This is a genomic window from Micromonospora sp. NPDC050695, from assembly GCF_040654415.1.
Lineage (GTDB): Bacteria > Actinomycetota > Actinomycetes > Mycobacteriales > Micromonosporaceae > Micromonospora.
This window is the reverse complement of the sequence record NZ_JBFAHZ010000013.1, coordinates 1-57671: the sequence shown is the minus strand read 5'-3', so window position 1 is coordinate 57671 and position 57671 is coordinate 1. Positions and strand designations below refer to the sequence as shown.

The 57671-nt window shown below is 74.1% G+C and carries 50 protein-coding genes and 1 riboswitch (1 of these 51 running past the window's edge); of the genes, 22 read left to right on the top strand and 28 right to left on the bottom strand.

Annotated elements, in window-relative coordinates:
• Together AB0H52_RS12805 and AB0H52_RS12800 are read left to right on the top strand one after the other, a co-directional pair.
• A protein-coding gene (locus tag AB0H52_RS12805; RefSeq protein WP_357947064.1) for a hypothetical protein crosses the window boundary here: on the top strand, positions 1–396 show its final stretch. The gene continues 702 nt to the left of window position 1, outside the view; 396 of the gene's 1098 nt are visible here — the last part of the coding sequence; its start codon lies beyond the left edge, outside the window; its stop codon occupies positions 394–396.
• A 285-nt stretch (positions 397–681) separates the two neighbouring features.
• On the top strand, positions 682–1887 hold the full coding sequence (locus AB0H52_RS12800; RefSeq protein WP_357947061.1) for a low temperature requirement protein A: 1206 nt from the start codon (positions 682–684) through the stop codon (positions 1885–1887).
• A 15-nt stretch (positions 1888–1902) separates the two neighbouring features.
• Here AB0H52_RS12800 and AB0H52_RS12795 read toward each other — a convergent pair whose 3' ends face one another.
• Together AB0H52_RS12795 and AB0H52_RS12790 are read right to left on the bottom strand one after the other, a co-directional pair.
• A complete protein-coding gene (locus AB0H52_RS12795) occupies positions 1903–2661 on the bottom strand; it encodes an Asp/Glu racemase (RefSeq protein WP_151492751.1) in 759 nt (252 codons plus the stop codon).
• Positions 2658–3485 carry a hypothetical protein gene (locus tag AB0H52_RS12790; protein WP_357947058.1) on the bottom strand — a complete coding sequence of 276 codons (828 nt, stop codon included), beginning with the start codon at positions 3483–3485 and terminating at the stop codon, positions 2658–2660. The genes AB0H52_RS12795 and AB0H52_RS12790 overlap by 4 nt, the downstream gene beginning before the upstream one ends.
• A 250-nt stretch (positions 3486–3735) precedes the next feature.
• Between AB0H52_RS12790 and AB0H52_RS12785 the strand changes: the two genes are divergently transcribed.
• Complete coding sequence (locus tag AB0H52_RS12785) at positions 3736–3942, top strand: hypothetical protein (RefSeq protein WP_007460667.1); 207 nt, start codon at positions 3736–3738, stop codon at positions 3940–3942.
• A gap of 65 nt (positions 3943–4007) precedes the next feature.
• Here the strand turns inward: AB0H52_RS12785 and AB0H52_RS12780 are convergent, their stop codons facing one another.
• The 6 genes from AB0H52_RS12780 to AB0H52_RS12755 all read right to left on the bottom strand — a co-directional run bounded on the left by AB0H52_RS12780 (position 4008) and on the right by AB0H52_RS12755 (position 13308).
• Positions 4008–4460 (bottom strand): hypothetical protein, encoded by a 453-nt coding sequence (locus AB0H52_RS12780; RefSeq protein WP_151492753.1) that lies wholly within the window; start codon positions 4458–4460, stop codon positions 4008–4010.
• A gap of 397 nt (positions 4461–4857) precedes the next feature.
• Positions 4858–6360 (bottom strand): hypothetical protein, encoded by a 1503-nt coding sequence (locus AB0H52_RS12775; RefSeq protein ID WP_357947055.1) that lies wholly within the window; start codon positions 6358–6360, stop codon positions 4858–4860.
• Between the two features lie 177 nt (positions 6361–6537).
• Positions 6538–8634 (bottom strand): amino acid transporter, encoded by a 2097-nt coding sequence (locus tag AB0H52_RS12770; RefSeq protein WP_357947052.1) that lies wholly within the window; start codon positions 8632–8634, stop codon positions 6538–6540.
• An 87-nt stretch (positions 8635–8721) separates the two neighbouring features.
• Entirely contained in the window at positions 8722–9123 is a 402-nt protein-coding gene (locus AB0H52_RS12765; RefSeq protein ID WP_357947049.1) for a hypothetical protein, read from the bottom strand.
• Positions 9124–9502: 379 nt separating this feature from the next.
• A complete protein-coding gene (locus tag AB0H52_RS12760; RefSeq protein WP_151493078.1) occupies positions 9503–10273 on the bottom strand; it encodes a DUF5995 family protein in 771 nt (256 codons plus the stop codon).
• Between the two features lie 134 nt (positions 10274–10407).
• Positions 10408–13308, bottom strand: a complete 2901-nt coding sequence (locus AB0H52_RS12755) for an AAA family ATPase (RefSeq protein WP_357947046.1) — start codon at positions 13306–13308, stop codon at positions 10408–10410.
• A gap of 193 nt (positions 13309–13501) precedes the next feature.
• On the opposite strand from AB0H52_RS12755, the gene AB0H52_RS12750 reads away from it, so the two are divergent.
• From AB0H52_RS12750 to AB0H52_RS12740, 3 genes are all read left to right on the top strand, one after another.
• Positions 13502–15730, top strand: coding sequence for an adenylate/guanylate cyclase domain-containing protein (locus AB0H52_RS12750; protein ID WP_357947043.1), 2229 nt, complete (start codon positions 13502–13504; stop codon positions 15728–15730).
• 186 nt (positions 15731–15916) lie between these two features.
• Entirely contained in the window at positions 15917–19204 is a 3288-nt protein-coding gene (locus tag AB0H52_RS12745; RefSeq protein ID WP_357947040.1) for a BTAD domain-containing putative transcriptional regulator, read from the top strand.
• A gap of 91 nt (positions 19205–19295) precedes the next feature.
• A complete protein-coding gene (locus tag AB0H52_RS12740) occupies positions 19296–19988 on the top strand; it encodes a hemerythrin domain-containing protein (protein WP_151489240.1) in 693 nt (230 codons plus the stop codon).
• Positions 19989–20022: 34 nt separating this feature from the next.
• Here the strand turns inward: AB0H52_RS12740 and AB0H52_RS12735 are convergent, their stop codons facing one another.
• The 4 genes from AB0H52_RS12735 to AB0H52_RS12720 all read right to left on the bottom strand — a co-directional run bounded on the left by AB0H52_RS12735 (position 20023) and on the right by AB0H52_RS12720 (position 22014).
• Positions 20023–20589, bottom strand: a complete 567-nt coding sequence (locus AB0H52_RS12735; RefSeq protein WP_151489241.1) for a dienelactone hydrolase family protein — start codon at positions 20587–20589, stop codon at positions 20023–20025.
• Positions 20590–20670: 81 nt separating this feature from the next.
• A complete protein-coding gene (locus AB0H52_RS12730) occupies positions 20671–21000 on the bottom strand; it encodes an AMP-binding protein (protein WP_225854294.1) in 330 nt (109 codons plus the stop codon).
• A complete protein-coding gene (locus AB0H52_RS12725; RefSeq protein WP_225854295.1) occupies positions 20997–21503 on the bottom strand; it encodes a hypothetical protein in 507 nt (168 codons plus the stop codon). Before AB0H52_RS12725 ends, AB0H52_RS12730 begins: the two co-directional genes overlap by 4 nt.
• A gap of 61 nt (positions 21504–21564) precedes the next feature.
• Positions 21565–22014 carry a MarR family transcriptional regulator gene (locus tag AB0H52_RS12720; protein WP_151489242.1) on the bottom strand — a complete coding sequence of 150 codons (450 nt, stop codon included), beginning with the start codon at positions 22012–22014 and terminating at the stop codon, positions 21565–21567.
• 136 nt (positions 22015–22150) lie between these two features.
• On the opposite strand from AB0H52_RS12720, the gene AB0H52_RS12715 reads away from it, so the two are divergent.
• The 7 genes from AB0H52_RS12715 (at position 22151) to AB0H52_RS12685 (ending at position 28513) form a co-directional block, all read left to right on the top strand.
• Positions 22151–23368, top strand: a complete 1218-nt coding sequence (locus AB0H52_RS12715; protein ID WP_278122516.1) for an MFS transporter — start codon at positions 22151–22153, stop codon at positions 23366–23368.
• Positions 23369–23510: 142 nt separating this feature from the next.
• Positions 23511–24269, top strand: a complete 759-nt coding sequence (locus AB0H52_RS12710) for a class I SAM-dependent methyltransferase (RefSeq protein WP_151489243.1) — start codon at positions 23511–23513, stop codon at positions 24267–24269.
• Between the two features lie 6 nt (positions 24270–24275).
• Positions 24276–24752 carry a CrcB family protein gene (locus AB0H52_RS12705; protein ID WP_151489244.1) on the top strand — a complete coding sequence of 159 codons (477 nt, stop codon included), beginning with the start codon at positions 24276–24278 and terminating at the stop codon, positions 24750–24752.
• Positions 24749–25111: a fluoride efflux transporter CrcB gene (gene crcB / locus AB0H52_RS12700; protein WP_151489245.1), complete on the top strand. Its 363-nt coding sequence runs from the start codon at positions 24749–24751 to the stop codon at positions 25109–25111. The genes AB0H52_RS12705 and crcB overlap by 4 nt, the downstream gene beginning before the upstream one ends.
• A 50-nt stretch (positions 25112–25161) precedes the next feature.
• Positions 25162–25686 carry a PadR family transcriptional regulator gene (locus AB0H52_RS12695; RefSeq protein ID WP_151489246.1) on the top strand — a complete coding sequence of 175 codons (525 nt, stop codon included), beginning with the start codon at positions 25162–25164 and terminating at the stop codon, positions 25684–25686.
• Positions 25683–26363, top strand: coding sequence for an ABC transporter ATP-binding protein (locus tag AB0H52_RS12690; RefSeq protein WP_151489247.1), 681 nt, complete (start codon positions 25683–25685; stop codon positions 26361–26363). The genes AB0H52_RS12695 and AB0H52_RS12690 overlap by 4 nt, the downstream gene beginning before the upstream one ends.
• Positions 26360–28513, top strand: a complete 2154-nt coding sequence (locus AB0H52_RS12685; RefSeq protein WP_357947032.1) for an FtsX-like permease family protein — start codon at positions 26360–26362, stop codon at positions 28511–28513. The genes AB0H52_RS12690 and AB0H52_RS12685 overlap by 4 nt, the downstream gene beginning before the upstream one ends.
• On the opposite strand, the gene cobA is transcribed toward AB0H52_RS12685, so the two are convergent.
• The 13 genes from cobA to AB0H52_RS12620 form a co-directional block, all read right to left on the bottom strand.
• Complete coding sequence (gene cobA, locus AB0H52_RS12680) at positions 28514–30166, bottom strand: uroporphyrinogen-III C-methyltransferase (protein ID WP_357947029.1); 1653 nt, start codon at positions 30164–30166, stop codon at positions 28514–28516.
• The gene (locus AB0H52_RS12675; RefSeq protein ID WP_357947026.1) at positions 30163–30759 is read right to left on the bottom strand and encodes a precorrin-8X methylmutase; all 597 of its coding nucleotides are present in this window, start codon (positions 30757–30759) and stop codon (positions 30163–30165) included. The genes cobA and AB0H52_RS12675 overlap by 4 nt, the downstream gene beginning before the upstream one ends.
• Positions 30756–30953, bottom strand: coding sequence for a 4Fe-4S binding protein (locus tag AB0H52_RS12670; RefSeq protein WP_151489251.1), 198 nt, complete (start codon positions 30951–30953; stop codon positions 30756–30758). The genes AB0H52_RS12675 and AB0H52_RS12670 overlap by 4 nt, the downstream gene beginning before the upstream one ends.
• On the bottom strand, positions 30941–32740 hold the full coding sequence (gene cobJ / locus AB0H52_RS12665) for a precorrin-3B C(17)-methyltransferase (protein WP_357947023.1): 1800 nt from the start codon (positions 32738–32740) through the stop codon (positions 30941–30943). The genes AB0H52_RS12670 and cobJ overlap by 13 nt, the downstream gene beginning before the upstream one ends.
• Positions 32728–34038 (bottom strand): precorrin-6y C5,15-methyltransferase (decarboxylating) subunit CbiE, encoded by a 1311-nt coding sequence (gene cbiE, locus AB0H52_RS12660; protein ID WP_357947168.1) that lies wholly within the window; start codon positions 34036–34038, stop codon positions 32728–32730. The genes cobJ and cbiE overlap by 13 nt, the downstream gene beginning before the upstream one ends.
• A 41-nt stretch (positions 34039–34079) precedes the next feature.
• Complete coding sequence (locus AB0H52_RS12655) at positions 34080–35231, bottom strand: cobalt-precorrin-5B (C(1))-methyltransferase (RefSeq protein WP_151489253.1); 1152 nt, start codon at positions 35229–35231, stop codon at positions 34080–34082.
• Positions 35228–36061 (bottom strand): precorrin-4 C(11)-methyltransferase, encoded by an 834-nt coding sequence (gene cobM / locus AB0H52_RS12650; protein ID WP_357947019.1) that lies wholly within the window; start codon positions 36059–36061, stop codon positions 35228–35230. The genes AB0H52_RS12655 and cobM overlap by 4 nt, the downstream gene beginning before the upstream one ends.
• The gene (locus tag AB0H52_RS12645; RefSeq protein ID WP_357947016.1) at positions 36058–36894 is read right to left on the bottom strand and encodes a precorrin-2 C(20)-methyltransferase; all 837 of its coding nucleotides are present in this window, start codon (positions 36892–36894) and stop codon (positions 36058–36060) included. The genes cobM and AB0H52_RS12645 overlap by 4 nt, the downstream gene beginning before the upstream one ends.
• Positions 36891–38246 carry a cobyrinate a,c-diamide synthase gene (locus AB0H52_RS12640; protein ID WP_151489256.1) on the bottom strand — a complete coding sequence of 452 codons (1356 nt, stop codon included), beginning with the start codon at positions 38244–38246 and terminating at the stop codon, positions 36891–36893. The genes AB0H52_RS12645 and AB0H52_RS12640 overlap by 4 nt, the downstream gene beginning before the upstream one ends.
• Positions 38240–38851, bottom strand: coding sequence for a cob(I)yrinic acid a,c-diamide adenosyltransferase (gene cobO, locus AB0H52_RS12635; protein WP_151489257.1), 612 nt, complete (start codon positions 38849–38851; stop codon positions 38240–38242). Before cobO ends, AB0H52_RS12640 begins: the two co-directional genes overlap by 7 nt.
• 72 nt (positions 38852–38923) lie before the next feature.
• Entirely contained in the window at positions 38924–41239 is a 2316-nt protein-coding gene (locus AB0H52_RS12630; protein ID WP_357947012.1) for a VWA domain-containing protein, read from the bottom strand.
• Complete coding sequence (gene cobN / locus AB0H52_RS12625; protein WP_151492226.1) at positions 41236–44904, bottom strand: cobaltochelatase subunit CobN; 3669 nt, start codon at positions 44902–44904, stop codon at positions 41236–41238. Before cobN ends, AB0H52_RS12630 begins: the two co-directional genes overlap by 4 nt.
• Before the next feature lie 288 nt (positions 44905–45192).
• Positions 45193–45322, bottom strand: a riboswitch (cobalamin riboswitch).
• Positions 45323–45670: 348 nt separating this feature from the next.
• Positions 45671–45946 (bottom strand): hypothetical protein, encoded by a 276-nt coding sequence (locus AB0H52_RS12620; protein ID WP_151492227.1) that lies wholly within the window; start codon positions 45944–45946, stop codon positions 45671–45673.
• A gap of 153 nt (positions 45947–46099) precedes the next feature.
• On the opposite strand from AB0H52_RS12620, the gene AB0H52_RS12615 reads away from it, so the two are divergent.
• Together AB0H52_RS12615 and AB0H52_RS12610 are read left to right on the top strand one after the other, a co-directional pair.
• A complete protein-coding gene (locus AB0H52_RS12615; RefSeq protein ID WP_357947008.1) occupies positions 46100–46984 on the top strand; it encodes a DUF5919 domain-containing protein in 885 nt (294 codons plus the stop codon).
• On the top strand, positions 46981–47787 hold the full coding sequence (locus AB0H52_RS12610; RefSeq protein ID WP_357947005.1) for an inositol monophosphatase family protein: 807 nt from the start codon (positions 46981–46983) through the stop codon (positions 47785–47787). The genes AB0H52_RS12615 and AB0H52_RS12610 overlap by 4 nt, the downstream gene beginning before the upstream one ends.
• 22 nt (positions 47788–47809) lie before the next feature.
• Here the strand turns inward: AB0H52_RS12610 and AB0H52_RS12605 are convergent, their stop codons facing one another.
• Positions 47810–48145 carry a hypothetical protein gene (locus tag AB0H52_RS12605; protein ID WP_278122498.1) on the bottom strand — a complete coding sequence of 112 codons (336 nt, stop codon included), beginning with the start codon at positions 48143–48145 and terminating at the stop codon, positions 47810–47812.
• Between the two features lie 120 nt (positions 48146–48265).
• Here AB0H52_RS12605 and AB0H52_RS12600 point away from each other — a divergent pair, with 120 nt between their 5' ends.
• The 5 genes from AB0H52_RS12600 (at position 48266) to AB0H52_RS12580 (ending at position 53215) form a co-directional block, all read left to right on the top strand.
• Positions 48266–48847, top strand: a complete 582-nt coding sequence (locus AB0H52_RS12600; RefSeq protein WP_151492229.1) for an RNA polymerase sigma factor — start codon at positions 48266–48268, stop codon at positions 48845–48847.
• Positions 48840–49547 carry a hypothetical protein gene (locus tag AB0H52_RS12595; RefSeq protein ID WP_151492230.1) on the top strand — a complete coding sequence of 236 codons (708 nt, stop codon included), beginning with the start codon at positions 48840–48842 and terminating at the stop codon, positions 49545–49547. The genes AB0H52_RS12600 and AB0H52_RS12595 overlap by 8 nt, the downstream gene beginning before the upstream one ends.
• Positions 49548–49653: 106 nt before the next feature.
• Entirely contained in the window at positions 49654–50187 is a 534-nt protein-coding gene (locus tag AB0H52_RS12590) for a hypothetical protein (RefSeq protein WP_357947000.1), read from the top strand.
• A 222-nt stretch (positions 50188–50409) separates the two neighbouring features.
• The gene (gene helR / locus AB0H52_RS12585) at positions 50410–52551 is read left to right on the top strand and encodes an RNA polymerase recycling motor ATPase HelR (protein ID WP_357947165.1); all 2142 of its coding nucleotides are present in this window, start codon (positions 50410–50412) and stop codon (positions 52549–52551) included.
• Positions 52552–52570: 19 nt separating this feature from the next.
• On the top strand, positions 52571–53215 hold the full coding sequence (locus tag AB0H52_RS12580) for a hypothetical protein (RefSeq protein WP_357946997.1): 645 nt from the start codon (positions 52571–52573) through the stop codon (positions 53213–53215).
• Positions 53216–53317: 102 nt separating this feature from the next.
• On the opposite strand, the gene AB0H52_RS12575 is transcribed toward AB0H52_RS12580, so the two are convergent.
• The gene (locus tag AB0H52_RS12575) at positions 53318–54223 is read right to left on the bottom strand and encodes an aldo/keto reductase (protein WP_151493185.1); all 906 of its coding nucleotides are present in this window, start codon (positions 54221–54223) and stop codon (positions 53318–53320) included.
• 73 nt (positions 54224–54296) lie between these two features.
• The gene (locus AB0H52_RS12570; protein ID WP_151493184.1) at positions 54297–55562 is read right to left on the bottom strand and encodes an MFS transporter; all 1266 of its coding nucleotides are present in this window, start codon (positions 55560–55562) and stop codon (positions 54297–54299) included.
• Between the two features lie 161 nt (positions 55563–55723).
• On the opposite strand from AB0H52_RS12570, the gene AB0H52_RS12565 reads away from it, so the two are divergent.
• A complete protein-coding gene (locus AB0H52_RS12565) occupies positions 55724–56713 on the top strand; it encodes a LacI family DNA-binding transcriptional regulator (RefSeq protein ID WP_151493183.1) in 990 nt (329 codons plus the stop codon).
• A 156-nt stretch (positions 56714–56869) separates the two neighbouring features.
• Positions 56870–57490, top strand: coding sequence for a phospholipase (locus tag AB0H52_RS12560; protein WP_357946992.1), 621 nt, complete (start codon positions 56870–56872; stop codon positions 57488–57490).
• Positions 57491–57671: the final 181 nt, after the last annotated feature.

Sequence of the window (57671 nt, the reverse complement as noted above, 5' to 3'; positions counted from 1 at the left end):
GACGAGGGCAGCCCGGCCGTGGCCAGGGCGACCGACCCGACGCCGACGGCCGGCGCGGCGCCGGACGCCGACACGGAGCCGGTGCCGGCCACCCCGCCGGTACGTCCGCACTCCGACACCGTGCCCGACAGCACGGAGGTCGACTCGTCCAGCCCGGCCGACGACTTCCGCCGGATCCAGGGGGTCGGGCCAAAGATGGCGGCCGCGCTGCAGGCCGCCGGTGTGCGCACCTACGGCCAGCTCGGTGAGCTGGACGAGCCGGCGCTGCGGGACCTGATCCGTGCCGCCGGACTGCGTGCCGCGCCCGCACTGGCCACCTGGCCGCAGCAGGCCCGTGTGCTGGCCGGCGCCGGTGACGAGGCCGTCGCCGTGCTGCCCGACCCGGGCCAGGGCTGAGCAAGGACGATCGAGCCCCCGGCGGCCGTCGAACGCGACGGTCGGCCGGGGGCTCGGCCGTTGTCGGCGCACCGACCGAGCACCGGCGTGATCGACCCGCCGTCGCGGAAACCGCGCGCCATCGACCCGACCGGGACACCCCTACCGTCCGGGTACCGCGAGTCGATCATCCCCGGTCGGGAGAAAACCGGACGAAGCACGGGTGACGCCGAACGGTGCTCGCTACCGTCGGTCGAGGGTGGGCCGGACGGTCCGCCGCGTCGACCGGCACCTCAGGAGCGACCCGTGCAACTCGCCGCGCCGGAGCCCGGGTCCCCGAGGTCCCAACCCCCGGTCCGCGACCCGGAGGCCCCGCGCCGGGTGACACTGCTCGAACTCTTCTTCGACCTGGTGTACGTGGTGGCCCTCGCGCTCATCTCGCGGGGCATGGTCGAACAGCTCGACTGGCACCGAGCCGGGCAGGCACTGATCATGCTGGCCGCCGTCTGGTGGACCTGGACGATCACCACCCTGGTCACCGACCTGTACAACCCGGCCCGTACCGAGATCAAACTGCTGATCAGTGCCGTGATGTTCGGAGCGCTGCTGATGACCACGGCGATCCCGGAGGCGTTCAACGACCGAGGGCTCGTCTTCGCCGGCACCTACGTGGCGATCCACCTGGGACGCGGGCTGTTCCTCATGCCGGCCGTACGCCGCGAACCGCAGACCCAGCGTCGAGCGGCGCGCATCTTCGTCTGGTTCGTGGTGTCGGCGATCCCCTGGATCATCGGGGCGTTCGTCAGCGGGGACGCCCGGATCATCTGCTGGGCCATCGCGCTCGCCATCGACTACATCGGATTCCGGCTCGCGTACCCGGTGCCGGGGCTCGGGGTGGTGCCGGAGAAGCAGCGCAACGTGACCGCCGAGCACCTTTCCGAGCGCTACCAGCAGTTCTTCATCATCGCTCTCGGCGACGCCATCCTGACCATCGGCACCATGTTCAGCATGGAGCACAACGAGGCGGAGAACATCGGCGCCTTCGCGGTGGCGTTCCTGACCACCCTGTTGCTCTGGCGGATCTACGTGCACAAGTCCGGCCAACTGCTGCCGCAGGCCATCCAGGCGGCCCAGTCGCCGAGCAAGTTCCTGTTCAGCGCGCCGTACACCCATCTGTTGATGATCTCCGGCGTGGTGACCACGGCCTCGGGCTTCCACCTGGTGCTGCACGAACCGACCGGCCGGACGCCGCCGGCCTGGCTGGCGGTCATCCTCGGCGGCCCGGCCCTGTTCCTGGCCGGCCGGGCCTCCTTCGAGTACGAGGTGTTCAGCCGGGTGTCGTGGTCCCGGCCCGGCGGCGTGCTGGCCCTGCTGACTATCGCGCCCGGCGTTCTCTACCTGCCGCCGTTGTTCGCCTCCCTGGGCGCCATGCTGGTGCTCGCCGGCGTCGCCTACGCCGATTTCCGCCGCAGTCACGGCAAGCCGCCGGAGATGCCGGCCCCGCCGCACTGACACCGCCCGGCCGGCTCAGCGGGGCGTCGGCCCGGCCAGCAGCCGCCCGGCGTCCGGCACGTACGGCTCGACGCCGAGGCCGGTGAGCAGTTGGTGCACGGTGGCGGTGGCCGCCGTGAGCACCGGACGACCGAGGCGCGCCTCGACCTGCGGCACCGCCGCCAGCGACGGCAGCTGCACGCAGGCGGACAACACCACGGCGTCCACGTCGGTGACGTCCAGCCGCTCGGCCAGCTCCAGCAGTCGGGAGGTCGGGATCCGGCCCACGGCGACGTTGTCCGGCTCGCTGAGGCTCACCGCCTCGGTCACCGTGACGCCGTACCCGGCGAGGTACGCGACGACGGTCGCCGTCAACGGCGGCAGGTAGGGCGCGATCAGCGCCACCCGCCGGGCGCCCAGCGCCCGCAGTCCGGCGACGAGGGCGCCCGCACTGGTCACCACCGGCATGCCGTGCCCGGCCCGACCGGCGGCGCGACCCAACCGCAGCTCGGCCCGCTCGTGCGCGCCGGCGCCCGCGCACATCACCGCCACCAGGCAGGCGTACGCGAGCACGTCGCAGCGCGCATCGGCCAGCTCGGCGGCGCACCGCACGGCGGACCGGTTCATCCGGGCCAGCTCGTCGGGAGTCACCTGGTGCAGCCGCACCCGACTGGCGTGGGTGGTGAAGTGGACCGTCGGGTCGACCGTCTCGCGCCGGCGCAGCATCGCCGGGATCTCGGTCTCCATGGTGGTGTTCGAGCTGGGCACCACCAGGCCGATCCGGTAACCGGTCACACCAGCGCCCCCGCGTACCCCCGCACCTGCAACCGCCGACCGGCGGTGCCACCGAGACGCACCTGGAGGCCGAGCGGCGCGGCGGCCCGGCGGACCTCGTCCAGGTGCAGCGACCCGTGCCGGTCGACGGTGAGCACCGGCGGCTCCTCCAGCTCGCCGACGGGCGCGTGGAAGGAGAGCAGGGTGACCGAGGTGGTGAGGTAACCGGGGTAGGCGGCGCGGGCCGCGGCCTCGTCGGGGTGGGCGAGCACCACCAGGTCGTCGAGGTGCGCGAAGTCGGCGGCGAGGGCGCCCGCCTTCCAGTGCGCCGGCTCCTCGGCCGCGCCGGTGAGGTGCCGGGACCGGTTCGCCGAGGTGATGTAGAGGTGGTCCGACCCCGTCTCGGCGAGCGCCCGCTCGAAGAAGGCGTTGGACGGGCAGGTCAACCCGGGGGCGATCACCTGGGTGGTCCGCAGGCCCTCGTCGACCTGGGTGAGGTGCTCCGGCAACCGGTCCGCCGCCGGCCCGCGGAAGCCGAACGGCCCCGCGCCGTACAGCGCGTCCATCAGCGCACGCACCCGACCGGCCGGCAGCCGGGGCGAGATCCGCGACCAGTCGAACATCCCCGGGATCCGGCCGACCGCCGTGGTGATGCTGCCGACCTGCTGGATGGGACGACCCTTGGCCAGGTTGACCCGGCGGACCGTGGCCGCGTCCGGGCGGGTGACGATGACGTAGAAGTTGGCGAACGCCGCCGCGACGACCGCGCCGCGGGCGAGCGCACGGGCCGCGACCGCGACGTCCTCGGAGCGGTCGATGTACAGGGGCGGTGTCGGGGCGTCCATGAGTCCTCCTCGGCGGGGCCGTGAGGCAGTTCTACGTCCGGCGACCCGTACCAGGGCAGGGTCGGTCGTCGATCCGATAGCCGGCCCGTGCTACCCGGTGCGGGTGGCCGATGTCCGGGCGGTACCGACGGCGGCTGACACCGGCCGGACGGACGATCCGTGGGCCGACCCCGACAACCGTTTGGCCGCTCCCACGGATGGGGTACAACGCCTGCACCTCAGTTCTCACCACATTTCTCAGGAGGCAGCGATGCGCGGCACCTCGATACTCGGAGTCATCGTCGTGATCTGGCTGGTGATCGGCGCGATCGCCGGCGGCCAGCGCGGCTACTACAGCGGCGACGACACCAACTGCGCCGAGGCCGGTACGATCCTGGTCACCATCGTGGCCGGGCCCTTGAACTACATCGGCGCCAACCCCAAGGTCGACTGCAAGCTGCCCGAGCCGTCCAAGTAGGACGACCGTACGACGGCCCGTGCCCCCGGTCGGGGCACGGGCCGTTGTGCGTCCGGTGCGGCCGCTCAGGTGTGGTAGACGACCAGGGCGCAACGGCCGCTGCCGTCGTCGGGGTGGGCGTAGCCCAGACAGACCCAGACCTCCGTCCAGCGGTACTGGGTGCCGCCGCTGGACTCCCAGTTCAGCTCGGCGGGCAGGCTGGTGGAGGTGTCGTCGACGGCGATCGGACCGGTGTACCGCGTCGACCAGTAGACGTAGGCGCGGGCGGCGTACCCGTCGGCCTTGCGGTCCCGCATGAAGTTGTAGTCGTACCAGTCGAGCCAGGCGTGGCCGGTGCTGTCGATACAGATGCTCGCGCCCGCGGTGGCTCCGGCCCCGCCGGTCGGGCTGCTGACGGTGTTTTCGCCGTACTTGCACAGAGCCGCCTGGGCCGGTGACGCGGCGGTGAGGGCCACGCCGCCCCCGAGGACGGCTGCCACGACCACGGCGGCGGCACGGCGGAACAGTCTGTTGGTCATCCGTACTCCCCTGTTGGCTCTGCCGCGGCCGGTCCGGCCGCCGACATCGGTTCGGTGCGACGTCGCACAGGGCGGGGCGAAGCCGTCGTGGTTCGCTGCGCGCCGCACGGTGCCCGGCCGACGGGAGAAGTCTTGGGGCCCGACGGCGGCCGGCGGAAGGGGTGCTCCCGTTCGGCACGGGCGCTCGGGTGTTCGGCCTGGTCACCCACCTGTTCGGATCTGGTCGGGACGGCCGGGCGCGGGCACCGCACACCCCGTACAGCGTCCTAGGAGGCTGGTTTGCGCATCCCGGATCGCGTTCGACCTGCTGAGCGTCCGTGAACACGGCGCCCGCCCGCCCGGACGATCGTCCGGGCGGGCGGGCGCGCTCAGGATGGATCCGTGCGCGGGTCGACGGTCAGCGGAAGCAGTGCGCGATCGGTACCGCGCTGCCCTCGCAGTTCGTCGGCTCGTTCTCGACGACCACGCTCTCGTCGTCGAGCTTGACCTGGGCGTGCTCGGCGAAGATGCCGCCGGGCTTCACCGAGGCCGCGTTGCCGGTGACCTTGCTGGTGTAGATCGCCACCGAGCCCGCAGCGGCGTAGACGCCGCCACCCTTGGACGTCGCGCCGACCGCCTCGTTGCCGGTCACGTCACTGCCCCGGACCAGCAGGTTCGCCTTCTCGGCGTAGATGCCGCCGCCGACGCCGTGGGTGGTGTTGCCCTCCACCACGCTGTCGTCCAGCGGCGTCAGGCCCTTCACGGTCGAGATGCCACCGCCGTTGACGGTGGAGGTGTTACCGCGGATGGTCATGGTGCGCATGACCAGCACGGCGTCGGAGTTCGCGGCGCCGCCGCCGACCTGGGCGGTGTTGTCCAGCAGCTCCGTGTCGGAGACCTTGGTACGCGCCGAGAAGCTGGCCAACCCGCCGCCCTGGGCCGCGCTGTTCTGCCGGAAGCTGGTGCTCTCCACGTCCGCCGCGCCCCGGTAGTTGCCGAGCCCACCGCCGTACGCGTTGGCGCTGTTGTGGTGGAACTCGGAGCGCTTCAGCGTCAGCACGCCGCCGTTGAGCAGGCCCCCGCCCTTGCCCGCGGCGCCGGAGGCGCTGTTGCCGACGAACGTGGAGTCGGTCACCACCATGTTCCCGTCGTTGAAGATCCCGCCGCCGCCACCCTCCGGGGACAGCGAGGTGCTCTGCGTGACGGTGACCCGCTCCACCACAGCGGTAGCGCCGTGCACCACGTGCACGCTGCCACCCTCGATGGCCGAGCGACCGTTGTGCAGTTCCATGTCGCGCAGGGTCAGCTCGCCACCGTCGCGGACGGTGAAGAAGCGGAAGGCGGCGGCCTGGGCGTCGCGGGCGATGGTGGCGCCCGCGCCGTCGATGGTGATGGGCTGGTAGATCACCGGCAGGCCGGCGGTGTCGTCGGCCGGGTTGTGCGGGGGCGCGTCGGCGTCACCGGGGGTCTCCGCGGCGTCGGCCGCCTCCCGCGCGTCGCGGATCCCGCCGTCGTACTGGTCGGTCTCGTGGAACGCCTCGGTGAGGACGTAGCGGCACTTGGGGGCGAGCCGCAGCTCCGCGCCGCCCTCGGCGTTGGCCGCGACCAGCGCCGCGATCAGCTTCGCCGAGTCGCACGGCACCGCCACGACGCCCCGCTTGCCGGTGCCCGGGGTGTCCGGGCGGGCGCGCTCGGCGTCGTCACGGTCACGCTGCGGATCGCGCCGGTCGTCGTCGTCCCGGGCCGCCGCGCTCAGCCGAGCCAGTCCCGGGAGGGAGAGGTCACGGTCGGCGGCGGCGGCGACGCCGGCCACGCCGGCCGCACCCGCGACCAGACTCCCGGCCAGCAAGCCGCCGGCTAAGACCCATCGGGACCGCCGCCTGGGTCGGGTCGCGCGGTCTCCCCTTCGGTACGTGGACATCAAGGTGCCTGCCTTCCTGCCTGCCTGCCTGACGTGACCGCGCCGATCCGGGCGCGGGGGGCTCGACGTGCCGCCGACCACCAAACGTCACGATAGGGCCGCGATACGGACAGGAAGGTGTGAACGTGAATAGTGCTGCTATTCATCTTTAACCGGGTCAGACACCGCAGTCATCGGTCAACCGCCGACGTGGATGCCGGGCCGGCGCAGCGGATCCCGCTCGGTACGGCGCAGGATCTCCCGCACCACCGGCGGGGTGTCGCCCCGGCCGAGGATGAGGTAGCGCAGCAGGTGCGCGATGGGACTTCCCTCGGACCACTCGAAGTGCGCGTGCGGCCGGACCCCGGTCGCGTCGCGCAGGGCGAGGAGGATCGCCGCGATCGCGTTGGGCGCCGCCGGGCTGCTGGCCCGCAGCACCCGGAAGCCGCCCACCCCGACCCCGTGCACCCGCAACACCTGACTGAACTCCGACGGGTCGACCACATCGATCTCCAGGAACAGCACGTCGGCCGCGCCGGGCACCGGGTTCATCCCCCGCTGCGCCCGCTCCTTGACGGTGTACTCCTTCACCGAGCCGCTCTGCCGCTTGTTCGCGATGAGGTGCAACTGCCCGTCATGTGCCAGCGACTCGGTGATGAACCGGCGGGCCGGCTCGTCGAACTCGATGCGCTCGGCACGCAGCTCGGTGGTCCGGGTGACCCGCGAGACCAGCGACACCGCGATGATGCCGAGGATGAACAACGCCGAGATCGTGATCCCGTCCGGTTGCTCGATGACGTTCTCCAGCAGCGCATACAGCAGCACCAGGGTCAGCACGGTGAAGCCGATCGCGGCGGCGCGCTGGCGGTGCCGGGCCGCGGAGATGGTCACCGCCACCGCCCCGGACACCATCATCGCCAGGATGCCGGTCGCGTACGCCCCGGCCTGGGCGTTGACGTCGGCCCGGAAGGCGATCGTGATGGCGACGCTGACCACGGTGTAGACGATGACCACCGGCCGCACGGCGCGCGCCCACTCCGGCGCCATCCCGTACGACGGCAGGTAGCGCGGCACGATGTTGATCAGTCCGGCCATCGCCGAGGCGCCGGCGAACCAGAGGATGAGCACGCTGCTCACGTCGTAGACGGTGCCGAACACCTCGCCGAGGTTGGTGTGCGCGAGGAAGGCCAACGCCCGACCGTTCGCCGCGCCGCCCGGCCGGAACTCCTGCGCCGGGATGAGCGTCGTCGTCACGAACGTGGTCGAGACCAGGTACACCGACATGATCAACGCGGCGGTGGTGAGCAGCCGGCGGGTGTTGCGGATCCGGGCCGCCAGCCGGGCCGGCTTGTCCGGCCCGTCGGCCGACACCAGGGGCATCATGCTGACCCCCGTCTCGAACCCGGACAGGCCCAGCACCAGCAGCGGGAACGCCAGCACGGCCGTGAGCAGCACGTGGCCCGGCCCGGCGCCGCCGCTGGTCAGCGCGGCGGTCCAGTCCGACACGATCCGCGGGTCGGCGGCGATCCGGAGCACCGCGTCCGCCACGATCACCGCGTTGAGCAGCAGAAAGACGGCGACCAGTGGGATGGCCACCACCACCGCCTCGCGGAAGCCGAGCAGGAACACCCCGCCGAGGACGAGCAGCAGCACGACGGTGACCACGACCGGGACGGCGGAACCGTGCAGGGCGTCGGGCAGGTACGGATTCTCCAACAGGTGCACGGTGGCGTCGGCCGAGGAGAGGGTGATCGTGATGATCCAGGACGTCGCCACGAACCCGAGCAGGACGAGCACGAAGATCTTGCCCCGCCAGAACGGCAGCAACCGCTCCAGCATCGCCACCGACCCCTGCCCGTGCGGACTCTCCTGCGCCACCCGCCGGTACATCGGCAGCATGCCGAACAGGGTGAGCGCGACGATCAACAGGGTCGCCAGCGGCGACAACGCCCCGGCGGCGACCGCCGCGATGCCCGGCAGGTACGACAGGGTGGAGAAGTAGTCCACGCCGGTCAGGCACATCACCTGCCACCAGGCGTGCCGGCGGTTCTGACCCTCGCCCGCCTCCGGGCCGGGCGGCTGCACCTGGTGCTGGAAGAGCCACCGGCGCAGCGGGCTGGCCGGCGGCGCGGACCGGACCGGACTGGGCACCCGATCGGGGACCACGACGCCCTGCCGGCCGCCCCGATGCGGGCGGGCCGGGTCACGGGCCGCCCGCAGCGCCGGGTCCGGCCCCGTCGGCGCGTGACGGCGTCCGTTCCAGCGTCGCGGTTTCGCCCGGTGCTCGTCAGACATCGCCCGTCCCACCCTCGCAGGTTCTGCTCCGACGGTAGGCGGTACCCCGCCGCCCGACCGGCGGAACCGGGCAGGCCGACGGCCTGCTCAGGGCAGATCCGGGTCGGCGAGGAGCCGGGCCAGGGCGGGCGGATCGGCGACCGTCACCGTGGCCGCCGGGTGTCGTAGCCACCCGGCGGGCACCAGCGCCGGCACCGCCGCACCGAAGCGCACGCAGGCCCCGCCGGCCGTGCTGCTGCCGAAGCTCACTCCCCGGTCGGCCAGCGACACGTGCGGGCCGATCGCCCGCCACCAGCGGTACGGGCCGCTCACGTCGACGCCGGTCACGTTCGCCCGCTCGGTCCGCAACCGCCACGGCCCGTACCTGATCAGCAGCTCCCGGTCGGTGACCTCGACCCAGGCCGTCGCCGGCCGGACACCCAGCAACGCCAACGCCGGGCGGAACACCGGGTCGAAGCGGAACGGGAAACGCGTCCCGGTGGCGCTCATGCCGCGCCGGGACGGACGGTGGGTCGCGGCACCGGGCCACCCGGCCGCAGGGGGCCGGGCCGCGCGGGCCGAGGTCGGGCGGCGGGCCGGCGCCGGGCCAGGACGGTCATGGCGCGGGCGTACCCCGTTCGGGCCGGCCGACACCCCCGATCTGGCGTCGTCGCCGTACCCCACCCGCCCGTCCCGCCCCCACCGCCGGCCGACACCCCCCGGGCCGGCCGACGGTGGCAGACGGTCGACACCCCCCCGGGCCGACCGGCTGCTCCCCCGGCGGCCGGTGTGGCGGCCGGCCGCGCGGCGGGCGGAACTGGCGGGGCGGGACGCGCTCCCGCGCTCCGCCGCCCCCCACGGGGCGGAGCGCGGGAGCCCCCCGTCCCGGCTACTGCAGGAACGCCCCGAGGGGCGACAGCAGCAACCGGCCGAGCGCCGCGGCGTTGTCGTCCAGCCGCGTGCGCTCACACTCGTGGGCCTCCGGATCGTGCCGGCACCGCCAGATCTTCTGCGCGTTGCGCCACGCGACATCGCGGGTGTACTCGACCAGCTCCCCCTGGTACCAGTCGTCGATGTCGCCGTTGAGCATGTCGATGAGCAGCTGCCACCGCTCCAGGTAGCCCCGGCGCAGCCCGGGGATCTTGTCGGCGAAGATGTTGTTGATCTCTAGGTAGTCGTGGTGCTGGTCGCTGCCGTCGACCGGCTCCGACTCCAGGTGGTCGAACGTGGTCACCAACGCGAACGGCAGATCGAAGTTGATGTGCGCGTTGACACCCGCCGCCGCCGAGGGCAACGGCCGGGCGTCCGGCCCCCGCATCCGCTCGAACAGGCACGACCAGGCCTTCGGCGTACCCGGGCTGGAGTCGGTCCACATCCGCATCGCGTCGAAGTAGCGGGCCGCGAACTCGACGTCCAACCGGGAGAGGAACACCGGGTCGACGAAACGGTCGTCGTACAGGCCGTCCAGCACACTGCTCGTGATGGTCAGGTAGAGCCTGTTGAAGTCGGCCAACGGGCAGCTGTCCTCCAGCGGTGGCAGCCGCACCAGCAGGTCCTGGAGTTTGGTGAGGTGATCGACCACGGCCGGCACGTCCGCGGGATGGTCGGCGAGCAGGTCGACGATGTCCCGGTGCACGGGCCCCCAGACCGGTTCGGTCATCTCTCCTCCATGGTGGTCCGCGGCACCCCCGTGCCGCCGTCGACGGGGCTCAGCCTCTCAGCCGACACCCGATCGCCGGATCAGTAGAACGACGTATCCGGGCGCGCACACGCGCCCGTTGACGGACCGGTCGGTCAGCCGCGCCGGTTGCGCAGGTGGATCGCGCTGGCCTGCACACGGGTGCGGACCTGCAACTTGTCGAAGATGTGCGACACGTGCACGCCGATGGTCCGCTCGCTGATGAACAGCCGCTGCCCGATCTCCCTGTTGGTCAGCCCCTCGGCGACCAGGGCGAGCACCTCACGTTCGCGCACGGTGAGCGTCGCCAACTCGTCGTCGGCGGCCTCGCCGGCCGCGGCGCCCCGGCCGGTGTCGGTGTGCTCGCGCTCCTCCAGCGACACCCGGGCCCGCCCGGCCAGCTCGCGGATCTCCGAGGTCAACGGCACCGCGCCCAACCCCTGCGCCACCTGGTACGCCGCCCGCAGCAGCTTGCCCGCCGTGGCCACCCGGCTACGCCGGGCCAGCAGCGCCTCGGCCTGCCGCAGCCGCGAGTACGCCGCCGGGTAGGGGTGGTTACGCCGGTCCCACTCGGCGACCGAGGCCGCCCACAGCTCCGGGTCGCTGCCGTCGAGGCGGCTCACCTCGGCGGCGCACAGCGCCAGGAACCCGTCCACCACCGACCGCACCGGACCGGCCGCGGACGCGCTCTTGCGGGCCACCCGCTCGGCCACGTCCCGCAGCCGGCGTACGGCCGTCGGGTCCACCGCCACGCTCCGGCTGGCGTGCGCCTCGGCCTCGGCGCGCAGGCCGTGCCAGACCAGCGCGGACAGGATCGTCACGTCGTCGGAGCGGCTCTCGGTCAGGCCGCGCTGCACCGCCTGCCGCGCCACGTCGTGCCGGCCCTCCCACATGGCCAGCCCGGAGCGCAGGGTGAGCAGCGGAATGACGTGTCGCGCCCCGCCGCCGGCGAGCAGCGTCGCCACCGCGTCGAGGTCCCGGCTGGCGGCGTCGATGTCGCCGTAGCCCACCGACAGCCGGCACCGGGCAAGCAGCAGCTCGACGGCGTCCGCACCGGACGGTCGGTGCCGCAGCGCGGCGGCCACCACCTTCTCCGCCTCGGCCCACTGCCCCACCCGGAACAGCCCGTTGATGGCGATGGCCAGCAGTCGGGTCTCCCAGGTGCGGCCCAGACCCAGCTCGGCCACCCGCTCGGCGCCGCGGCGGGCCACGACCACACCCTCCTCGAGGATGTTCAGCGGCCCGGTCAACAGCTCCGCCAGGTGCAGGTACGCGCAGGCCACGTCCTCGGGCTGGCCGGCGCGTTCGGCGGTGTCGAGGGCGTCGCGCATCACGGCGAGGCCGGCGTCCGGGTCCTCCAGGTAGGCGTCGCTGAAGCCCAGCGCCGAGCTGGCCAGGACGACCTCGGTGGCGGAGCCCTCGACGTCGACGGCCAACGCCAACGCCTCGCGGGCCCGCCGGCCGGCGTCGGCGTAGCGGCCCAGGTGCAGCAGCAGCTCGGCCAACCGCGCGGCGGCGGTGGCCCGGTCGCGCGGGGAGCAGTCCGCCGCCTCCAGCGCCCGCTGGTACTCCTCCTCGGCCAGCGCCGACCGCCCGGCGGCGGCCAGGTAGCGGGCCCGGCGGATGTGCAGCTCGCAGCTCGGCTCGCCGCCGCGCACGGCGACCAGCTCCTCCAGCAGGGCCAGGGCCCGGGCGTGCTCCCCACAGTGGTGCGCCGCCTCGGCCGCGTTGCCGAGCAGCTCGACCCGGTCCACCGCCAGCGAGCCGGAGTCTCCGGCCAGCTGCAACGCCGCCGACCAGTGCCGGTGCGCCTCGGCGTAACCGTGCAGCCGTTCGGCCTCCTGCGCGGCGGCCACCGCCGCCGGCAACGCCCGCGCCGGCTCGCCGGCCAGCCGCCAGTGGTGCGCCAGCCGGGCCTGGTGCAGCTCGCCCGGCGCGGCGGTCAACGCCTCGGCGTAGCGGCGGTGCAGCCCGGAACGCTCGGCCGGCAGCAACTCGTGCGCCAGCACCTCGGCGACGAGGCGGTGCCGCAGCCGGTACCCGTCGTCGGCGCCCACCAGCAGCCGGTGCGCCACCGCGGCGCGGGCCGCCTCGATCAGCTCGTCCTCGGGCAGCCGGAGCACCTCGGCCAGCAGCCAGTGCTGCACCGGTTCGACGCCGGCGGCCACCGCGTGCACCACCGCGTGGGCGTGCTGGGGAAGCGCGTCGACCCGGTCGAGGAAGATCTCGCGCAGAGTCTCGGACAGCCCGTCGCGGCCGTCGCGCAGGTCGCGGGCCAACTCCTCGATGACGAACGGGTTGCCGCCGCTGCGCTGCCACACCTGCTCGGCGGCCTCGGCGGGAAGCGTCCGGCCGACCACCGCCGCGGCGAGCTCCTCGGTGCCGGCGCGGTCCAGTGGTGCCAGGTCGAGCACCCGCACCGTCCGCAACCGACGCAGCTCGGTGAGGACCCGGCGCAGCGGATGCGCGCCCTGCAGCGACTCGGCGCGTACCGCCGCCAGCACCGACAGCTGAAGGTCACCCAGGCCGGCCAGCAGATAGAGCAGCAACTGCCGGGTGCTGCGGTCGACCCACTGCAGGTCGTCGAGGATCAGCACCAGCGGCCGACCCTCGGCGATCAGGTGCAGCCCCCGGGCGACCCGCTCCAGCAGCGCGCCCGCGCCGTCCGGGCCGGCCGTCTCGTCGGCGAACATCTGCAACAGCCCCCGCACCGCCGAGGACGTGCGGGCCCGCGACGCGGACAGGTCGGCGTCGAAGCGGCGCAACGCCTGCAGCAGCGGGTGCAGCGGTGAGGCGTCGCCGATGTCCAGGCAACTGCCGGTGAGCACCAGCGCGCCCTGGTCACGCAGCCGGTCGCCGATCTCGCCGAGCAGCCGGGTCTTGCCCACACCGCTCTCGCCGGTCAGGAAGACGGCGGCGGTCTGCCCGTGCGCGGCGTCACCGAGCAGCGCGGACTGAATCGTCCGCACCAGCTCGGCCCGACCCACGAGCGGTGCGGTGTCCACATCGCTGGCCATGGGACGCAGCCTAATCACAGGTCGCCGCACCGTTCTACGGCCATCTGCCGCTTGTGGTACTCCTCGCGTCGACATTGCGACTAAAGGTTGCGAGTGGCCGACATACGTCGTTCTGCCGATCCCCCGTCGGCCCAGGAATGCCAATCTCCAGGTCGTCAGCCGTCAGCGGGGGGAAAGGCCGGTGCGCTTACCCATGACCACCACCATCGTCGACGCGCAGCCGACTCCGGGCACGCACTGGCCGGTGCCGGAGGAGAGACGCACCGTCACCGTCCTCTTCGCCGACATCGTCGGCTCCACCGCGCTGGTGGACCGACTGGACCCGGAGGACGTGCGGGCGCTGCAACGGGCCTACTTCGACACCGTCGCCGCGGTGCTGCACCGCTGGCACGGGGTGGTCGAGAAGTACGTCGGCGACGCGGTCATGGCGCTCTTCGGCGCCCGGCACTCCGACGGCTTCGACGCGTACCGGGCGGTGCGCGCCGGACTGGAGATCCAGGCCGCACTGGACCGCCGGCCGATGGTCGGCGACGTCCGACTTCGCGTCCGCGTCGGTGTCGCCACCGGTGAGGTCGTCGTCGACCTGGGTGGCGCCGTCAGCGGCGGCCACGGCGTGGCCAGCGGCGCGGTGATCACCACCGCCGCCCGCCTGCAGGAGTACGCCCCACCCGGCGCCGTGGCGCTGTGCGCGACCACCGCTCGGGCCACCGCCGGGCTGATCGCCCAGCGCCCCCTCGCTCCGGTGCCGGTCGCCGGCCGGGTGCCCCCGATGCCGGTCTGGCACGCCGTCGGCCCGGTACGCGCCGGCACCGACCGGCACGACGGCCCGCTGATCGGCCGTCGCCGCGAACTGGCCACCCTCACCGACCAGGTGAGCCGGGCGATCCGCGAGCACCGGCCGCGCTGGGTGTCGCTGGTCGGGCCGAGCGGCAGCGGCCGCAGCCGGCTGCTGCACGAACTGACCCGGGCACTGCACACGGTGGACGGTCGCGCGGTGCACTGGTGCGTGGTGAGCTGCCCGCCGTACCCCGACCAGGTGTTGGCGCCGGTGGCGGAACTGCTGCGCGGCCTCGCCGGGATCCGGCACGGCGACGGCCCGGCGCTGGTCCGCGACCGGTTGGTCACCGCCCTGACGCCGCTGCTCCCGCCGGCCGGGGTCGTGGAGGCGGTTCCGGCGTTGCAGCGGCTGCTGGCCACCCCGGACGGCTCGACCGAGGCGCTGGCCGGTGCGGCGATCTGCCGGGACGCCCTGCTGCGCCTGGCCGCCGTCCGGCCGCTGATCGTCGCCGTGGACGACGTGGACCGGGCCGCGCCCGAGGTGAGCCGGTTCCTGCACGCCCTGTTCACCGCGGCCACGACGCGCGGGTTGCCGCTGGCCGTGCTCACCGTGCACCAGCCGCAGTGGGCCGACACCCGACCCGGCCCCGCCCGACGGGTGGCGATCCGACCCCTGGCCACCGTGCAGTCCGGGCGGCTGCTGCGCCACCTGCTGACCCGGGCCGGTCAGCCGGTGGCCCTGGTCGACCGACTACTGCCACTGGTGGGCGGACGACCCGGGCACGCGGCCGCGTACGTGGCGTCGGTCGCGGCGGGCGCGGACCCGGTGGCGCTGCCCGAGGCGGTACGCCGTGCCGTGGGCGCGGAACTGGACCACCTCGACGGCGAGCGGCGGGCGGTCCTGATGGCCGCCGGCGTCCTCGGCGGCGTGATCTGCGGCGCGACGGTCGACCGGGTACTCGGCTGGCGGTCCGGCCGGTCCACACCGGCACTGCACGGCCTGGTCACCGCCGGGCTGCTGCTCCCCCGCCGCGCCGGCGGGTACGCGTTCGCCGCGCCCGCACTGCGCCAGGTCGCCACCGAGCGGCTGCCCCGTGCGCTAAGAGCCGTCTTCGCCCGCCGGGCGGCCGACGCCCCCCACCCCGACGCCGTCCGCCAGCCCGCCGCCCTGCCCGCCGTCCTGCCCGCCGCCCGCGGGGCCGCCGTCCGCGGGGCCGCCGTCCGCGGGGCCGCCGTCCGCGGGGCCGCCGTCCGCGCTGGCGCCGTTGGCGCCGATCGTGCTGCTGGCGTCGGCGTGGGTGGCTCGGCGGCGAGGGGCGGTGCGGTCGTGCGCCTCGACGCCGCTCGCGCCCGGGCCGGCCGCCTCGACGCGGTCTTCGCGGCACTGGGCCCGGCGCGGCCGGACGGTTCCACCGGCCCGGCGCCGCTGCGTCGGCGCGTGTCCACGCCGACGATGGCCACCCGGCCCGCCGTGCAGACCGTCGACAACAACGCTCCGCCCGGCTTCCGTCGGCTCCGAGCCGTCGCGTCGGCGGGCGACGTGCCGCCGACCCCGGGGGCAGCGTCGTCCGTGAGGTCGAGCAGTGCGGGCGGTCACTGGCCTCCGCCATTGATCCGCCCGGATGGCCTGGCCGCCTCCGCCTGAGGGTCCACCGGAGACCGTCGGCCTCCGTCGGTGCGTCGGACGTCCGGTGATCACTTGACGCCCAGAAGTCGTCACTACCGCACCCTCCACCCCAGGATCTTGACGATGGCGACCCGGTATCGGACGACACGTGTCCGGCAGGGCCGGCAAACGGCCCGTACCGGGACGACTAGGATGGGTGCAGTCATGCTGCTACGGGTGCTCGGGCCGCTTGAGGTCGAGGTCGACACAGGCGGACCGGTCGACCTCGGCGGCCCCCGCCAACGCGCCGTGCTCGCGCTGCTGCTGGCGGCCCGGGGCCACGTCGTCTCCGTCGACCGGATGATCGACGACCTGTGGCGGGGCGACGCGCCACCTCGGGCGATCGCGTCCCTCCAGGCGTACGTCTCACACCTGCGCCGCCTGCTCGAGCCGGACCGGGAACCCCGGACGCCCGCCCGGGTGCTGGTCACCGCGCCGCCCGGCTACGCGCTGCGGGTGCCCACCGACACCGTGGACGCCGGCCGGTTCGAGTCGCTGCTCGGCGAGGCGCGCGCGGTCGGCGCCATCGACCCGGCTCGCGCCCGGCGGCTGCTCGGCACCGGCCTGGATCTGTGGCGTGGTGCGGCGTACGCCGAGTTCGCCGGGGAGCCGTGGGCACAGCCGGAGGTGACGCGGCTGGAGGAGCTGCGCCTCGTCGCACGGGAACTGCTGCTGCAGGCGACGCTGGACTCCGGCGACGCGGCGGAGGCGGTGCCGGAGGCGGAGGTGCTGACCAGGCAGGCGCCACTGCGGGAGGAGAGTTGGCGGCTGCTGGCGCTGGCCCTGTGGCGTACCGGTCGCCAGGGGGACGCGCTCGCCGCCCTGCGACGGGCACGGGCGATCCTGGTCGAGCGGCTCGGCCTGGATCCCGGCCCGGCGCTGGTCGAGCTGGAGTCCGCGATCCTGGGCCAGCGTCTCGACCTGCTCCCGCCGGTGACCGCCACCGGGGTCCGCGCCGACGTCGAGCAGCCGGCGTCGGAGGACGTCTTCATCGGCCGGGAGGCCGAACTCACGGCTCTCGGGCAGGCAGCCGCCGAGGCGCGGGCGGACGGGCCGCGCACCGTGCTGCTCTACGGAGAGGCGGGGGCCGGCAAGACCAGTCTGCTCGCCCGATTCCGGTCGGAGCTCACCACCCGCGGCTGGCTGGTCGCCGTTGGCCGTTGCCCCGAGGTGGACGGCGCGCCGCCGGCCTGGGCGTGGGTCGAGGCGCTGCGGCAGCTCGCCGAGGAGGCACCGCCCGGGACGCTCGCCCCGGCGCTCGCCCCCCTGCTCGGGGACGCCGACGGGCAGTCGGCCGGCGATGTCACCGCCGGACGGTTCCGGCTGCACCGCGCCGTCGCCGCCTGGCTGCGCGCCGCCGCGGCCGACCGGCCGGTCGCCGTCGTCCTCGACGACCTGCACGCCGCCGACGCCGAGACGCTGCTCCTGCTGAGCAGCGTCACCGACCTGACCGACGGCGCCGTGCTGTTCGTGGCGGCGCTGCGACCCGCCGACAACCGCGACCGGCTCGTCGACACCATGGCCGTGCTGGCCCGCCGATCACCCCGCCGGATCGAACTGGACGGCCTGACGCCGGCCGAGGTGGGGCGCCTCGTCGGGGCGTTGGCGCGGAGCACCGTCGACCCGGACACCATCACCGCCCTGTCCGAGCGGACCGGCGGGAATCCCTTCTACGTGCGGGAGTCGGCCCGGCTGCTCGCCGCCGAGGGCACCCTCGTCGCCACCTCCGACGTGCCGGAGGGGGTCCGCGACGTGCTGCGCCGACGACTGTCCCGACTGCCACCGTCGGCGGTGTCGGTGCTGCGCCTCGCCGCCGCCGCCGGGCGGGAGGCGGACGTCGCCACCCTGGTCGACGCCGCCGAGACGGACGAGGGCGCGGTCCTCGACGCCGTGGAGACCGGGCTGGCCGCCGGGCTGCTCACCGAACCGGCGCCGGGGCGGGTGCGGTTCGTGCACGGGCTCGTCCGGGACACCATCTACACCGACCTGTCCCAGCTGCGCCGGACCCAGCTGCACGCCCGGATCGCCGCCGCCACCCGCCGGGTGAACCCCGACGACTACCCGGCGTTGGCGTACCACTACGCCCGCGCCGCGTCCGCCGAGACCGCGCCGCTCGCCGTCGACTACGCGGTGCGCGCGGCGGAGCTGGCCGAGCGGCGCTACGCGTACGACGCCGCGATCGAGCTGCTCGGCAACGCCGTCGACGCCGCCGCGACGGTTCCCGGGGATCGCGAGGCGCTGCGCGTCGACCTGCTGGGTCGGCTGCTGCGCGCTCAGGCTCGCGCCGGCGCGATGGTCGCCGCCCGGCGGACCCGCGGCCGGGCGATCGAGGTCGCCCTCGCGTCCGGCCGGGACGAGCTGCTGGTCACGGCGTTCACCGCCTGGACGGTGCCCACCCTCTGGCCGCCGCACGTGTACGGCATCCTGGACCATCAGGTCGTCGAGCTGCTCACCCGATTGCTGCGCGCCGACGCCCTGGGCCCGGTCGACCGCTGCCGGCTGCTGGAGGCGCTGTCCGCCGAGCTGGTGGGCGAGTCCGACCCGCGGGGCACGGCGGCCGGTCGGGAGGCGCTGGCCATCTCGCGGGGGCTGGACGACCCCGAGCTGCGGGCCGTCGGGCTGTTGGCCCGCGTCCGCACCATGCGCTACGACCTGGAGGCCACGCAGCGCCGCGAGCTGGCACTCGAACTGCGGAATCTGGCCGACGACCACGATCTGGTCACCTACCGCTGGTTCGCCGAAGAGGTGATCGGGCAGTCTGCGGCAGCGCTCAACGAGCCGGACGGGTTACGGGCCAGCCTCACGCGGCAGGGGGCGTTGGCGCAGGCGTACCAGCTCAGCGAGGCGCAGGTGATCCACCTCAGCTCACTCGCCGCCCAGGCCCATGTCGCCGGCGACCTCGTGGCGGCCGAGCAGCGCTACGCCGAGGTCGCCCGGCAGATGCGGCGGCAGGGCTCGCTGCACGCCGAGGCGTTCCAGTTCCTCGCCACGGCCACGCTGCTGATCAGCCAGGGCCGTCTGGCCGAGCACGTGGAGCCGACCCGGGCGGCGCGCCGGATCCTCGGTCCGATCGTCGACGACCTGCTGGCGTTGGCGCTGGTCGAGAGCGGGCAGGTGGACGAGGCGCGCGCGATCGTGGGGCGGCACACGTACCGTCCCGACTACTTCCAGTCGTTGCTGCTCACCGCGCGGGCGATGGCCGTCGTCGCACTGGGCCTGCGGGACCTGGCCGAGCCCTTGATCGACCTGCTGCTGCCGGTTCGTGACCAACTGGCCGGCTACTGCACGACGTCGTTCGCGCTGCGTCCGGTCGCGTTGACGCTCGGGGAGCTGTTCCGCCTACTGGGGCGCACCGAGGAGGCGAGGCGGCACTTCACGCTGGCGGCCACGGTGGCCCGGCGGTGGGGGGCACCGCACTGGCTGGCCGAGGCCACCGCCGCGCTGACCGCCTGATCCTCGCGTCAGCCGGTTCCAAGTCGGTTCCAAGTGGCACTGCGGATGATCAAGAGGACTGTGCCCGTTGATGCCCTCGGAAAGGGTCACCGTGACTCAGAACCACCAGCAAGCCATGGCCGACGTGCGCGACATGTACATGGTGCACATCGTGTTCCGTCGCGAGTTCGGCCTGCTTCCGCAGCTCGTCCGCGACGTGCGGCCGGATGATGTGAAGCGCGCGGAGGTCGTCGGTGCCCACGCCGCGCTCATGTGCCAGCAGCTGCACCTGCACCACGAGGGCGAGGACGTGTACCTGTGGCCGCTGCTCGCCGAGCGCGGAGGCGCGGAGGCGGCTGCCGTCGTCCCCACCATGCAGGCGCAGCACCACGCCATCGAGCAGGCCTACACGGCGGTCGTCGCCCTGCTCCCCGCCTGGCGCCGGACAGCCCGCGACGGGAACATCCTGGCTGACGCCCTGGAGCGTCTGGGCGCCGCGGCGACCGAGCACATGGCCATGGAGGAGGCCGAGATCCTGCCGCTGGCGGAGAAGTACGTCACCGCGGCGGAGTGGGCGCAGCTCGGTGAGCACACGATGCGCGACCTCCCGAAGAAGGTTCTGCCGCTGAGCTTCGGCATGGCCATGTACGAGGGCGACCCGGCTGTGATCAAGGCGGTGCTCGCGCACGCCCCACTGCCGGCACGGCTGCTCATGCCGGTCATCGCGCCCCGGTCGTACGCCGCGCACGCCAAGCGGGTCTACGGCACCGCCACGCCGCCGCGCGTCGGCGCTGGCGCCCGGTGAGCCCGGGGCCACGGCGGCCGGCGGACCTCGACGCTCAGTCGGCGGCGAGGAAGGCCAGCACCCGGGCCCAGGCCGCGGCGGCGGCGTCCGGGGCGTACTCGGCCAGGTCCGGGTCGGTGAACAGGTGCCCGACGCCGGGGTAACGGTAGACGGTCAGGTCGGTGCCGGCGTCGGTCATCGCCTGCCGCCACTCGTCGACCTCGTCCGGCGCGTCGTACGGATCAGGGTCGGCGAGATGCAGGTGCACCGGCAGCCCCGGGCGGACCGCGTCCGGTGCGCCGCCGGTGCCGTGCAGCAGGAGCAGGCCGGCGGCGTCGGGGCGCTCGGCCAGCAGCGCCCCGGCCACACCGGCGCCCATCGAGAAGCCGGCGAGCACGGTCTGCGGGGGCAGGTCGTGCAGCGCCGCGCGGGCCCGGTCGAGCACCACCTCGTGGCCGATCTTGTCGAGCAGCGCGAAGCCCTCCTCGACGACGTCGGTGGCCGGGACGCCGTACAGATCGGGGGCGGTGACCTGGTGCCCGGCGGCGCGCAACCGGTCCGCGGCGGCGCGGACGGCGGGCCGCAACCCGTACACGGAGTGGAACAGCACGACGTGTCGCATCGGGCCATCCTGCCGCAGGGGGGCGGCAGGATGGCCCGGCCACGCGGGGCGGGGGTCAGACCAGTGCGGCCAGCCGGGGTATCAGGGCGCTCGGCGGGGGCATCGCGGCGATCTCCTCTCCCAGAGGTGCAGCCCGTCCTTGGTCTCGACGCACTCGGTGGCCACGCCCGGACCCATCACCTCGGAGAGCCCGTAGATGTCGACCGCGTGGATGTCCAGCCGCTGCTGCATCTCCCGGCGCATGTCCTCGGTCCACGGCTCCGCCCCGAAGATGCCCACCCGCAGTGACGTGGCGCGGGGGTCGAGACCCTGGCGCTGCATCTCGTCCACGATGGCGAGCATGTAGCTGGGCGTGACCATGATGACCTCGGGTTCGAAGTCGCGGATCAGCATCACCTGACGTTCGGTCATGCCCCCGGAGACCGGATGACCGTGCAGCCCAGTTCCTCGGCGCCGTAGTGCGCGCCCAGTCCGCCGGTGAAGAGCCCGTAGCCGTACGCGACGTGCACCCGGTCGCCGGGACGGCCGCCGGAGGCACGGATCGACCGGGCCATCAGGCGCGCCCAGGTACGCAGGTCGTCGCGGGTGTAGCCGACCACGGTGGGTCGGCCGGTGGTGCCGGAGGAGGCGTGTAGCCGGGCGACCCGCTCGCGGGGTACGGCGAACATGCCGAACGGGTAGTTGTCCCGCAGCTCCGCCTTGCCGGTGAACGGGAAGCGGGCCAGGTCGTCGAGGTCGCGGCAGTCGTCGGGGTGCACCCCGGCGGCGTCGAACGCGCGGCGGTAGTGCGGCACGTTGTCGTACGCGTGCCGCAACGACCAGCGCAGCCGCTCACGTTGCAGGTCGCGGAGCTCGTCGACGCCAGCGCGCTCGATCGGCTCCAGCTCCTCGGGACGAGGGGTGCGGTCCTGCATCGCCTGCCTCCTTCGCGACGGTCCCCGGCCGGGACTGCCGGTCACCGTACGCCCGGGTCGGTCAGCGGGCCGCTGGCAGGCGGTGCAGGGCGTCGACCAGCGGGGCCAACTCGGGGGTGGCCTCCGCCTCGGCCAGCGCGCCGGTGAGCACCCGGTCATGGGTGGGTCGGGCACGGGCGAGCAGGTCGGAGCCGGCCGGGGTCAGCTCGGTGTAGATGCCGCGCCGGTCGTCGGCGCAGAGGATCCGGGTGAGCAGGCCGCGCTGTTCGAGGCGGGTGACGAGGCGGGTGGTGGCGCTGCTGGAGAGCGCGGCCGCGCGGGCGAGCTGACTCATCCGCATGTGCCAGCCGTCCTGTCGGGAGAGCGCGTCGAGCACCGTGTATTCGACGACGGACAGCTCGTGACCGGACTGCAACGCCCGTTCCAGGGACGTCTCGATCAGCCCGTGCAGCGCGGCGAGGGTGCGCCAGCCCTGCGCGCGGATCTCGACCGCATCGTCGGCGATGCCCATGCCGGCCTCCCGGGTGGTGATCTGGACGACCCCAGGCTACCACGCTTGCGCCGATATAAAGCGTGTGCAAGTATTTCATTGCTGGCGCGCTTAGTTGCATACGCCGCCTATCTGACCCCTCCCCGATGGGAAGACCATGTCCGTACGCCACCCGTCCCTGCCGCCCGGTTTGATCGCGCTGGCCCTCGGCGCCTTCGGCATCGGGCTCACCGAGTTCGTGATCATGGGCCTCCTACCCGAGGTGGCCGACGACTTCGCGGTCACCGAGCCGGTGGCCGGCTGGCTGATCTCCGGCTACGCGCTCAGCGTGGCCGTCGGCGGGGTGGCCCTCACCGCCGCGGTCACCCGACTGCCGCGCAAGCCGGTGCTGCTCGGCCTGCTGGTGCTGTTCATCATCGGCAACCTGCTCTGCGCGGTCGCCGGCGACTACGCCGTGATGATGGCCGGCCGGATCGTCGCCGCGCTCTGCCACGGCGCGTTCTTCGGCATCGGCGCCGTGGTGGCCGCCGGCCTCGTCGCGCCGGCCCGGCGGGCGGGCGCGATCGCCATGATGTTCGCCGGGCTGACCATCGCCAACGTGCTGGGCGTGCCGTTCGGCACCTTCCTCGGCCAGCACCTCGGCTGGCGGTCCACGTTCTGGGCGATCACCGGCATCGGCGTGGTCGCCCTGATCGGGCTGGCGCTGCTCGTACCCGGTCGCGGTGCCGTCGACGGGGCGGGTCCGGCCGGCGGGCTGCGCGGCGAGCTGCGCGCCTTCACCCACTCGCAGGTCTGGCTCTCACTGGTGATCACGGTGCTGGGCTTCGGGGGCATGTTCGGCGCGTTCACCTACATCGCCTACACGCTCACCGAGGTCAGTGGCTTCGCCGCCGGCACCGTGCCGTGGCTGCTCGTCCTCTTCGGAGTGGGGCTCTTCGCCGGCAACCTGCTCGGCGGCCGGGCGGCGGACGTGTCGCTGTCGCGCACGCTGGTCACCGTGCTGGCCGCGCTCACCGTGGTGCTCGTCGGGTTCGCCCTGACCGCGACGAGCCCGGCGCTGACCGTCGTCTCGCTGGTGCTGATGGGCGGCTTCGGGTTCGCCACCGTGCCGCCGCTGCAGATGCGGATCATGCGGTACGCCCAGGAGGCGCCGACCCTCGCCTCGGGGGCGAACATCGCGGCGTTCAACCTCGGCAACGCGCTGGGCGCCTGGGTCGGCGGGGTGACCATCGCCGCCGGGCTCGGCTACACCGCGCCCATCTGGGCGGGCGCCGCGCTCACCCTGGTCGGCCTGGGCGTCCTGCTGGGCGCGCTGCGGCTGGCCCGCCGTACGCCGGCGACGGCCGAGGCGGACCGGACGCCGGCGCCGGTCTGAGCCATCGACGTGCGGGGCGCCGGGTCGGGCGGAACATCCGACCCGGCGTCGCTCTGATCATCCCCCCGCGAGCATCCCTTAATTGCAAAACATGTGCAACAAGGTCTGGACCTGGCCCACTCAGGTAACTAGCCTGATCGTCATGAGTCCTTACATCACGGATCCGTCGGCGTGGCAGGAGAGCTGGGACCGCCAGCAGGAGGCGTTCATGCCGGACCGGGACCACCGCCTCACCGCCATGCTCGACGCGGTCGACGCGGTCCTCGACGGCCGGCCGCCGCGCCTGCTCGACCTGGCCGGCGGCACCGGCACCATCACCCTGCGGGCGCTGGCCCGCTTCCCCGGCGCCGAGGTGACCCTGGTCGACCTCGACCCGGCGCTGCTCGCCATCGTCGGCGCCTCCCTCGCCGACCGGGCCACGATCGTCACCGCCGACCTCGGCACCCCCGACTGGCGCTCCGCGCTCCCCCACCGCGAGTACGACGCCGTGCTCACCGCCACCGCCCTGCACTGGCTGCCCGCCGACCGGCTCGGCCAGCTCTACGCCGAGCTGCGCGACGTGCTGCGACCGGGCGGAATCCTCGTCAATGCCGACCACATGCCCGACGACACCCTGCCGGAGCTGACCAAACGACTGACGGACCGGGCGCGCGACCGGCGCAACGCCCGGTACGCGGCCGGCTCGGTGCTGTCCTGGTCGGACTGGTGGGCGCGGGCCGCCGCCGATCCGGAGCTCGCACCGCTGGTCGCCCAGCGGCAGGCCATCTACCCGAGCGGGCACAGCCCGGATTTCAACCCGCCGGCCTCCTGGCACCTGGCCGCGCTCACCGCCGCCGGGTTCGGCGAGGTCGGCACGGTGTGGCGGGGCGGCCCGGACGCGGCCGTCGCGGCAGTACGCTAAGGACCCGTGTCAGAGCCGCCGGACCAGCGCACCGATCCCGACGTCGATCTCCGCGTCCCCGCCGACCGGAGTGAGCTGACCGCGCACCCCGCGACGATTCTCGCCACGATCGCGGCCGGCGGGGTGCTCGGTGCGCTGGCCCGAGCCGGCCTGCAGCACGCCGCCCCGCACCCGCCGACCGGCTTCGGCTGGGCGACGTTCGGCGTCAACGTGTCCGGCTGCCTGCTGATCGGCGTGCTGATGGCGGTGCTCGGGCACCTCGGCGGCGGGCACCCCCTGGCCCGCCCGTTCCTCGGGGTCGGTGTGCTCGGCGGGTTCACCACGTTCTCCACCTACGCGGTGGACGTCCAGCAGGCCCTCGTCGAGGGCGCACCGGGCACCGCGCTGGCGTATCTCGCCGCGACGGTGCTCGGTGCGCTCGTCGCGGTCGGGCTGGGCGACGCCGTCACGGCAGGACTGCTGCGGCCGAGGGCCGCCCGATGACCGTGTTGCTCATCGCCCTGGGCGCGGCCGTCGGCGCGCCACTGCGCTACCTGACCGACCGGGCCGTGCAGTCCCGGCACGACTCCGCGTTTCCCTGGGGCACGCTGACCGTCAACGTGATCGGGTCGTTGCTGCTCGGCGCCCTCGTCGGGTCGCCGGCCGGCCCGGCGGTGACCGCGCTGGTCGGCACCGGGTTCTGCGGCGCGCTGACCACCTACTCCACGTTCAGCTACGAGACGCTGCGGTTGACCCGGGGCGGTCACCGTCTGCTCGCCCTGGCCAACGTGCTCGGCAGCATCGCCGCCGGGCTCGCCGCCGCCTCCGTCGGATACGCCCTGGGCCGCGCTCTGACCGGCTGACCACACCGAGGGTATATACGCGAGGTATACCCTCGGTGTAGTCTCCCCTCATGAGCGTCCCACTGACCCTTCTCGGCCTCCTCGAACGCGAGCCCAGCCACGGGTACGACCTGAAGCGCGACTACGACGCCTTCTTCGGCCGGGGCAAGCCGCTGCCGTTCGGCCAGGTCTACTCCACCCTCAGCCGGCTGGCCCGCGACGGCAAGGTGGTGATCAGCGACGTCGCCCCCGGGTCCGGCCCCGACCGCAAGCGCTACATCATCACCGACGTCGGCGCGACCGAGGTCGAGCAGTGGCTGACCCAGCCGGTCGATCCCGAGCCGCACCTGCAGACGGTGCTCTTCGCGAAGGTCGTGCTCGCGCTGATGCTGGACCGGCCGGCCGCCGAGTACCTCGACACCCAGCGCAGCGCGCACCTGCGGCGGATGCGTGAGCTGACCGAGATCAAGCGCGCCGGCAGCCTGGTCGACGCGCTGCTCGCCGACCACGGGCTGTACCACCTGGAGGCGGACCTCCGGTGGATCGAGATGACCGGCGCCCGACTGGACGCCCTGCGCAAGGAGGTGCGGCCATGAGCGTCGTGATCGAGGCACGCGACGTGACGTTCGCCTTCGGCCAGACCGCCGCGCTGCGCGGCGCCAGCGTCGCCGTGGACGCGGGCGAGATCCTCGCCGTCATGGGCCCCAGCGGCTCGGGCAAGTCCACCCTGCTGCACTGCCTGGCCGGCATCCTGGTGCCCGACTCCGGCGAGATCCTCTTCGACGGGGTCCGGGTCGACGCCATGACCGAGACCCAGCGCAGCAGCCTTCGCCGGGACCGCTTCGGTTTCGTGTTCCAGTTCGGCCAGCTGGTCCCCGAGCTCACCGCGGTGGAGAACGTCGCCCTGCCGCTGCTGCTCAGCGGCGTACACCGCAAGCAGGCGCTGCCGAAGGCGAGTGCCTGGTTCGCGCGCCTCGGCCTGGACGGTCTGGAGCAGCGGCGCTCGGGTGAGCTGTCCGGCGGGCAGGCGCAGCGCGTCGCCCTGGCCCGCGGGCTGGTCGCCGAGCCGCAGGTGCTCTTCGCCGACGAGCCGACCGGCGCACTCGACTCGCTCACCGGCGAGCAGGTGATGGACCTGCTGGTCAGCGCCGCCCGCGAGCAGGGCACCACGGTCATCCTGGTCACCCACGAACCCCGGATCGCGGCGTACGCCGACCGTGAGGTCATGGTCCGCGACGGGCGCGTCAACGCGCCGGACCGGATCGCCTCGTGATCCGCTTCGGGCTCCGCCTCGCCGTGGCCGGCGGCCGCGAGGCGCTCACCCGCCTGCTCGTCATCGCCGCCGCCGTCGCCGTCGGCAGTGGACTGCTGCTGACCACTCTGGCCGGGGTCAACGCGGTCAACGCCCAGCTCACCCGGTACGCGTCGATGTATCCGAACGCCTCCGCCGGCGACGCCGACCCGCTGTGGTGGTCGACCCGGCAGGACTACTTCCAGGGCAAGCAGATCATCCGGATCGACGTCGCCGCGACCGGGCCGACCGCGCCCACCCCGGTCGGCGTCCCGGCAACTCCGGGGCCGGGCGAGTACTACGCCTCGCCCGCGTTGCGGGCACTGCTGGCCGCCCAACCGGCCGACCAACTGGGCGACCGCTACCCGGGGCGTGACCTGGGCACCGTCGGGCCGGCCGCGCTGACCTCGCCGGACACCCTGCTCGTCGTCGCGGGCGGCACCCCCGACGAGGTCGCCAAACTGCCGGCTGCGAAACAGGTCACCAGCGTCGGCGACACCCCCGCCATCCCGGAGACGACGGTCAACCTCATCCTGGGTGTGATCGCCGGCGGGCTGCTGTTTCCTGTCTTGATCTTCATCGGCACGGCCACGCGGCTCAGCGCGGCCCGCCGGGAGCAGCGCTTCGCCGCGATGCGCCTGGTCGGCGCGACACCGAGGCAGATCTCCCTGGTCGCCGCCGTGGAGGCGGCCGCCGCCGCCGTCGCCGGCACCGCCGTCGGCTTCGGACTGTTCTATGCCTTCCGCGACCCCCTGGCGGGGATCCCGTTCACCGGCATGCCGTTCTTTCCCAGCGACATGTCACTGGGCGTGCTGGATGCCCTGCTGGTGGCGCTGGGCGTCCCGGTCGGCGCGGCGGTGGCGGCCCAGGTTTCCCTGCGCCGCGTCCGGATCTCGCCGCTGGGCGTCACCCGCCGCGTCACCCCCCGGGCACCGCGCGCGTACCGGCTGATCCCGGCCCTGCTCGGTCTCGCCGTGCTGTTCTTCGCCATCGGCTTCAAGCCGGAAACGTCCGACGGCCAGACCGCGATCTTCCTGCCCGCCCTGCTGCTCATCATGGCCGGCCTGGTCTTCGCCGGTCCGTGGTTGACGATGGTCGGTGCCCGGATCCTGGCCCGGTACGCCAATCGACCCGCCGCGCTCATCGCCGCGCGACGCCTCGCCGACAACCCGAAGGCCGGCTTCCGGGCCATCAGCGGCATCATGCTCGCGCTCTTCGTGACGAGCGTGGCCGTCGGCGTGATCACCACGATCGTCACGAACCGCGGCCCGGCCCCCACCGGCTCGACCGACGCGGGCACCGTGACCACGGTCTTCGACGAGAAGACGCCGTCGGTGCCCGACACGCTCTTCACCGAGCTGCGCGCGATCACCGGGGTGCGCTCCGCGACCGCCATCCGCGAGAACCCGGAGGTGACCACCGCGGGCGAGGCCGGGGTGATCGCGTGCACCGACCTCCCCAGCGCCTACGGCCGGTGCGCCGAGGGCGCGAGCGTCATCGAGGTGCCGATGGGCCTCAGCCGCTGGCAGGAGTCCGCGTCACCCGCGACGGTCTGGCCCGCCGCCCCGCTCACCCTCGACGATCTCCAGCGGCTGCCGGTGGTGTCGATCGTCGTCGGCACGGACGGGTCCGCCTCCGCCGTCGAGCGCGTCCGCACCGTGCTGGAGATCGCCTACCCGACCTTCTGGGTGGGGCCGAACGTGCCCGGTGACTTCGAGTCGGACTTCGCCGACACGCTGCGCGGCTGGGAACAACTGGCCAACGTCGTCATCATCGCCAGCCTCGCGCTCGGCGGGTGCAGCCTCGCGGTCAGCGTCATCGGCGGCCTCACCGAACGCCGGCGCCCATTCAGCCTGCTGCGCCTCAGCGGCGCGCCGGTACGGGTGCTGCGCCGGGTGGTCGCGCTGGAGAGCGCCATACCGATGCTCGCCGTCGCCGCGGTCGCCATCGGGATGGGCCTGCTCGCCGCGCACCTGTTTCTGCGGGCACAGATGGACTACCGGCTCATCGCACCGGAGCCGCGCTTCTACGTGATCGTCGTCGTCGGGTTGGTCACCTGCCTCGGCGTCATCGCCTCCACCCTGCCGCTGCTGGAACGCATCACCGGGCCGGAGACCGCCCGCAGCGAGTAGTCAGTTCGTCGGCCCGGTGCTCGTGAGGGCGGCCACCGGGCCGAGGACGAAGACGGCGGGCGGGCCGATGCCCTCCCGGGCGGCGACCGCGCCGATCTCGTCCAGCCGGGCCGGCACCGACCGCTGGTGCGGCAGCCCGGCGTCCTGCACGGCGAGCACCGGGGTGTCCGGGGCGCGGCCATGCTCGATCAGCACGGTGGCGATCTTCGCGATGGTGTCGACGGCCATCAGCAGCACGACGGTGCCCCGGGCGCGGGCCAGCGCCGCCCAGTCGACCAGGGAGTCGGGGTGCCCGGGCGGTAGGTGCCCGGACACGATCGTGACGTCGTGCGCCACGCCCCGGTGGGTGACCGGAACGCCGGCGAGGGCCGGTGCGGCGATCGCGCTGCTCACCCCGGGGACCACGCTCACCGGCACGCCGGCCGCCCGGCAGGCCAGCACCTCCTCGTGGCCGCGCCCGAAGACGTACGGGTCGCCGCCCTTGAGCCGCACCACCCGGCGCCCGGCGCGGGCGTGTGCCACCAGGGCCGCGTTGATGGCGTCCTGCGACATCGACGGGCCACGGGGCACCTTCGCGGCGTCGATCACCAGCACGTCGGGGGGCAGTCCGGCGAGCAGTCCCTGCGGGGCGAGCCGGTCGACCACCACGACGTCCGCGGCGTCGAGCAGCGCCTTCGCGCGTACCGTGATCAGGTCGTCGGGTCCGGGCCCGCCGCCGACCACCGCGACCGAACCGTGGTCGTGGTGATGGTCGTGCCCGTGGTGATGTTGATGGTGGTGGCCGCCGACCGGGTCGTCGGGGTGGTCGTGCGGGCGTTGCGGACGGCCGACCTTGTCGGCGAAGCCGGGCATCAGCACCCGGTACGCGCAGGTGTCGCAGTTCATCCGGATGTCCCCGCCCAGCGCCTCGGCGTAGCGCTCCAGGACGAGGTCGGCGAGGGCGTCGCAGTCACCGATCACCTCGGCGACGCGGACGTCCAGGTCGGGGTGCGCGGCGGCGAACTGCGCCGACTGCGCGACGATGCGGTCGGGCAGCACCCCGGCGAACAGGAAGTACGGCGCCACCACGATCCGCCGCGCGCCGAGGCGGCGCAGCCGCTCCAGCACCGCCGGCACCGACGGCTGGGCCAGGGAGATGAACCCCGGTTCGACACCGGCGTAGCCGCGCCCCTCCCAGAGCAGTCGGGCCACCTTGGCGACCTCGGCGTTGGCGTCCGGGTCGGTGGACCCCCGCCCGATCAACGCGACCCACGTGCCGGCCCGCTCCGCGGTGTCGGTGTGGTCCGCACCGGCCAGTGCGGCGTCGATGCGCTGTTCCAGGGCGTCGTGCAGCAGTGGGTGGGGGCCGAGCGGGCGGCCGTAACGGTAGGTCAGCCCGGGGTGGCGCTGCTGTTCGCGGCCCATGGCGGCGGGGATGTCGCCCTTGCCGTGCCCGGCGGCGGTGAGCACCAGCGGCAGCGCCGCGACTGCCCGGTGCCCGCGGGCGACGAGGGCGCCGACCGCGTCGGTGAGCGGCGGCCGGGACAGCTCGATGAAGCCGCCCTCGACGTCGGCGACGTCGCCGCGCCGGCGGACCCGCTCGACGAGCGCGGCGAACTGGTCGACCCCGGCCGCGCTGCGCGTACCGTGCCCGACGATGACCAACCCGGTCATGGCTTCTCCTCGACGTAGAGCAGGGCGTTGAGGGCGGCGGCGGCGACCGCCGAGCCGCCCTTCTCCCCCACGTTGGACACGGCGGGCAGGCCGCTGGCCCGCAGCGCCGCCTTCGACTCGGCGGCACCCACGAAACCGACCGGCAGGCCGACGACCAGCGCCGGCGCGGCGTCCAGGGTCAGCAGTTCGACGAGCGCGGTGGGCGCGCAGCCGACCACCCAGACCGCGCCCGGCCCGACCCGGTCCAGCGCGATCCGCACGGCCGCCGCCGACCGGGTGATGCCGGCCGAGCGGCCCAGCTCGACGGCGGCCGGCTCGGCGACCGGGCAGACCAGTTCCAGGCCGGCGCGGGTGATGCCGGCGGCGACCATCGCCACGTCCGTCACCACCGGCGCGCCCGCGCGCAGCGCGGCCAGCCCCGACTCCAGGGCGGCCTCGTCGCAGACCAGGTCGTCGACGTACGCGAGGTCGGCGCTGGCGTGCACGACCCGTTCGGTCACCGCGCGGCTCAGCGGCGGCAGGTCGGACAGGTCGACCCGCTCGCGCAGGATGCGATACGACTCCGCCTCGATCGGGTGCACCACCCGTCTCATCGGGCTCCTTCCGACATGTCCGGGCCGGTGACGCGGATCGCGTCGACCGGGCAGATCTCCAGGCACTCCAGGCAGCCGGTGCAGCGGTCGGCGCGTACCGTCAGGCCGCCGGCGACCGGCCGGATCGCGTGGGTGGGGCAGGTGAGCAGGCAGGCGCCGCAGCCCTGGCAGGCGTCGATGGTCACGAACGCCACCGGTACCCCCGGGGTGTGACCATCCGTCCGCCGACCAGCCGGGTGTCGCTGTTGCCGACCAGCACGATGCTGTACATGTCCACCACGGCCGGGTCGAGGGTGGACAGCGTGGCCAGGTGCACCCGTTCGCCGGGGCGGCTCGCGTTGCGCACCACGCCGACCGGGGTGTCCGCTGGCCGGTGCGCGGCGAGGATGCCGAGCGCCGTGCCGAGCTGCCAGTCGCGTGCCCGGCTGCGCGGGTTGTAGAACACCGTGACGAAGTCACCCTCGGCAGCCGCCGCCACCCGCCGCTCGATGACCTCCCACGGGGTGTGCAGGTCCGACAGGCTCAGGTAGGCGTGGTCATGACCCAGCGGCGCGCCGAGCAGCGCGCCGGCGGCGAGGGCGGCCGTCACCCCGGGCACGCCGATCACGTCGATCCGCTCGTCGGCGTACTCCAGGGCGGGGCTGGCCATCGCGTACACCCCGGCGTCGCCGGACCCGACCAGCGCGACCGCCCGGCCGGCGGCGGCCTCGGCGACGGCGGCGCGGGCCCGTGCCTCCTCCGCGCCCAGCCCGCTGGACAGCACCCGGGTGCCCGGACGGAGCAGGTCGCGCACCTGGTCGAGGTACTGGTCCAGGCCCACCACCACGGCCGCGCGGCGCAGCTCGGCGACCGCGCGGGGGGTGCGCAGGTCGGCGGCGCCGGGCCCGAGCCCCACGACGGCCAGCCGGCCGCACGGCGCGTGCCGCGCCACCGCCACGGTGGCCATCGCCGACGCGGTCTTCCCCACCAGCAGCGTGGCGTCGTCGGCCCGGCCGTCCGGACCGAGCAGCGCCGCGGCCTCCGCCACGCTCGGCGTGCCGACCGCGGCGCGGACCACCTCGCTGGGGTGCGGCACGTCGATGGCCGCCAGCCGCGTCGCCGGCCAGGTCACCAGGGGTACGCCGAGCGCGTCGGCGGTGCTGCGGATGCCCGCCTCGTCGGCCTTGACGTCGGCGCTGGCCAGGCAGCGCAGGCTCGCCGGGTCGAGGCCGGCGTCGGCCAGCACCCGGTGCAGCAGCTCCGCCACCTCGGCGGCGGGTACGCCCCGACTCGCGCCCACCCCGGCGACCAGCGACGGGGGTCGCAGCACGGCGGTCCGGTCGTCGAGCGGCACCACTCGGTCGGTGACCAGCAGGCGGTACCCGGCGGCACTGCCGGTGGTGTCGTCGGCGGCGCTGCCGGTGGTGTCGTCGGCGGCGCTGCCGGTGGTGTCGTCGGCGGTGGACTCGAAACGGGTGGCGGCGCGCACGTTCGGCGGCAGGGCGGGCAGCGGCCAGTCGGCGTCGGCGATCAGCTGGACCGGCTCGCCGTCCAGGATGGCCCGGGACACCGCGGCGACCGCGCCCCGCACGGGCCAGCCGAGGGTGTCCAGCCCCGGCAGGCCGACCGCGTCGGTGGCGGTGGTGATCACCGGCCGGGCGTCCAGCAGCGCGGCGACCTGCTCGGCGAGGGCGTTGGCCCCGCCGGCGTGCCCGCCGAGCAGGGCCACGGCGTGCCGGGCGGCCTCGTCGACGACCACCACGGCCGGGTCGGTGCGCTTGTCGTCGAGCAGCGGCGCGAGGATCCGTACCACCGCTCCGGTGGCCAGGAACGCGATCACCGCGTCGCATTCGGCCCAGGCGGTCCGCAGCGCGTCGGCGACGGTCTCCGCCTGGACCAGCCGGGCGTGCGGCCAGGCGGCGGCCAGGGTGTCGGCGTGCCGGCGGCCGGCGGCGGTGGTCGCCACCAGGCCGACGCGGGTGGTCACGGTCAGGTCGTGCACGGGCGCTCCCCGGTGAGGACGACCACCGGGTTGGTGGCCGCGAGGCGGATCGACCCGCCGGGCAGGTCGGCGAGGCGGGCGGCGGAGAGCTGGACACCCTCGACCGTGTAGCCGGCGGCGCGCAGCAGGCCCACGGCTGGTGCGACCCGGTCCAGTGCGGCCAGGGTGAGGACCACCCGCTCGGGCCGGCGGGCCGCCACGGCGGCGAGGACGTCGACGCCGCCACCGCCGACGAAGACCGCGTCCGGCTCGGGCAGCCCGGCCAGCGCCTCCGGTGCCCGTGCGGCGACGAGCCGGACGTTCACCCCGTGCGCGGCGGCGTTGGCCTGGATGGTCGCGCCGGCGCCCCGGTCCTGTTCGACGGCGAGCACGGCCGCGCCGAGCAGGGCGCACTCGATGCCGACCGAGCCGCTGCCCGCCCCGACGTCCCAGATCAACCGACCCAGTCGGGGGCGCAGCCGGGCGACGACGAGAGCCCGCACCTCGGACTTGCTGATCATCGAGTCGCGGTGGGCGTACCGGGTCTCCGGCAGCGCCCATCCTCCGGCCGGCGCGGCGGCGGGCTGGTTGTCTACCCGCATGCCACCGGTCGCGAGGGCGGACTGACCCGCACCCGCGGTACCGACGCCGCAGCCGGTCGATGCGGGCTCGGCGAGGCTGAGCAGGACGTGCGGGTCGGCCCAGCTCTCGGCGGCGGCCTGCTCGGGGGTCACCGCGCGGATCCGTTCCGCGTCGGTGCCCAGGTGTTCGGCGACCAGCAGGCGACGCGACCAGCCGACCAGGCCGGCGCCCAACTCCGCCGCGCCGGCACCGGGGGCGGTGAGCACCGCGACCAGCGGCAGTGCCCGGCACGCGTTCAGCGCGGCTCGGGGGTCGCGTCCGTGCGCGGTGACCACGGCGGCGCCGTCCCAGGGCAGCCCGGCGCGGGCGAACGCGGCGGCCACACTGGACACCGCCGGCACCACCCGCAGCGGCAGCCCGGCCGCGCGTAGCCGCCGGACGATGCCGAACAGGCCGGGATCCCCGCTGGCCAGCACCACGGCTGGCACCCCGGCGGCGACGGCCTCGGCCAGGCGACGCACGGCGGGGGCGAGCGGTCCGAGGGTGACGGTGTCCGCGCCGGCCGGCACGGGCACCGCGGCCAGGTGCCGGGCGGCACCCACCACCAGCCCGGCGGCGGCCAGCACGGACGCGAGGGCGGGGTGCGGCGGTGCACCGGCGGCATCCAGCCCGACCACGGTCACCGACGCCACCGGCTCCGTCCGCGCCACCGGCTCGGACGGCGTCAGCGGCGCCACACGCGCGGTCCGCGTCACCGGGGGCACCGGCTCGGTCGGCGTCACCGGGGCCACCGGCCCGAGGAGGCGACCACGCGCGCGCCGGCGAAGTCGACCATCGCCACGTCGACGGTGACCGTCGGCCCGGCGAACCGTCGCAGCACGTCGCGGACCCGCTGACAGAGCAGGTCACCGGCCGGGCCGAGTAGCCCGGCGGCCTCCCACAGCTCGTACGCGTGCCGACCGGTGTTCGCCTCGGTCACGGCGGCGACCAGCGCCGGATCGCCACCGGCGTCGGCGGTCACCGCGCCGAGCAGCGAGAGGTCCACCGTGGAGCGGGTGTAGTGGGTCATCAGCACACCGGCGGCGAGTTTGGCCAGCTTGCCGGCCATGCCGACGAAGACCACCCCGGTCATCGCGTCACCCACGGCGGCGGTCACCGCGGCGCCGGTGAAGTCGCCGACCTCGACGAAGCAGACCTCGGGCAGGTCGGGCAGCAGCGCGCGGGCGGCCCGCTCGGTGCGCCCGCCGGTGCACAGCACCACGGTCCGTTCACCCTGGGCGGCCATCACGTGCACGGCCTGCACGACGCTGGCCCGCCAGGAGGCGGTGGAGAAGGGACGAACGACCCCGGTGGTGCCGAGGATCGAGATGCCACCGAGGATGCCGAGCCGCCGGTTGGTGGTCTTGCGGGCCATGATCTCGCCCCGGGGCACGCTGATCACCACGTGGACGCCGACCTCGCCGAGGTCGACCACCTCGGCCACCGCCTCGCCGATCATCCGGCGGGGCGTGTCGTTGATCGCCGGGCCGCCGACCGCGAGCCCGAGGCCGGGCTTCGTGACCGTGCCCACGCCCGGCCCACCGGCCAACCGCAGACCGGGAACGTCGGCCCAGTGCACGGTCGCGGTCAACTCGGCGCCGTGGGTGACGTCCGGGTCGTCGCCGGCGTCCTTGACCACCACCGCCTCGGCGCGGGTCGGAGGGGTGCCGGTCACCTCGCACCGGGCCACCGGAAAGCGCACCCGCCGGCCGGCGGGTAGACCGATCTCCACCTCCGGCTGGGGCACACCGGTGACCAGCGCGGTGACCGCGGCCTTCGCCGCCGCCGTCGCGCAGGCGCCGGTGGTCCAGCCGGTGCGCAGCGCGGTGGGCCGGACCTTCGCGGTACGCGGCAGGTCCGGCTCGCGCAGCGGCGGCTCGGCGTACGTCACGGTGTGCCTGCCTCCCCGGCGCGGGCGCGGCTCTGGCGGCGCAGCTCGGCGCGGGCGGCCGGCTCGGCCCGGCGGAAGGTGTGGAAGTGCCCGGGGTGGTAGAGGTGCGAACGGGTGCCCTCGGCGGCGAGCGCCGGCCCGACCAGGAACAGGGTGTGCTTCCACAGCTTGTGCTGCTTGACCGTCGCCTCCAGGGTGCCGACGGTGCAGCGCACCACCAGCTCGTCGGGCCAGGTCGCCTGGTACGCCACGACGGCCGGGGTGTCCGCCGGGTAGCCGCCGGCCAGCAGCTCGGCCTGCACCTGCCCGGAGCGGGCGGCGGAGAGGAACAGCGCCATGGTGGTGCCGTGCCGGGCGAAGTCGCGGACCCGTTCGCCGGGCGGCATCGGGGTCTTGCCACCTTCGAGGCGGGTGAGGATCACCGACTGGGCGACCTCGGGCACGGTCAGCTCCCGCCCGACGATCGCCGCGACGGCGGTGAACGAGGACACCCCGGGCACGATCTCGACGGCCAGGCCGAGCGCCCGGCACAGGTCGAGCTGCTCCTGCACGGCACCCCAGAGCGCCGGGTCGCCGGAGTGGATGCGGGCCACCCTCAGCCCCTGCTCGGCCGCCCGCTGGTAGAGCGGCAGCACCCCCTCGATGGGCAGCTGCGACGAGTCGACGATCTCCGCGTCGGGGCGGGCGTGGTCGAGGACGTCGGCGTGCACGAGGCTGGCCGCCCAGATCACGACGTCCGCCTCGGCGATCACCCGGGCGGCCCGCAGGGTCAGCAGGTCCGCCGCGCCCGGGCCGGCCCCGACGAACCACACCTTGCCGTCGCTGGTCACAGCTTTCCTCCTCGATGGTGGCGGCGGGCGGGGACCAGCAGCGTCGACAGGTACGGCAGGTCGTGCTCGGTGTCGTCGACTCCGCCGACGTGTTCGCCGGGCAGGCCGAGACTGCGGCCGAGAACGGCGTCGTCGAGCCGGCCCTGTCGGCGCAGCTCGGCGAGCAGTTCCGGATGCCGCCGCCAGCCCTTGTAGGCGACCACGGTGCCCGGCCCGGCGAGGGCGTCGGCGAACAGCGCCAGCCCGGCGGTGGCCGGCAGCAGGGTCAGCGGTTCGCGTCCCTCGCAGAGCGGGATGCCGCTGCGCGCGGCCAGCTCCTGCATGGCGGTGACGCCGGGCACGGTCGCCACCCGCACCGCCGGTCGCAGCGCCCGCACGCTCTGCGCCAGGTAGCCGAAGGTGGAGTAGACGTTCGGGTCACCGATGGTGGCGAACGCCAGCGACCGTCCGCCCGCGTCGACCGCCTCGGCCACCACCCGCGCGGCGGCGTCCCAGGCCGCCGCCCGTCGGGCGGTCACCCCACCCCGGTCGTCCAGGGCGAACGGCAGCCGCCGCACCCGGTCCGGGTCGACGTAGGACCGCACGGTCGCCTCCGCGCGCCCGGCGTCCGCGCCCGCCGTGGACCCGGTCGCCACGCCCGCGCCCGGCGGGGGCGGACCCGCGGTCGCGGTCGGCCCGAATCGATCCGCCATGACGGGTACGAAGACAACGTCGGCCTCACGCAGGACCCGCACGGCCTTGACGGTGAGCAGTTCCGGGTCGCCGGGTCCGACGCCGACCCCGGTCAGCGTGGCGTCGGTCGACCCGGCGGCTCGACGGGTGCCCGCGCTCATCGGCACGCCTCGACGAGGCGGCGGGCGGCGTCCGGGTGGCCGGCCCAGTGGGTGTGCAGGTAGGACGCGTGCACACGGCCGGCGACGAAGCCGTGCGCGGTGTCGTTCCAGCGCCACGCCGGCACGTCGCCGTGCTGCGGGTCGGTGGTGGTGCGGTGGAACTCGTGGCCGCGTACCGGCTCGCCCGCGGAGGCCACCGGGGAGTCGGTGACGGCCAGCGCCTGCCGGTAGCCGAGGGTGAGCCGGCCGGTCATCCGGGCGGTCAGGTCCAGCCGGCCGCACATCGGCACACCGTCCAGGGACCGTCCCAGGTAGAGCAGCCCCGCGCACTCGGCCACGATCGGCCCGTCGAAGTCGGCCAGGTCGGCGCGCAGCGTGGCGTTGGCGGCCAGCGCCTGGGCGTACGCCTCGGGGAAGCCGCCGCCGATCACCACCGCGCGGGTGCCGGTGGGCAGTGCCGGGTCACGCAGCGGGTCGACGGTGACCACGTCCGCGCCGGCGGCGGTGAGCAGTTCGGCGGTCTCCGCGTACGAGAAGGTGAAGGCCGGACCACCGGCGAGCGCGACCAGCGGTCGCTCGGTGTCGGCCGGCCCGCCGACGGCGGCGACCGGATCCCAGGCCGGGGCGGTCAGTGGCCCGGCGGTGCGGGCCAGGGCGAGCACCGCGTCCAGGTCCACGGTGGCCTCGACCAGTTCGGCGAGCGCGGTGACGATCGCGAGAGACTCGGGTGCCCGCTCGGCCACCGGCACCAGCCCGAGGTGTCGGGCCGGCGCGGCCACCTCGGCGGCGCGGGTGACCGCCCCGAGCACCGGTACGTCCACCTCGGCGAGGGCGTCGCGCAGCAGCGTCTCGTGTCGGGGTGAGCCGACCCGGTTGAGGATCACGCCGCCGATCCGCACCGAGGGGTCGAAGCCGGCCATGCCCAGTGTCAGCGCGGCGGCCGAGCGGCCCTGCGCGGTGGTGTCGAGCACCAGCAGCACGGGCGCGTCGATGAGCCGGGCGACGTGCGCGGTGGAGGCGAAGTCGCGGCGGCCGACCGCGCCGTCGTGCAGGCCCATCACGCCCTCCACCACGGCGATGTCGGCGGGTGTGGGGAGGCTCGCGCCGTGGCGCAGCAGCGGCGCGATGCGCTCGGCGCCGACCAGGAACGGGTCGAGGTTGCGCCCGGGGCGTCCGGCGGCGAGCGCGTGGTAGCCGGGGTCGATGTAGTCCGGGCCGACCTTGTGTGGGCTGACCGTCAGGCCACGGCGGCGCAGCGCGGCGAGCAGCCCGGTGGCGACGGTGGTCTTGCCGTGGCCGCTGGCCGGCGCGGCGATCACCACCCGGGGCAGCGCCCAGTGCGTGCTCACCACTCGATGCCCTTCTGGCCCTTCTGGCCGGCGTCCATCGGGTGCTTGACCTTGGTCAGCTCGGCCACCAGGTCGGCGGCGGCGACCAGACGCGGGTCGGCGTCCCGGCCGGTGATCACCACATGTTGGAAGCCGGGCCGGTCGGCCAGGGTGGCGACGACCTCGTCGACGTCCACCCAGCCCCACGTCATCGGGTAGGTGAACTCGTCCAGCACGTACAGCCCGTAACGCTCGGCGGCCAGGTCGCGCTGGATCTGCCGCCAGCCCTCCAGGGCGTCGGCGGCGTGGTCGGCGTCGCCGCCGCGCTGGATCCAGGACCAGCCCTCGCCCATCTTGTGCCAGGCCACCGGCGCGCCCTGGCCGGTACGCTCGTGCACCTCGCCGAGCGCCCGGAAGGCGGTCTCCTCACCCACCCGCCACTTGGCGCTCTTGACGAACTGGAACACCCCGACCGGCATGCCGGCGGTCCACGCCCGCAACGCCAACCCGAAGGCCGCCGTCGACTTTCCCTTCATCTGTCCGGTGTGGACCATCAGCAGTGGCCGGTGTCGTCGCTGCCGGGTCGTCAACCCGTCAGCAGGCACGTGACTCGGCTGTCCCTGCGGCATCAGCATCTCCCCATCCCGCGGACGTTCCCGCGATCTTGCAGCTTCTGTTGGTCATATGCGCGCTTCGCCCCGTTATGCCGCGACAGAAAGTGCACGATCGCGGGGGTGAGGGTGGGGGTGGGTCAGAGCTTCCAGGGGGGTTCTGGGGGCGTTCAGCTGGGTGGCCAGGCGGGTGGCCAGATGCAGGCGGACCGGGCCGGCCTCGCAGTCGACGACCACGCAGGGAGCACCCGTCGCCGCCAGCGCCTTCGCCGCTGCTGCCGCGCGGTCCAGCGGGCGGGTGCCGGCGGTGGCTCTGCCGTCGGTGACGACGAGGACCATCGGGCGGCGCTTCGGGTCGCGCAGGCGTTCCACGCGCAGCAGGTCGGCCGCGGCGAGCAGACCCTCGGCCAGCGGCGTACGCCCACCCGTCGGCAACTCGGCCAGCCTGGTCGAGGCGGCCAGCACCGACGAGGTGGCCGGCAACAGCGTCTGCGCGCCGGCACCCCGGAAGGCGATCACGGCGACCTTGTCCCGCCGCTGGTACGCGTCGGTGAGCAGGGCCAGCACCGCGTCCTTCACGGCGGTCATCCGCTGCCGGGCACCCATCGAACCGCTCGCGTCCACCACGAACAGCACCAGGTTTCCCTCCCGGCCCTCCCGCACCGCCTCACGCACGTCGTCGCCACGCAACCGCAGCGGCCCGGTCAGCCGCCCCCGGGCGGCCTGATACGGCGCGGCGGCACGGACCGTCGCCGCCAGGTGCAGCGCGCTGGCCCGTCCGGCCGGCACCCGCGCGCCGGTGGTGCGCCCCCGCCCGGTGCGGGCCCGCGACCGCCGGCCGGGCACCCCGTCACCCACTCCGGGCGCGGTGAGCAGCCGGGCCGTCAACCCACCCCGGGGTACGGCCACCGGCTGGGACTCCCCGCCCCGGGTCGGGTCGTCGTCACCGACCGCCGGTTTCCGGCCACGGGCGTGCCGCCCGGCGCCATGCCGGTCGTCCGCCGTGCCCTGCGGCCAACCGTCGTCGCCGACCCTGTCGCCCGTCGGGCGCTGCGGCCAACCGTCGGTGCCGTCCGGGCTGTCGGCGCGCCCGTCCGGGCCGGTGCCGGGGCGGTCCGCCGAGTGCCCGCCCGACTCGGGCTCACCCTGGTCGCCGCCGCCGCTACCGTCCTGGGGTCCGCCGCCAGCCGGGCCGCCGCCATTCCGGCCATCGGCACCGGCCGGGCTGCCGCCAGCCGGGCCACCACCATCGGGGCCGCCGCCAGCCGGGCCACCACCATCGGGGCCACCACCGCCGGGGCCGCCGTCGTCGTCCGGGTCGTCGGGGTGGGCGTCCTGGGCCCGCTGCAACGCCTCGTCGAGGCGCTTCTCATCCAGCCCCGGCGTGTCGAACGGATCGCGGCGGCGGCGATGCGGCAGGGCCAGCCGGGCGGCGACCCGGACGTCGTCGATGGTGACCCGGTCCCGGCCGAGCCAGGCGGCGTGGGCCAGGGCGGCACGGGCCGTGACGATGTCGGCGCGCATCCCGTCCACGTCGAACGCCGCGCACACCTCGGCGATCTGGCGCAGCGCCGCGTCGGGCAGGCGTACCCCGGGGAGCCGGCGCCGGGCGGCGGCCACCTGACGGGCGATGTCGGCGTCGGCGTCGGCCCACCGGGCGGCGAAACCGGGCGGGTCGGCGTCGGCGGCGAGTCGCCGGCGGACCACCTCGACCCGGACCGCCGGGTCACGGCTCGCGGCGACCTCGACGGTGAGCCCGAACCGGTCGAGCAGTTGCGGGCGCAGCTCCCCCTCCTCCGGGTTCATGGTGCCGACCAGCAAGAACCGGGCGGCGTGGCTGACCGAGACGCCTTCGCGCTCGACGTGGCTGCGGCCCATCGCCGCCGCGTCCAGCAGCAGGTCGACGAGGTGGTCGTGCAGCAGGTTGACCTCGTCGACGTAGAGCACGCCCCGGTGGGCGGCGGCGAGCAGGCCCGGTTCGAAGGCGCGTACCCCCTCGCCGATGGCCCGCTCCAGATCCAGTGATCCGACCACCCGGTCCTCGGCGGCGCCCACCGGCAGCTCGACGAGGCGGGCCGGGCGGGTCTCGGCGGCGACGTCGGCCGGGTGGGGGCCGTCCGGGCAGGCCGGGTCGGGCTCCGCCGGGTCACAGCCGAAACGGCAGCCCGCCACCCGGCGCACCGGCGGCAGCAGAGCGGCGAGGGCCCGTACGGCGGTCGACTTCGCGGTGCCCTTCTCGCCCCGGACCAGCACCCCGCCGATCGCCGGGGAGACGGCGTTGAGCAGCAGCGCCAGGCGCATGTCGTCCATGCCGAGCACGGCACTGAACGGGTAGGTCACGGTCACTGGGCCTTCTTTCGTTCGCGACTGCGGGGCTCGCACAACCGGCTCACTCCTCGCGCTCACACCCGGTCCTCCAGGTCACCCTCGCTGGCCAGGTACGTGTCGCGGAGCCGGTCGAGGGTGACCGGCTCGGGTTTGGCCCACAGCCCCCGGTCGGCGGCCTCCAGCAGCCGTTCGGTGATGCCGCGCAGCGCCCACGGGTTGGAGCGCTCCAGGAATTCGCGGGTGGTGTCGTCGAAGAGGTACGCGGCGGCCAGGTTCTCGTACATCCAGTCGTCGACGACGCCGGCGGTGGCGTCGTAGCCGAACAGGTAGTCCACGGTGGCGGCCAGCTCGAACGCGCCCTTGTAGCCGTGCCGGCGCATCGCGGCGATCCACTTCGGGTTGACGACCCGGGCCCGGAACACCCGCCGGGTCTCCTCGCCCAGCGTGCGGGTCCGCACGTCGTGCGGCATCGCCGAGTCACCCACGTACGCCTGCGGGGCGCTGCCGGTGAGGTGACGGACCATCGCCACCATCCCGCCGTGGTACTGGAAGTAGTCATCGGAGTCGACGATGTCGTGCTCGCGGGTGTCCTGGTTCTTCACGGCCACCGCGATCCGGGCGAACGAGCGTTCCATGTCGGCGCGCGCCTCCCGCCCGTCCAGGCCCCGGCCGTACGCGTAGCCACCCCACACGGCGTACACCTCGGCAAGGTCGGCGTCGTCGCGCCAGGTGCGGGCGTCGATCAGCGGCAACAACCCGGCGCCGTACGCCCCGGGTTTGGAGCCGAAGATCCGCGCGGTGGCCCGCCGCTCGTCGCCGTGCTCGGCGAGGTCGGCGGTGACGTGGGCGCGCAGGTAGTTGTCCGCGTCCGGCTCGTCGAGGGCGGCGACCCGCCGGACGGCGTCGTCGAGCAGGGTCACGACGTGCGGGAACGCGTCGCGGAAGAACCCGGAGATGCGGACGGTGACGTCGACGCGGGGCCGGCCCAGCTCGGCGGTCGGCACCACCTCGATGCCGGTGACCCGCCGCGACCGGTCGTCCCAGACGGGCCGGCAGCCCAGCAGCGCGAGCACCTCGGCGATGTCGTCGCCCTGCGTCCGCATGGCGCTGGTGCCCCACACGGTCAACCCCACCGAGCGGGGGTACGCGCCGGTGTCGGCGAGGTGCCGGGCCAGCAGCGAGTCCGCGAGGGCCACCCCGACGTCCCAGGCGTTGCGGCTGGGGATGGCCTTCGGGTCGACGGAGTAGAAGTTGCGGCCGGTGGGCAGCACGTTGACCAGGCCCCGGGTGGGCGAGCCGGACGGGCCGGGCGGCACGAACCGGCCGTCGAGCGCGCCGAGGGTGTTGGTCAGCTCGTCGGTGGTGCGCTCCAGCCGGGGCACCAGCTCGGTGGCGGCGAAGCGCAGCACCGCGGCGGCGTCCGGGATCGGCTGGCCGGTCACCTCCGCGACGACCGCGTCGGCCGCGTCCACGGCCCAGCTTAGGGTTTCCATGCCGACGACCAGTCGCCGCGCGAGAGCCTCGATCAGGTCGATGGCGTCGGCGGCGGTGCCGGCCGGGCCGTCCACCGCGTCGGTCAGCGCCGCGGGCAGGGCGATCCGCTGCCCGGGCGTCGCGAGCAGCTCCTGCTCGTCGAGGCCGTACGCGGCGGCGAGGGCCTGCCGCAGGCCGGGCAGGGCGCGGGCGCCTCCCCAGATCTGCGGCGCCCGCAGCACGGCGAGGACGAGGTTGACGCGGGGTTCACCGGTCGGCGCGGCGGCGAGGATGTGCAGCCCGTCGCGGATCTGCACGTCCTTGACCTCGCAGAGGTACCCGTCGAGGTGCAGCACGAAGTCGTCGAAGTCGTCGGCGTCGGGCATCGCCTCGGCGTGCAGGTCGTGGTGCAGTTCGGCGGCGCGGACGAGGTCCCAGATCTGCGCCCGCACGGTGGGCAGCTTGGCCGGGTCGAGGGCCTGCACGGTGGCGTACTCGTCGAGCAGTTGTTCCAGTTTGGCCAGCTCGCCGTAGGTCTCGGCACGGGCCATCGGCGGCACCAGGTGGTCGATGACCACGGCGTGCGCGCGCCGCTTGGCCTGGGTGCCCTCGCCGGGGTCGTTGACGATGAACGGGTAGACCAGCGGCAGGTCACCGAGGACCGCGTCGGGCGCGCAGCCGGCGGCCAGGCCGAGGCCCTTGCCGGGCAGCCACTCCAGGGTGCCGTGCTTGCCGAGGTGCACCACGGCGTCCGCGCCGAAGCCGCCGTCGGCGACCGGCGCGGCCAGCCAGTGGTACGCGGCCAGGTAGTGGTGACTCGGCGGCAGGTCCGGGTCGTGGTAGATGGCGATCGGGTTCTCCCCGAAGCCGCGGGGCGGCTGGATGAGCAGCACCACGTTGCCGAAGCGCAGCCCGGCGAGCACGATGTCGTCGCCGTCGGTGTACAGCTCGCCGGGCGGCTCACCCCAGTGTTCCCGCATCCGTTCGCGCAGCTCGGCGGGGACCTGGTCGAACCACCGCCGGTACGTCCGCCCCGGTATCCGGGCCTCGGCGGCGGCCAACTGCTCCGGGGTGAGCCATTCCACGTCGTGCCCCCCGGCGGCGATCAGCGCGTGGATCAGCGCGTCACCGTCGTCGGGTACCGGGGCGTCGCCCAGGTGGTAGCCGGCGTCGGCCAGCGCGGCGAGCAACCGGACCGCCGAGACGGGGGTGTCCAGCCCGACGGCGTTGCCGACCCGGGAGTGCTTGGTGGGGTACGAGCTGAGCACGACGGCGATCCGCTTGTCGGCGTTGGGCACGTAGCGCAGCCGGGCGTGGCGCACCGCGATGCCGGCGACCCGCGCGGCCCGCTCGGGGTCGGCGGCGTAGACCGAGAGCCCGTCGGCGTCGATCCGCTTGAACGAGAACGGCACGGTGACGATCCGGCCGTCGAACTCGGGGATGGCCACCTGCATCGCGGCGTCCAACGGGGACAGTCCGGCGTCGCTGCCGGCCCATTGTTCGCGGGTGCTGGTGAGACAGAGCGCCTGGATGACCGGCACGTCCAGGGCGGCGAGGGCGCCGACGTCCCAGGCGTCCTCGGCACCGCCGCCGGAGGCGTCCGCGGCGACCGCGCCCCCGGCGGCGAGGACGGTGACCAGCAGCGCGTCGCAGCGGGCGAACAGTCCGAGCGGTCCGGCGCCGGCGGTCAGCCCGCGCAGCGAGCCGCAGAAGATGGGCAGCGGACTGCCACCGGCGTCGCGTACCGCGTCGGCGAGCACGTCGACGAATCCGGTGTTGCCGGCGAGCGCGTGCGCCCGGTAGAAGACGATCCCCACGGTGGGCCGGTCCGGGTCGGCGCGATGATCGCCGTGCACCCCGTACGCCGGTGTGGGCGCGGGTGGGGCGAAACCCTCGCCGGTGAGCAGCACGGTGTCGGAGAGGAACCGGGCCAGCTGGGCGAGGTTGTCCGGCCCGCCCTCGACGAGGTACGCGAGCGCCTGGGTGGCGACCCCGGACGGCACGGTGGAGAGGGCCGTCAGCTCCGCGTCGGGCACCGACTCACCGCCGAGCACGACCGTGGGGCGTCCGCCGGCGAGCACCGCGGCGAGGCCGTCGGGCCACGCCTGCCGGCCTCCGAGCAGGCGTACGACGGCGAGGTCGACCCCGTCGAGCAGGACGGGCACCTCGTCGGCGGCGACCCGGGCCGGGTTGGCCAGGCGGTAGTCGACGCCGCTGGCGCGGGCGGCCAGCAGGTCGGTGTCGGCGGTGGAGAGCAGCAGGATGCGCACGGCAGGCTCCGGACAGTAACGTCGGCACGCTCGCGGGGAAGCGCCTGGCGACGTGGGATGGGCGCGGGGTTCAGCGGGTACCGCGATCCGGCCGGCTCACCGGCGTGCGGCCGGCGGCGACGGGTGGCGCGGCGCGGAACTCAGCGGTGAACGGCGGGAGAGCGCCCGGGTATGGGTGCGGCAGAGCGGCCGTCGCTCAGGTCACGACGATGGTCGTCGGTGACGGAGACGCCGTGCGTCATCGGGTCCTCCTCGGGTGTCCACGCCCTGGGGTACATCCGACGGCCGAAGTATCCTGGCTTCCGGATCGACGCTCTCCCCCGGCCTTCCAACCGCAGACACACGGCCGTGACTCACGAGGGGGGATCACTCCCCGGTGACAGTGGCGGGACCGCGTCGGATTCGCACCGACTTCCTTCACTGCCGTCAGGCCGCGAATGCTGCCACACCGCCGCGCCGCCGGTCAACGCGCACGCCTGCATCGGACGGCGGCGCTCGCCACAGTGAACTGCGAAGATGCCGGCGGGGGGCCTCTCGTCGCAGTCGCGGGCTGCCGAGCCGGTTCGTCGACGGCGGAGGGATCCCACGGCTGGGCAGTGTGTGCGCGGCCCCCTTTGGAGCTGATGTCGTAGACGATTCAGCTCCAAAGGGGGCCATGGACGCCCCATCACCGGGTGTGGCCTTCCGGTTCGGCCCGGCTCCCGGTCCGCATTCGTTGCGGGCGGGCCGGCGGGCGCCAAAGAACGAACACATGATCAGCCCGGGGTCACTCACGCTGAGAGCGACGCGGCCGGCGAGTCAACGACAGCCAGCCAAGGAAGCGCGCGTGCATCACGGCAAGGTCGGGGCGACCGCCGAGACCGTACAAGTCGTGGATGGCCTCGTTCATGCAGGACGTCAGGTAAAGGGCCAGCGCCAGCGAGTGGCCGTAGAACTCGGCGACGAGATCGAGTTGCGCGCGGGAACATGGCCACGCGGCGGCACAGTTGCGGCACAACCAGGCGGGGCGCATGGGCAGGTGGGGGCGGGACCGCAGGCTCACACCACGACCCTGCTCACCGCAACCCCAGCGATCCATCACAGAGGGTGATTACTCAACGGATAACTCTCATCCGCCCTCCGGATGGCATCCCGGCATGCCATCTGACTACTGGATAAGCTGACCCTCGGCCCTTGAGCAGGAAGGGAGCCTGCCGTGAGCGTCCGCACAACTACCGCGCTTACCACTGACGACCTGCTGTGGGACACCACCGATATGCTCGATGCCTTGGCCGCTCGCGACCTCGCTCAGGTATTCCGCCTCGTCCAGCGAGCCACCCGCGCCAGCCAAACCACCCTCGGTGTCGCCACCGGCCTCAGCCAGGCTCAGGTCAGCGAGATCACCAGCGGTGCCCGCCGGGTCAGCAGCATCGATGTCCTCACCCGCATCTGCGCCGGCCTGTCCATGCCACGCCATGCACGCATGGCGCTCCTCCTAGGCGAACGCGAGCCGGCCCCGGACCTCGCCGGCCAGCAGGCCGGCAAGGCAATGCGGGACCGATGCGCTGATGTCACCGCCATCTATTCCAGCCGATCGGATTTCATGGCGGAGGCGCCTCCGCAAGCCCTCTTCGACCATGCGACGGACATCCGAGCGTCCGGCCTTTCACTCAACCTCATCTGTCAGCAGTACGCCGACAACCGCCTCCTGAAACTTCTCGCCGCGGGCACCCGCCTCCGATGCCTGTTCCTTGACCCGGCCGGCGAGGCGATCAGGCGGCAGGAGCGTGAGGACGACTATCCAGACGGACACCTCAGGGCGCTCACCGAACTCAACATCCAGAACCTGGCCCGCCGCATTCGCGACCGGCTCCCCGCGAATGCCCGAGACAACCTCGCCATCGGCGTCTACGACGAGTCCATTCGCGCCAACGTCCTTCTGATCGATGGTCGACTCTGCGTTGTCCAGCACTACCTACCGCAGATGCGAGGTGTCGACTGCCCGACCATGGTCATCGAGCGCAGCGCCGGCCCCTCCGGTCTTTACCCGATATTCGACGATATGTTCAGCTCGCTATGGGAGCGCAGCCGCCAGCTATGACCGACTACGCCCGCCTCCTCCCCCTCGCACAGGAGGCCGTTGACCTGGCACACGACCTGATGCGGACGCTTCAGCCCGGTGCGCTGACCTTCAAGGGTGACCGCGACATGGCCTCGGACGTGGATTACGCCATCGAGCGAGCGGTCCGCGAGCACCTGGCCGCCAAGGCGCCTGACATCGGATTCCTCGGCGAGGAGTACGGCACCAGCGGCGACACCAGCGCACTGACCTGGGCACTCGATCCGGTCGACGGCACCGTCAACTTCATCCACGGCTCGCCCCTGTGCGCGATCTCCCTCGGCCTCATCCACCGCACACGCGCCGTCCTTGGTGTCATCGACCTCCCGTTCCTCGGCACCCGCTACCACGCCGTCCAGGGGCACGGAGCCTATGCCGACAACCGACGCATCCGCGCCAGCCAGGTCACCGATCTCCGGGACGCCGTCGTCGCCATTGGCGACTATGCAGTCGGTGCCGAGGCCAGGCGGAAGAACACCGAGCGACTTGCCATCACCGAGCAGCTCGCCCGACACGTCCAACGGATACGCATGCACGGGTCAGCCGCGATCGACCTCGCCTGGTTGGCTCACGGCCGGATCGACGCGTTCGTCATGCTCAACAACAATCCCTGGGACACCATCGCGGGCGTCGTCATCGCCAAAGAGGCTGGCGCGCTGGTGGTCGACATCGACGGCACGCCCCACGACGTGAACGCTGCCGCCACAATCGGTGGCAGCGAGCTGATCCTTCCGCCCGTCCTCACGCTCATCCGGCGATCACTCACACAGGTGAACCCCGCTTGAGCCCACTCACGGCCTGACCGTCTCAGTGGGCACGGCGCTCCGGGTGTGCCCGGTTCCACACCCGCATCCGCTCCGGGTAGCCGGTGCGCGCCGCCTCGTACAGCGGCACCGCGTGCTTGCGGGCGATGGCGCCCGCCGCCCGTGGCGTGCCGGTGCGGCGGCGGATCCACTCACCGTCGTGGGCGATCGCCACCACGGTCGTGTCGGTGGCGGTGGTCTCCGGCTCCAGGTAGAACTCCACCCCGCGCCGGCTGGCGACGAACGCCTCCAGCGCCGCGAGGTCGTCGCGGGTCGCCTCCCGGTCCAGCTTGGTCGGGGTCGTCTCGGCACCCCGCGACCGCCGGTTGAACCAGCCCATGGCCCACCCCTCTCCTCGACGCTCCCACCAGTGCAGCACCGAATCCTGGTAATCCGCTGCATGCCGGATGGGAGCAACCTGATTCGCGTCGGGTGGAACCCGCGACGCCCGTGCGGTGTCATGAGGGTGATCGGAGCGGAGGTTTCCCTGGACGACCATGTGCTCGTCACCCGCGCTCGGGCAGGTGACCTGGAGGCGTACGACCGCCTGGTCGCCCGGCACACCGCGTCCGCGTACCGGACGGCGGTGCTGCTCGGCGCGGGCCCGGACTCCGAGGACGTCATCCAGGAGGCGTTCGTGAAGGCGTACCGCAAGCTCTCCCGCTATCGCGGTGAGTCGTCCTTCCGCTCCTGGCTGCTGGCGATCGTCGCCAACGAGACGCGCAACCTGCACCGCTCGCGCAGCCGGCGGGACGGGCTGGTGCTGCGGGCCGCGGCGGCCGGTCCAGCGTCGGAGGCCGCCGAGGACGGGGCGGTCGGCGCGGTTCTCGCCGGGGAGCGCCGCAGCGCGCTGGTACACGCGTTGCGCCAGTTGCCGGTACGCGACCGCGAGGTGATCGTCTGTCGGTTCTTCCTCGACCTCAGCGAGGAGGAGACCGCGGAGACGTTGGGTTGGCCCCGGGGCACGGTGAAGTCGCGGACGTCGCGGGCGTTGGCGAAGCTGCGCGGCCTGCTCGACCGCGAGGAGGTCCGGCATGGGTGACCTCGAGCGGGAACTGCGTGACCTCTCCACCTGGCTGGACACGCCCGCCGCGCCCGACGTGACCGTCCGCGTCCGCGCACGGCTCGCCGCACCGCGCCGACGCCGGTGGCGAATGTACGCGGCCGCGGCTCTCGCCGCCCTGCTGGTGGCGGCGCTGCCGCCGGCCCGGGCCGCCGTCGCCGACGCCGTCGGCGGGCTGCTGCGCTTCGCGGGTGTCAGCATCGCCCCGTCGTCGGGGCGGCCCGCCGGCACTCCGTCGCCGCTGCCGTCGCAGCGCACGGCCGCCATCGCCGAGGCGCAGCGGGGGGTGCGCTTTCCGATCCGCGTACCGGCACGGCTGGGGCCGCCCGAGCAGGTGCTCGTGGCGGACCCCGACCCCACGGGCGGCCACCGCGTGGCGACGCTGCTCTACCGCGGGGGCACGCTGCGCATCGACGCCTTCGACGGCCGCCTCAACCTGGCCTTCCACAAGGAGACCAGTCGACCCGACGCGGAGTGGGTCCAGGTCGACGGCGACTTCGCGGTCTGGGTCGGCAGCCCACACGTGCTGTCCTACGTGGACCGTTCCGGCCGCGTCCACCGGGAGACCGCCCGGCTGGCCGCCTCGACCCTGATCTGGCAGGACGGCGACGTGAGCTACCGGCTCGAGGGTGATCTCGGCAGGCTCGAGGCGATCGAGATCGCCGAGTCGATGACCTAGGAACCCGGCGGCTCCGAGCGGTGTCGTGATGATGCGACACACAACTCGCTTCATCGACGCATCGGAGGGTGACATGGGTGCCTGGGTCAGATTCACGCTGGGGTCGGTGCTCCTGCTGGCGGCCTGTACGACCAGCGACCGGCCGAGCACGGGAGCGGTGCCGACCACGCCAGCGGCGCCAGCCACGGGGAGCGCCGGCACGGCCCCGGTGGCCGCCGGCACGCCCTCGGTGGCCGCGGCGACCGGCTGCCGCTCGCGGGTCGAGACGGGCACGCTGCCCGACTGGGCGCAGACCGGCTTCCACGGGGACGCCCGGGCGCCGCACGTGCTCGGTGCGCAGGGCCACATCGTCGCGGTGCTGTTCGGAAACCCGCTGGCGCAGGTCAGGCGGGACGGATCGAACAACAAGATCCTCTGGGTGTCCCGGCCGGCCACGGCATCGGCCGACCCGACGTCGCCGGCCACCCTGGTGATCACCGCGACGCTGGACGGCACCGGCACCCGGGTGACCCGGGAGGTCGACGGCGGGCCGGGCCCGTCGATCATCGACATGCCGAGCGCCGGATGCTGGCACCTCGACCTGCGCTGGGGCGGGCGCAGCGACAGCATGGACCTGGTCTACGCCGAACGGAAGCCCTGACGATCGGTGCGGGGTGCGTCGCCGGCGAGTGGGTGATCAAGGGAGAGCGGATGACCTAGGGACAAGAAGCACTCAATCCCTGCCACTCTTAACATATACCGCACCGGGGGACTTGTGGCAAGACCCGGGTCGTACCGCAGAATTGCCGACCGGACCGCGTTTCCGCAGCTCGGAGACGCGCGCTGGCCCGCACCCAGATCGGAGCGACCCGACGTGGACCCGCTGATCCTCAGCGTCTTTGATCTCCCCGACCAACTTCGCGCCAAGGCAGACCCGGCGCTGATCGCCCGCGACGAGCAGCACTTCGCGACCATGGCGGCGAGCCTCGAGCAGACGTACACCGATCTGTCCGGCCGCCTCGACGCCGAACGCCGGGCGCCCGGCGGCGCCGGCCGGCAGGCGGTGGAACGTGACCGGGAGGTCCGCCGGCTGAGCGCCCACCTGCGCGCGCTGCGCCGCTACGGCCTGGACCTCTGCCTCGGTCGCATGGTCAGCGCGGACAGCCCGGAGCCCGTGTACATCGGACGGCGCGGCCTCACCGACGGCGCCGGACGCCGCCTGCTGCTCGACTGGCGCTCCCCCGCCGCCGAGCCGTTCTTCGGCGCCACCCACGCCAACCCGATGGGCCTGACGAGCCGCCGCCGGTACCGCTGGACCCTCGGCCGGATCACCGACTACTGGGACGAGGTGTTCACCGCCGACGGGTTCGCGGGGCACGCCGCGCTCGACGACCAGTCCGCCTTCATCGCCAGCCTGGGCGGCAGCCGGTCGAGCCGGATGCGCGACGTGCTCGGCACCATCCAGGCCGACCAGGACGCCATCATCCGGGCGGGCTCGCGCGGCGCGCTCGTCGTCGACGGCGGCCCCGGCACGGGCAAGACCGTCGTCGCCCTGCACCGCACCGCGTACCTGCTCTACTCCGACCCTCGGCTCGGCCAACGTCAGGGTGGTGTGCTGTTCGTCGGCCCGCACCAGCCCTACCTGGCGTACGTCGCCGACGTCCTGCCCAGCCTCGGCGAGGAGGAGGTGCAGATCTGCACACTGCGCGACCTCGTCGCCGAGGGCGCCACGGCGACGGTGGAGAGCGACCCGGACGTGGCCTGGCTGAAGTCGTCCGCGCGGATGGTGACGGCGATCGAGGCGGCCGTGCGGTTCTACGAGGAGCCACCCGGCACGGGGATGACGGTGGCGACCGACTGGGCCGAGATCCGGTTGAGCGCCGACGACTGGGTCGAGGCGTTCGCGGCGCCGGACCCGGGCACCCCGCACAACGAGGCACGCCACCAGGTCTGGGAGGAGTTGCTGACGATCCTGCTGGACAGGTACGACGGCGACGAACCAGAGCACGTGCTGCGCGCGGCGCTGCTGCGCAACGAGGACCTGCGGACGGCGTTCCACCGCGCCTGGCCGCTGCTCGAAGCGGCCGACCTGGTCGGTGACCTGTGGTCGGTCCCCGCCTACCTGCGCCGGTGCGCCCCCTGGCTCAGCCCCGACGAGGTCCGTACCCTCCAACGCGACGACGCGCAGGCCTGGACGGTGTCCGACCTGCCCCTGCTGGACGCGGCCCGGCAGCGTCTCGGCGACCCGGCGGACGCGGAACGCCGGCGTCGGCACGCGGCCTCCTTCGCCGCCGAACGCGCGCGGATGTCCACCGTCGTCGACGACCTGATCGAGGCCGACGTCTACGACGACGGTGAGGGTCTGCTGACGATGCTGCGCCACCAGGACCTGCGTGACGCCCTGGTCGACCAGAGCGCGATGCCCAGCGTCGACCCGGACCTGCTCGCCGGCCCGTTCGCGCACATCGTCGTGGACGAGGCGCAGGAGCTCACCGACGCCGAGTGGCAGATGGTGCTGCTGCGCTGCCCGTCACGGAGCCTCACCATCGTCGGGGATCGCGCCCAGGCCCGGCACGGGTTCACCGAGTCGTGGCAGGAACGGCTCCGGCGGATCGGGCTCGACCGGATCGACCTGGCCTCGCTGACCGTCAACTACCGGACGCCGAAGGAGGTCATGGCCGAGGCCGAGCCGGTCATCCGCACCGTGCTCCCGGACGCCAACGTGCCGAGGTCCATCCGCGACGGTGATCCCGTCGTCCACGGATCTGTCGCTGACCTGGGGTCCATCCTCGACACCTGGCTCGCCGCGCACGACGAGGGGATCGCGTGCGTGATCGGCGACGCCACGGTCCCGGCGACGCCCCGCGTCCGGTCGCTGGCCCCGGAGCTGTCCAAGGGCCTGGAGTTCGACCTGGTCGTCCTCGTCGAACCGGAGGCGTTCGGCGACGGCATCGAGGGGGCGGTGGACCGTTATGTCGCGATGACCCGGGCAACCCAGCAACTGGTCGTCCTCACCCGGTCCTGAGCGGCTCTAGGCTGATCGCGTGCCCCACGACGGGCGGGAGGCGGCGGCCCGCGACAACGCCGAGTGGTGCGCCGTGGTGTGCGCCAGCCACGGGTTGACCGGCCGGAGCGACGCTGACGCCTGGTCGGTCCCCCGCCGCTCGCCACCCTGGTACCCCGACGCGGTCACCCTGCGCCCCGGCGTCGACCCGGATGCCCTGCTGGCCCGGATCGAGAAAGGTCCCGGCGCGTCGGTGAAGGACAGCTTCGCCGACCTCGACCTGTCCGGCCACGGCTTCGTGGTGCTCTTCGACGCGCAGTGGATCCACCGCCCGCCGACGCACGGGCCGCCCGGCACGCCGCTGACCCGGGTCACCACTCCCGAGCGGCTGGCCGCCTGGGCGGGCGCGCACGGCGGCGGGGAGCTGTTCCGACCGGAACTGCTGACCAGCCCCGGGGTACGCATCCTGGCCCGCGAGGACGAGCGCGGGGGAATCGTCGGCGGCGCGGTGGTCAGCGGCGAGGGCGTGCACGGAGTCTCCAACGTGTTCACCCGCACCGCGGATCCCCTCGACGTGTGGCAGGGAGTGCTCGCCACCCTGCCCGGAGTCGCCCTGGTCGGCTACGAATCCGGCCCGGACCTCCCCGTCGCCCTCCAAGCCGGATTCACCCCCCAAGCCCCCTGAGAGTCTGGCACCACCCCACCCAAACCCCACCCAGCTCCCCCACCCCGTCGATCATGAGGTTGGCGGCGCGACACGCCGGCACCGGCGCCGCCAACCTCATGATCACCGGGGTGGGGTCAGGTGGGCCAGGTCTTCGGGGGTCAGGGTCAGCGCTGCTGCGGCTATGTTCTGCTCCAGGTGGGCGGTGTTTCCGGTGCCGGGGATGGCCAGCACGTGTCGGCCCTGGTGCAGGGTCCAGGCCAGGCGTACCTGATGGGGGGTGACGCCGTGGGCCCGCGCGACGGCCGTGACCGCCTCGCCCTGGTCGGCGCTCGCGCCCGCCTCGCGGCCGGTGCCGGCGAGGGCGAAGAACGGCACGTAGGCGATGCCCCGCTCGCCGCAGTCCCGGACGAACGCGTCCTGCTCCCGGTACGCGTCCACCCCGTAGTTGTTCTGCACGCAGACGACCGGCGCGATGCCCGCCACCTCGTCCAGGTGCTCGGGCCGCACGTTGGAGAGCCCGAGATGCCGGATCAGGCCGGCGGCTCGCAGCTCGGCCAGGGCGCCGAACCGGTCGGCCAGCGGCACCGTCGCGGGCCCCCGGCCGAGCCGCAGGTTCACCACGTCCACCTGGTCCAGGCCGAGCCGACGCAGGTTCTCCTCGACCTGGGCGCGCAGCTGCGCCGGGGTGCGCGCCTCGGTGAAGCCCGCCTCCGGGTCGTACCCGAAACCAACCTTGGTGACGATCACCAGATCCTCCGGGTACGGGGCGAGCGCCGCCCGGATCAACTCGGTGGCGTACCGGGCCGGCCCGGTGCCCACGCCCAGCGTTCCCCCCGGCGAGACGTAGAACGCGGCGGTGTCGATGTGGTTGACGCCCAGCTCCACGGCGCGGCGCAGCGCTGCGACGGCCCGTTCGCGGTCGGGGTTCGCCGTGATGCGCATCGAGCCGAAGCCCATCCGGTGCACGATGCGGTCGCCCAGGGTCCAGCTGCCCGCCGCGGCGGCGGTGATCTCGTCGATTGGCATCGGGCGACCGTAACGAGCCCGGGTGCGCGGCGCAGTCGGCCGCACACCCGATACCGCTGAGCTGCCGCCTGGGTTAGTTTTCTTGTGCTGGACGAGCCGGTTCGGCGGCGTGCGGCGGGCGCAGCACCGGCACCAGCAGCAGGGTCGGCAGCAGCAGCAGCGGCACCACGAGCAGCGCCCGCAGGGTGCCGACGTGGTCACCGAGCAGCCCCAGCAGCGGTGGCCCACCCAGGAACGCCGTGTAGCCGATCACCGCGACCACGCTGACCCGGACGGCCGCGTGCGCCTCCTCGTCGGCGGCGGCGCTCATCCCGACCGGGAAGCCCAGCGACGCGCCGAGGCCCCACAACGCGACGCCGACGATCGCCAGCGGCCCCGGGCCGGCCAGCACCGCCAGGCCCGCGCCGAGCACGGCGAGCCCGATGGTGCCGGTGAGCACCGGCACCCGGCCCCACCGGTCCAGCGCGACGGTCCCCGCGGTACGCCCGAGGGTCATGCCGACGACGAAGACGCCGAAGACCGTCGCGCCGGCCGCCTCGCTCAGGTCGCGGCCGTCCACGAACGCGACCGCCAGCCAGTCGTTCGCCGCACCCTCGGTGAACGCCGCCACCAGCACGAACAGCCCGATCAGCAGGGTGCGCGGCTCCCGCCAGGCGGCGAGCTGCGCACGGCGACGAGCAGCCGGGGTGGCGTCCGCCGGGTCGCCGGCCGGGTCGTGGGCGGAGGCCGGCAGGTACGTCCGCGCGGCGAGCGCGGTGCCGGTCAACACCACCACCGCCACCGCGGTCAGGTGCGCGCCGACGGCCACGTCCAGGCGGGCCGCCCCGGCACCGAGACCGGCACCGGCCACCGAACCGAGGCTCCACCCCGCGTGGAACCGGGGCATGATGGTCCGGCCGAGCCGCCGTTCCACGGCCGCGCCCTCGACGTTCATCGCCACGTCACAGGCCCCGGACCCGTAGCCCAGGGCGGCCAACCCGAGCGCGACCACGACGAACGACCCGGTCAGCGTGGCACCCACCCCCGCCACGGTCAGGCCGATCGCGACCAGCACGGTGGCCAGGGTCACGGTGCGGGCCGCACCGAGACGCTGGGCGAGCAGGCCGGACGTGGGCATCGCCAGCAGCGCCCCGATGCTCATCGCCAGCAGCAGCAGGCCGAGCCGGCCGGCGGACAGGTCCAACGCCTCGCGGACCGCCGGCACCCGGGAGAACCAGGTGCCGACCGCCAGTCCGTTGAGCGTGAAGGTGACGGCCACGCCGTTGCGGGCGACCAGCACGGCCCGCGACGGAGGAGGTGCGGCGTCCGGGGGTACGGATCGGGTGGTGGGGGCGCTCACGACGGCAGGTCCTCTTCCTCGACGGTGATCTCCTGGCACGATCGCACACCTGAGAGCGCTACCACCACAAGCCGGTGTCACCCCTTACCGACGTCAGACCGACCGGGCATGATGCGAACAGGCGTTCGTCCGACCGGGCGGATCGCCGCGGGAGGCGACGTATGACGACAGCGGCACACCGGCCGGCGACCCTGGAGGACGTCGCCCGGCTCGCCGGGGTGTCCCGGTCCACGGCGTCACGGGTCATCGCCGGCACCGGCTTCGCCTCGCCCTACGCCCGGGAACGAGTCACGACGGCCGTCGAGCGACTCGGCTACGTACCCAACCCGGCCGCCCGTGCGCTGGTGCGTGGCGTCGGCGTACGCCTCGTGGTGGCGGTCGCGGGGGCCAGCGCGGCGGTGCTCGACTGCCCGTACGTCCACCAGGTGGTCGGCTCGGCGGCGCGGGTCTGCACGCCCGCCGGCGTCGGGGTGGCGCTGCACTGGTTGCCGCTGGGCCAGCCGGGCGAGCTGGACCAGCTCGCCCGGGACCGCAGCGTGTGCGGCGTGGTGCTGGTCAACACCACCAACGAGCTGCTGGACGCCATACCCCGGTCGTTGCAGGGCCGGGTCGTGTCCATCGGCGTCGGATCGTCGGCCGTGCCGTCGTTCGACGTCGACAACGCCGCCGGCGCCGGCGAGGTGCTGCGTCACCTGTACGCCACCGGTCGCCGCCGGATCGCCATGGTGACCGGCCCGCAGTGGCTGCCCTGCTCGCGACGCCCCGTGGACGCGTACCGCGGGCTGATGCGCCAGGCGGGCCTGCCGGAGCGGATCCTGCCCGGCGACTTCTCCGCGGCGCGGGGCCGGAGCGCCGCCGGCGAGGCGCTGCGACGCTGGCCGGACGTCGACGCCATCTACGCGATCAGCGACGAGACCGCCTTCGGGGTGATCGCCGCGCTGCGCGACGAGGGCGTACGGGTGCCGGGCGACGTCGCGGTGGCCGGCTTCGACGACATCCCCCTCGCCGCGATGACCGCCCCGGCGCTGACCACCGCCAGCCACCCGGTGGGACGCATCGCGACCGCCGCGGCCATTGCCGTGCTGGACGGGCGTCCGGCCGCCCCGGTGACCCTCTTCCCGTCCGCCCTGGTCGCCCGCGCCAGCGCCTGAGCACCCCGCCGGTTAAGGCCGGGCGGGCCGGGTAACCGCGTCGCACGTGCCGCCGACCGTGGGGAGTGGTGATCCGTGTCCGACCCCGCGCCGCCACACCGGGAACCGGCGCAGGACCCTCGGCGAGGTCGGCTGACCACACGCCCCCATCCGCCGGTGGCGCCGGCACCCACCGGGCACCTGCCGCTGACCGACGCCGACGGCCGTCCGCTGGGCATGGCGTACGCCCCGCCGCGCACCGACGCGCCGTACCGGCTGGTGCTGCTCCTGCACGGGGCGGGCGGCTCGGCGCGCCACGCACTGGACCTGCTGCTGCCGGTCGCGGACGCGCACCACCTGCTGCTGATGGCCCCGCAGTCGTCGGCGGCGAGCTGGGACCTGATCGCCGGCGGCTTCGGCGTCGACGTCAGGCGCATCGACGGGCTGCTCGCGACCGCGTACGACGGCTACCCGGTGCGGGACGTGACGCTCGGCGGTTTCTCCGACGGCGCCTCGTACGCGTTGTCGCTGGGCCTGGCCAACGGCGACCTGATCGACGCGGTGCTGGCCTTCTCCCCCGGTTTCGCCGCGCCGCCGGCCACCCACGGCCGGCCACGGATCTTCGTCTCGCACGGGGTGGACGACCGCGTGCTGCCCATCGACGTGTGCAGCCGCCGGCTCGTCCCACGCCTGCACGAACGCGGCTACGCCGTCAGGTACGAGGAGTTCCCCGGCGGCCACGAGGTGCCATCCCCCGTCCGCGACGCCGCCACCACCTGGCTGACCACCCCACCCTAACCACGAACCCCACCCCTCCCCCGTCTCCCGCCTCTCCCGCGTCTCCCGCGTCTCCCGCGTCTCCCGCGTCTCCCCCGTCTCCCCGTCTCCCCGTCTCCCCGTCTCCCCGTCGATCATGGAGTTGTGGTGGGCGTTTTGCATCCATACACGGCTTACGAGAGGCACCACAACTCCATGATCG

Bases quoted from the DNA above. Each gene is read 5' to 3' on its own strand.
- AB0H52_RS12785 (WP_007460667.1), top strand. From the start codon at position 3,736: ATGCGCGGCACCTCGATACTCGGAGTCATCGTCGTGATCTGGCTGGTG.
- AB0H52_RS12765 (WP_357947049.1), bottom strand. From the start codon at position 9,123: ATGAGCGCCACCGGGACGCGTTTCCCGTTCCGCTTCGACCCGGTGTTC.
- AB0H52_RS12695 (WP_151489246.1), top strand. From the start codon at position 25,162: ATGAGCGTCCCACTGACCCTTCTCGGCCTCCTCGAACGCGAGCCCAGC.
- AB0H52_RS12735 (WP_151489241.1), bottom strand. From the start codon at position 20,589: ATGCGACACGTCGTGCTGTTCCACTCCGTGTACGGGTTGCGGCCCGCC.
- crcB (WP_151489245.1), top strand. From the start codon at position 24,749: ATGACCGTGTTGCTCATCGCCCTGGGCGCGGCCGTCGGCGCGCCACTG.
- AB0H52_RS12730 (WP_225854294.1), bottom strand. From the start codon at position 21,000: ATGACCGAACGTCAGGTGATGCTGATCCGCGACTTCGAACCCGAGGTC.
- AB0H52_RS12715 (WP_278122516.1), top strand. From the start codon at position 22,151: ATGTCCGTACGCCACCCGTCCCTGCCGCCCGGTTTGATCGCGCTGGCC.
- AB0H52_RS12755 (WP_357947046.1), bottom strand. From the start codon at position 13,308: ATGGCCAGCGATGTGGACACCGCACCGCTCGTGGGTCGGGCCGAGCTG.
- AB0H52_RS12725 (WP_225854295.1), bottom strand. From the start codon at position 21,503: ATGCAGGACCGCACCCCTCGTCCCGAGGAGCTGGAGCCGATCGAGCGC.
- AB0H52_RS12710 (WP_151489243.1), top strand. From the start codon at position 23,511: ATGAGTCCTTACATCACGGATCCGTCGGCGTGGCAGGAGAGCTGGGAC.
- AB0H52_RS12605 (WP_278122498.1), bottom strand. From the start codon at position 48,145: ATGGGCTGGTTCAACCGGCGGTCGCGGGGTGCCGAGACGACCCCGACC.
- AB0H52_RS12645 (WP_357947016.1), bottom strand. From the start codon at position 36,894: ATGAGCGCGGGCACCCGTCGAGCCGCCGGGTCGACCGACGCCACGCTG.
- AB0H52_RS12770 (WP_357947052.1), bottom strand. From the start codon at position 8,634: ATGTCTGACGAGCACCGGGCGAAACCGCGACGCTGGAACGGACGCCGT.
- AB0H52_RS12750 (WP_357947043.1), top strand. From the start codon at position 13,502: ATGACCACCACCATCGTCGACGCGCAGCCGACTCCGGGCACGCACTGG.
- cobA (WP_357947029.1), bottom strand. From the start codon at position 30,166: ATGACCGGGTTGGTCATCGTCGGGCACGGTACGCGCAGCGCGGCCGGG.
- AB0H52_RS12745 (WP_357947040.1), top strand. From the start codon at position 15,917: ATGCTGCTACGGGTGCTCGGGCCGCTTGAGGTCGAGGTCGACACAGGC.
- AB0H52_RS12790 (WP_357947058.1), bottom strand. From the start codon at position 3,485: ATGGACGCCCCGACACCGCCCCTGTACATCGACCGCTCCGAGGACGTC.
- AB0H52_RS12595 (WP_151492230.1), top strand. From the start codon at position 48,840: ATGGGTGACCTCGAGCGGGAACTGCGTGACCTCTCCACCTGGCTGGAC.
- AB0H52_RS12600 (WP_151492229.1), top strand. From the start codon at position 48,266: ATGAGGGTGATCGGAGCGGAGGTTTCCCTGGACGACCATGTGCTCGTC.
- AB0H52_RS12775 (WP_357947055.1), bottom strand. From the start codon at position 6,360: ATGTCCACGTACCGAAGGGGAGACCGCGCGACCCGACCCAGGCGGCGG.
- AB0H52_RS12690 (WP_151489247.1), top strand. From the start codon at position 25,683: ATGAGCGTCGTGATCGAGGCACGCGACGTGACGTTCGCCTTCGGCCAG.
- AB0H52_RS12720 (WP_151489242.1), bottom strand. From the start codon at position 22,014: ATGGGCATCGCCGACGATGCGGTCGAGATCCGCGCGCAGGGCTGGCGC.
- AB0H52_RS12675 (WP_357947026.1), bottom strand. From the start codon at position 30,759: ATGAGACGGGTGGTGCACCCGATCGAGGCGGAGTCGTATCGCATCCTG.
- AB0H52_RS12780 (WP_151492753.1), bottom strand. From the start codon at position 4,460: ATGACCAACAGACTGTTCCGCCGTGCCGCCGCCGTGGTCGTGGCAGCC.
- AB0H52_RS12610 (WP_357947005.1), top strand. From the start codon at position 46,981: ATGACCGACTACGCCCGCCTCCTCCCCCTCGCACAGGAGGCCGTTGAC.
- AB0H52_RS12565 (WP_151493183.1), top strand. From the start codon at position 55,724: ATGACGACAGCGGCACACCGGCCGGCGACCCTGGAGGACGTCGCCCGG.
- AB0H52_RS12760 (WP_151493078.1), bottom strand. From the start codon at position 10,273: ATGACCGAACCGGTCTGGGGGCCCGTGCACCGGGACATCGTCGACCTG.
- cobO (WP_151489257.1), bottom strand. From the start codon at position 38,851: ATGCCGCAGGGACAGCCGAGTCACGTGCCTGCTGACGGGTTGACGACC.
- AB0H52_RS12575 (WP_151493185.1), bottom strand. From the start codon at position 54,223: ATGCCAATCGACGAGATCACCGCCGCCGCGGCGGGCAGCTGGACCCTG.